Origin of the sequence: Nonomuraea sp. AD125B, from assembly GCF_041402765.1 — a bacterium.
In the GTDB taxonomy this organism is placed as follows: Bacteria; Actinomycetota; Actinomycetes; order Streptosporangiales; family Streptosporangiaceae; genus Nonomuraea; species Nonomuraea bangladeshensis.
Window position 1 is genome coordinate 1 of sequence record NZ_JBGLOU010000020.1, and the last position, 57499, is coordinate 57499.

Consider the following 57499-nt stretch of genomic DNA (forward strand, 5'->3'; position numbering starts at 1 on the left):
CTCCCGCCATCAGGGCTGAGCCCCCGGCGGCGGGGGGGGGGGGGGCCGGGGGGGCCGCGGCGGGGCGGGGGTCGCGGGCGACAGGACCGTCAGCACGGTGACGGCGGTCAGCAACGCGCCTGCGCGGCGCGCTAACGGGGGGCGGGGCAGCGCCATGGGCGGCCTTTCTGAGGGGGGCTTTGCGGCGATCGACCGGCGGACGTGGCCCGCCGGGTGGCGGTTCAGACGGGCTCGAAGCCTTCGGGCAGTCCCGATGGCGGCACGGGGTCCGCGGAGGCCGGGGGCGCGGAGGTCAGGCCCGCAGAGGTCAGGCCGGGGGGCAGGCCCGCGGAGGTCAGGTCCGCGGGGGCCGGGTCCGTTGAGGGTGGGTCGTCGGAGGCGGGCTCGCCGCCGGGGTCCTGCCGGCCCGGACGCGGCGCTGGTGGGGTTTCGGACACGGGGAAAGTGTCGCGGCGGCGGCACGGAAGGGGGAATGGGGAGCCCTATGGGGAAAAATCCCCATTTGGGGGGCGGCATGGGGAACCCCATGGGGGATCAGGGAGACCACGCGAGGGACGACGCGGGAAACCACGCGAGGGGCGACGTGGGAGACCAGTCCCGGAAACGGTGTCGGGAGCCTCGCCGGTCAGGGAGGTTCCGCGCGGGCCTCAGTCGAGGAGGCGGGCGAGCTCCGTCCGTGACCGGGCGCCGACCTTGCGCATCGCCGCGCTCACATGCTTGTCCACCGTCTTCGGCGACAGGAACAGCTCCCTGGCGATCTCCTGGTTGGTCAGCCCCTCCGCCGCCAGCCGGGCCACCTGCTCCTGGCGGGCCGACAGCACGTGATCGTCCCCGCCGCGCGCGGGCGCGACCGGCGACGGGCGGAGCCCCCACCGGCGGCCCAGCCCGGCCGCGCGGTCCAGGTCCCAGCGGGCGCCGAGCTCCCCGTACAGGGTGACGGCCCGGCCGAGCCGGGTGGCGGCGGCGGGGTCGTCCAGGGTGAACAGGCAGGCGGCGGCCTGCTCGTGGGCCTGCGCGGCCTCGTACCTGGCGGGGACCGCCTCGAAGGCGTCCGCCGCCGCGGCGAACTCGGCGGCGGCCTCCGCCTGCCGCTCGCCGGCTGCGGCGAGAAGGCCGCGGGCGTACGCCAGCGACGGCCCGGCCAGCGGGGCGTCGAGCCCGTCGAGGCGGGCGGCGTACGTGGCGACCGTGTCCGCGGCGTCCCCGGCCCGGCCCGCCGCGAGCAGCGCCTGGGTGAGCGCGGGCAGCGTGCGGACGGCCACCGGCCACAGGCGCGCCGCCTCCCAGTGGACGGCCGCCTCGGCCGCCACGGCGAGCGCCGCCTCCGGCTCGCCCCGGAGCGCGGCCAGGCGCAGCAGCACGGTCAGGGGCAGGACGAGATCGTCGACCTGCCCCCGCGTCTGGGCCATGGCGACCACGTCGAACAGGAACGGCGGCGCCGACTCCGGCCGCCCCTGGATCGCGGCCAGGCAGGCGCCCACCGCGTCCACGATGATCCGCTCGTGCGGCTCGTCGCCGAAGTGCTCGCGCAGCTCCTCCAGCCGCGCCGCGAGGCCGTCCCACGAGCCCTCGACATAGTCGGCCACGGCGATGATCACCAGGGAGCGCAGTTCGAGCCGTCCCCGCAGGTCGGGTTCGGCGCCGTCCTCGATCGCGGTCGTCACCAGGCGGCGGCCGGCGCGGTGGTGGCCGGGGAACAGGCTGGCCCCGCCGATGGAGCGGTAGGCGTTCACCTCGCGGCGCAGCAGCCTGCGCCCGCCGGTCTCGCGCAGGAGGTCCTCGGCCAGCCCGGCCCAGCGGGGGTCGCCGATCACCACGAAGATCATCGCGATCTTGCCGAGGACCAGCATCCGCATGGCGGGGTCGGCCACGGCGGGCAGCGTCGCGAGCGCGCGTTCCAGCCAGGCCATGGCCTCGTCCTGCGGCACGGGGCTCGGCGGGCGGCCCACGCCGACCATGGCCCAGGCGGCGAGGCCGGGCTGGCCGGGCTCCCCCGGGCGGCCGGTCAGGTCCTCGGCGGCGGCGGCGAAGGCCTCGCCGATGCGGGCCTCGTCGGTCCGCGTACGTTCCAGGTGCAGCGCGAGCAGCAGGCGCAGCGTGCCGCGGAGCGGGCGGGGCACGTCCTGCTCCAGCGCGGCGGCGATGAGGCCGGCGACGGGCGGGGGGCGCAGCAGCTCCAGTGCGGCCCAGCCGAGCCTGACCGTCAGCTCCGCCCGGCGCGCCGCCGGCGGGTCGGTCTCGCTCAGCATGTCCGCCAGTAGCCGCGCGGCCTCGGCGTCGTCGCCCAGTCTGGACGCCTGCTCGGCGGCCTCGACGGCGGTCTCGGCCCACTGCTCCGTACGTCCGGCGTGCCGCAGGTGGTGCGCCAGCCGTCCGAGCGGCACCGGCCGCAGCCCGCGTACGGCGTCGGCGGCCTCGGCGTGCAGCGCCCGGCGGCGGCCGGCCGGGATGGCCTCGTACACCGCCTGCGCCGCCAGCACGTGCCGGAACCCGACCAGGCCGCCGGCGTCCGTGAGCAGCCCGGAGCCGAGCACCTCGTCGATCGCCCCGGCCTCGCCGGTGGCCAGCAGGCCGATGGGCACCGGCGTCTGGAGCACGGCGACCCGCTCGGCCACCTCCTTGGCCCCGGCGGACAGCCGGGCGACGCGCTCCTGCACCGAAGCGCGTACGCCGCTCGGCACGTCCAGCTCCTCCAGGGCGCGGCGCGCCCAGCCGCCCTCCCACCTGATGAGCGTGCCCCGGGTGCGCAGCAGGGCCAGCAGCTCCTGGACGGCGAGCGGCAGCCCGGACGCCCGCGCGCACAGGTGCTCGGCGAACTCGGCCGTCACCTCCTCCGCCCCGAGGATGGCCGAGGCCATGACCCTGGTCTGGGCGGCGTCGAGCGGCGGCAGCACCAGGTGCTCGCGCCGGATCGCGTCGGGGAGACGGGCGGTGATCCCCCGGACCGCGGCGGGCGCCTCCTCCCCCCGGTAGGTCAGGACCACCCGGAGCGTGCCGGGCGGCGTCCCCGGCGGCACGGACATCAGGTAGGTCAGGAACTCGACCGTCTGATCGTCCGCCCAGTGCAGGTCCTCCACGACCAGGACGGCCGGGCCGAGCGCGGTCAGCACCTCGGCGAGCCCGCGGAAGACCCGGTGCCGCTCGGCCGCGCGGTCGTCCAGCGGGGGCGGCGCGGGCGGCAGCGCCGCGGCCAGCTCGGGCAGCAGCTCGCGCAGGGCTCCGGCGACCGGCGACAGGGCGGACTCCCCGAGGTCCGCGGCCCGGCCGCGCAGCGCCTCCACCAGCGCGCCCAGCGGGAACGGCTCCCTGATCTGCAGGCAGGCGCCGCGCAGCACCCGCAGGCCGGTCACGGCGGGGCCGTCCAGCAGCTCGGCGACCAGCCTGGACTTCCCGATCCCGGCCTCGCCCTCGACCACGGCCACGGCGGGGACGGGAGAGGCGACGGAGATCAGCTCGACGAGCCGGGCGAGCTCTTTCTCCCGCCCCACGAGTATCGGGGAGACCATCCGCCCAGCTTGCATCGGATCATTCAACTGCACCCGGAGTCATCGGGCAATGTCATCTCTCGTACTGGTCGTCCGGGTAAAGTCGCGCATGTGATGATCGGCAGCTCCTTGTGGTCGTTCGCGCTCGTCGTCGGGTTGCTCACCCTCACGCCGGGGCTCGACACCGCCCTGATCCTGCGCACCGCGGCACTCGGACGCCGCCGGGGCGCGTGGGGCGTGGTCCTGGGGATCCAGGCGGGCACGCTGGTGTGGGGCGCGCTCACCTCGCTCGGCGTGACGGCCGTGCTCACCGCCTCGCACCTCGCGTACGAGGCGCTGCGGTGGGCGGGGGCGGCGTACCTGGTGTGGATGGGCGCGCGGATGCTGATCGGCACCTTCCGCGGGGAGAACCCCGGTGAGGGGGACGAGCCCGAGGCCGCTCCTGCGCTGGACAGCATGACGCGCGGCTTCCGGCAGGGCCTCACGACGAACCTGCTCAACCCGAAGGTGGGCGCGTTCTACGTCGCCGTGCTGCCGCAGTTCATCCCGGCGGGGGCCGCCCCGCTGGCGATGGGGGTGCTGCTCGCCTCGGTCCACGCCGCGCTCGGGCTGATCTGGTCGACGGTGCTGGTCGCCTTCGCCCGCGTCCTGCGCGAACGGCTGAGGACGACCCGCGCGAGGCGGCTCCTGGACCGGATCACCGGGACGGTGATCGCGGCCTTCGGCGTCCGGCTCGCGCTCGGCGACTGAGCCGCCCCGGGCGGGGCTACCAGCCGATCTCGTCGCAGCCGGTGTGGTCGTGCGGCTCCACCTGGAGGGTGGCGTGGGCCACGCCGTGACGCCGGCGGAGCAGATCGCGGGCCTGGTCGAGCACCGCGTGGTGGTCGTCCTGGTCGGCCGTGACGAGGTGGGCGGTGGCGACGTTCATGCCCGAGGTGAGCGTCCACAGATGCAGGTCGTGGACGTCGCGCACGCCCTCGATGGCCGCGAGGTCGGCGGCGACGGCGGCGGCGTCGAGCCCTTCCGGCACGTGCTGCCCGAGCACGGCGAAGACCTCCCGGCCGAGCGAGACGGCCCGTACGGCGACGAACACGCCGATGGCCAGGGCGATCAGCGTGTCCCAGAACACCTGCCCGGTCGCCGCGATGAGCCAGCCCGCGACCACGACGCCGACCGAGCCTGCCGTGTCGGCGACGACCTCCAGGTAGGCGCCCTTGACGTTGAGGCTCTCGCGCGCGCCGGCGCGCAGCAGGACCAGCGCGACCAGGTTGACCGCCAGGCCGATCGCGCCGACGACGAGCATCGGCCCGGCGGAGACCTCGGCGGGCCCGCCGATCCGGCCGATCGCCTCGGCGACCACGTAGACCGCGACGCCCAGCATGAGCACCACGGCCAGCAGCGAGGCGAACACCTCGGCCCGGTAGGAGCCGTAGCTGCGCCGGCCGGTCGTGTCGGGGCGGGTGGCGATCCGGGTGGCGACCAGCGCCGCGCCGAGCGTGACCACGTCGGCGGCCATGTGCCCGGCGTCCGACATGAGGGCCAGCGAGCCGGAGAGCAGCCCGTAGACCAGCTCGACCACGAAGAAGCAGCCGATCAGGGCGAACGCGAGCGCCAGCCGCCAGCGGTGCCGCCCGGCCGCGTGCCCGTGCCCATGTCCGTGCCCGTGTCCCGCGCCCATCACCGGTCTCCGGAGCGTTCGGGGTGGATGGCGTCGGTGTGCTCGGTGTGGGCGAGCGCCAGGTCGAGCAGCATCCGTACGTGCGGGTCGGCCAGCCGGTAGTAGGCCATCCGGCCGGCCCGGCGGGCGGCGACGATGCGGTGCGCGCGCAGCAGCCGCAGGGCGTGGGAGACGGCGGACTCGCTCTGGCCGGTGACGGCGGCGAGGTCGCACACGCACAGCTCGCCCTCCAGGAGGGCGACGAGCAGCTTCAGCCGGTTCGTGTCCGACAGCAGGCCGAAGACGTCGGCCGTGTCGGCGAGGTCGTCGCCGGGCGGCATCCGCTCGCGCACGGCGGCGACCCGGTCGGCGTCCACGACCTTGAGTGCGCAGCCGTCCACGGCGGTCACGCTCACATCTGAAGAGTTGTTCATATGTCTATTGTGTCGTTGGGACAGAGGTTGTCAACAGACCCCAAAGACGGCCAACTTTCGTTTGACGGAACGATGGTCTAATGTTCGGAACGTGTCGCGAGCCACCCCTGACGACCCCGCCGCCGAGACCCGGCTCGTCGGGTCCGACCGCGTGCTCGCGGTGCTCGCCGAGCTGGCCCGCCATCCCGACGGCATCGGGCTGGAGGAGATGGCGCGGGCCGTGGCGAGCCCCAAGCCGACCGTGCACCGCGCGCTGGCGGCGCTGCGCAGGGCCGGGTTCGCCGCGCAGCACGGCCACGGCCGCTACGTGCTGGGCGACGAGTTCCTGCGGATGGCCTTCGCGCACCACGAGGAGCGTCCCGACCACGTCCGCGTCACCCCGATGCTGAAGGCGCTCTGCGACCGGCACGGCGAGACCGTCCACTACGCGGTGCTGGACGGGGCCTCGGTGGTCTACCGCTCCAAGCTCGATCCCCCGATGGGGGCGGTGCGGCTGACGTCCGTCGTGGGCGGGCGCAACCCGGCGCACTGCACCGCCGTCGGCAAGGTGCTGCTGGCCCACGCCTTACCCGACGAGGACGCGGTCCGCGCCTGGGTGGGCGGCCGGACGCTGGAACGCCGCACCGAGCGCTCGATCGGCACGGCCGGCGAGCTGCACGCCGAGCTGACCCGCGTCCGCGAGCAGGGCTACGCGGCCGACGACCAGGAGAACGAGCCGGGCGTCAACTGCGTCGCGGTCCCCGCCTACCTGACCTCGCCCACCTCGCCCAGTGGCGCGATCAGCGTCAGCGGCCTGGCCTACCGCACCCCGCTGCGCGCCCTGATCGACGACCTGCCCGCCATCCGCGCCATCGTCTCCGGGGAGGACCCTTCGTGAACGGCCACCGTGGAGAGCGGCGCCTGCCCACGCCCTACTGGAACCCTTTCTGAAAGAGATCCCCGTGCACCTCATGCGCATCGGCGCGCCCGGCGCCGAGAAGCCCGTCGTCCGCATCGACGAGCACCACTACATCGACGTCTCCGACGTCACCCCCGACTTCGACGAACGCTTCTTCGCCGCCGGCGGCGCCGCGCTGCTCGCCGGCAAGGTCGCCACCGGCCGGCCGCAGGAGTTCGCGGGCGAGCGCATCGGCGCGCCGATCGCCCGCCCGCACCAGATCCTGTGCATCGGGCTCAACTACAGCGACCACGCCGCCGAGACCGGCCAGGCCGTGCCCGACGAGCCGATCCTGTTCACCAAGTCGCCCAACACGCTGGTCGGGCCGTACGACGACGTCCGCATCCCGCGCGGCTCCACCAAGACCGACTGGGAGGTGGAGCTGGGCATCGTCATCGGCAGGCGCACCTCCTACCTCGACTCGGTCGAGGAGGCGAAGGACGCGATCGCCGGCTACTGCGTGGTCAACGACGTCAGCGAGCGGGCGTTCCAGATGGAGCGCGGCGGGCAGTGGAGCAAGGGCAAGTCCGCCGAGACCTTCAACCCGGCCGGCCCGTGGCTGGTCACCCCCGACGAGATCGCCGACGTCAGGAACCTCGGCATGTGGCTCGACGTCAACGGGGTGCGCCGGCAGACCGGCACCACCAAGACCATGATCTTCGACCCGTACGTCATCGTGCACCACCTGAGCCAGTTCATGGTGCTGGAGCCGGGCGACCTGATCAACACCGGCACCCCGCCGGGCGTCGGCATGGGCCACGACCCGCAGATCTGGCTCCAGCCCGGCGACGTGATGGAGCTCGGCATCGAAGGACTCGGCAGCCAGCGCCAGAACGTCGTCGGACCGCGCTAGCGCCCGGCCCCCGCACCATCGCACGTCCCCAGTGAAGAGAGCACGACTGTGATCCACGCCCGACCGTCCCGTCTGACCGCCCCCGACCCCGCCGTCCTGTCCCGCGTGGAGGCGGCGGTGCCGGGCATCGCCAGGACCAGGGCGAGCGACCGGCTCGGCATGGCCCACGACGCCTCGCACTACCTGCTCACCCCGGAGGCGGTGCTGGTGCCGGAGAGTGCCGGGCAGGTGGCGGCGCTGCTGCGGACCGGGCTGCCGCTGACGTTCCGCTCCGGCGGCACCAGCCTCAGCGGTCAGGGCGTGAGCGAGCACCTGCTGGTGGACACGCGCCGGCACTTCAGGGACATCGAGGTGCTGGACGGCGGCGCGCGGGTGCGGGTGCAGCCGGGCGCGGTGCTGCGCCAGGTCAACGCCCGCCTCGCGCCCTACGGCCGCAAGCTCGGCCCCGACCCGGCGAGCGAGTCGGCGTGCACGATCGGCGGCGTGGTCGCCAACAACTCCAGCGGCATGACCTGCGGCACGCACGCGAACACGTACCGGACGCTGGAGTCGATGACGCTCGTGCTGGCGAGCGGCACCGTTGTGGACACCGGCGCGCCGGACGCCGACGAGCGGCTGCGCGCGCTCGAACCCGAGCTGGCCGAGGGCCTGCTGCGGCTGCGCGACCGGGTGCGGGGCAACCCCGACTCGGTGCGGCGGGTCCAGGCGCAGTTCTCGCTGAAGAACACCATGGGCTACGGCCTCAACAGCTTCCTCGACCACGACTCCCCCGCGCAGATCCTCGCCCACCTGGTCATCGGCAGCGAGGGCACGCTCGGCTTCGTCGCCGAGGCGGTGCTGCGCACCGTGCCCGCGCATCCGCTGGCCGCCACGGGGCTGCTCGTCTTCCCCTCCCTGGGGCGGGCGATGGCCGCCATGCCGGAGCTGGTGGCCGCGGAGCCGGCCGCGGTCGAGCTGCTGGACGCCGAGTCGCTGCGGGTCGCCCAGGCCGACCCCAAGGCCGACGACGTGCTGCGCTCGATGGAGGTCGCCGGGCACGCGGCGCTGCTGATCGAGTGGCAGGAGTCCGACGCCGACGTGCTGGCCGGGCGCGAGCGGGCCGCCGAGGAGGTGTTCGGCGCGCTGGAGCTGGCCGCGCCGGCCCGGCTGAGCCGCGACGCCGGAGGCCGGGCCGCCCTGTGGCACATCCGCAAGGGCCTGTACGCCGCCGTCGCCGGCGCCCGCCCCTCCGGCACCACGGCCCTGCTGGAGGACGTCGCCGTCCCGGTGCCCGCCCTGGCGGACCTGTGCGAGGAGCTGAACGCGCTGTTCGCCAAGCACCGCTACGAGCGCAGCGTCGTCTTCGGCCACGCCAAGGACGGCAACCTGCACTTCATGCTGAACGAGCGCTTCGCCACCGACCTGGAGCGCTACGCCGACTTCACCGAGGACCTGGTGACCGCCGTGCTGGAGCGGGGCGGCACGCTGAAGGCCGAGCACGGCACCGGCCGGGTCATGGCGCCGTTCGTCCGCCGCCAGTACGGCGACGAGCTGTACGAGGTGATGCGCGAGGTCAAACGCCTGTGCGACCCGGCGGGCACGCTCAACCCCGGCGTCGTGCTCACCGACGCCGACGACGCGCACCTGCGCGACCTCAAGAACGTGGTCACCGTCGAGCCCGAGGTCGACCGGTGCGTCGAGTGCGGCTACTGCGAGCCGGTCTGCCCCAGCCGCGACCTGACCACCACGCCCCGCCAGCGCATCGTGCTGCGCCGCGAGCTGGCCGCCGCCCGCGAGGCGGGCGACCGCGCGCTCGCCCGCGCGCTGGAGGCCGACTACGGCTACGACGCCGTGGACACCTGCGCCGTGGACGGCATGTGCGCGACCGCCTGCCCCGTCGGCATCAACACCGGCGACCTGACCAAGCGGCTGCGCGCCGAACGCCACGGCCGGGCGGCCCGCGCCGGCTGGAACGGCGCCGCCAGGCACTGGGACGGCGTCACCCGGGCGATGAACCTGGCCCTGGACACCGCGGCGGCGGTCCCGCCCGCGCTGGCCGAGGGCGCGAGCCGGGCGGCCCGCGCCGTCACGGGCGCAGAGGCGGTGCCCCAGTGGAGCCGTGACCTGCCCCGGGGCGGAAAGCCCCGCCTCCCGGTCCCTGCCGCCGCGCCCGACGCCGTCTACCTGCCGTCCTGCCTGAACACGATGTTCGCCCCCGCCGACGGCGGGCCGGGTGTGATGGCCGCGGTGCGGCGCCTGGCCGAGCGGGCCGGGGTCACGCTGCGCGTCCCCGAGGGGGTCGCGGGCCTGTGCTGCGGCACCCCCTGGTCGTCCAAGGGTTACACCGACGGACAGCGGACGATGGGCGAGCGCGTCCGCGAGGCGCTGCGGGAGGCCACGGACGGCGGGCGGCTCCCGGTGATCACCGACGCCGCCTCCTGCACCGAGGGTTTCCACCGCCTGGGCCTGGAGTCGGCGGGCGTGCGGGTCGTGGACGCGGTCGCGTACGCCGCCGAGCACCTGCTCCCCCGCCTGACCGTCACCCGCCGCCTGCCCTCGCTGGCGCTGCATCCCACCTGCTCCTCCACGCAGCTCGGCCTGGACGCGGCGATCAGGCAGATCGCCGAGGCCATCGCCGAGGAGGCGGTCGTCCCCCAGGGCTGGCAGTGCTGCGCCTTCGCCGGTGACCGCGGCCTGCTGCACCCGGAACTGACCGCCTCCGCGACCCGGGCCGAGGCCGCCGCGGTGCGGGCTGGGAAGCACGCGGCCCACGCCTCGGTCAACCGTACGTGTGAGCTCGGCCTGACCCGCGCCACCGGGGAGCCCTACCACCACCTGCTCGAACTCCTCGACCGGTGCACCGGTTCCGCGTGAGGCGCCGGCACGCCCCGCTCACGCAGGGAGGTCAGCCCGTGATGAGCGTGACGACGTCCGGGGCGTAGTCGTGGCGGACGCCGTCGGTCCCGTGGAAGACGATCCGCTGCGTGCTCCCCGTGCCGGCCAGCACCGAAAGCGGCACCGACCACCGGTGGACGCCGTCCGAGACCAGCGGGCCGACGCCGGCCACCGCGCTCCACGACCAGTCGCCGGGCGCGCCGGTCTTCCGGTACAGCGTGTCGTTCTCGATCATGTACTCGGCGCCGACGGTGTGCACCGGCCAGCCCGTCCGGGGGTCCTCGTCGGTGTCGACGAAGACGTGGCGGTGGGCGTACGGCAGGGTGAAGCGGGCCTGGTAGATCGCGTCGCCCCCGATCACCGACGCCGTCGCGCCGCTGATCGGGCCGGAGCCGGCCGTCACCGACACCGCGCCCGACCGCGCCGAGACCCGGTCGGTCGTGTCGCGGGCCCGCACCGTGAAAGCGTAGGTGCCGCCGAGGGTCAGGCCGCCCACGGTGACGCCGGTCAGCGTGCCGGGCACGGCCAGCTCGCGCACGCCGTCCCGGTAGACGTCGTAGTACTGGACGCGGTCGCCGGGGTCGGCGTCGGTGGAGGCCGTCCAGCTCAGCCTGACGCTGGTCGGGCCGACATCCGAGGCGACCGGGGTGCCGGGCGTCGTCGGGGCGTTCGCGCTGGCCGCCGCGGTGGTCACGGTCAGCGCCCGGCTCGCGTCGGAGGTCCTGCCCGCCTTGTCGCGCGCCCTGACGGTGAAGGTGTAGGAGGTGGCGGGCGCGAGCCCGGCCACGTCGTACGTGGTCGCCGCCGGCGCGAAGTCCGCCTGCGTGCCGATCTTCACGCCACCCTGGTAGACGTCGTAGCCGACCGCGCCGGGGCAGAGGGCCGAGGTCCAGCTCAGGCGGACGCTCGTGGCCGTCACCTGGCTCGCCGCCGGTCTGGGGGGCGCCGCCGGGGCCGCGCCGCCGCTGCCCTTGGCCGCCGTGACCTGCTCCGCGTGGTACGGCGGCAGCCGGTCCCACGGGTTCGGCAGCACGTCGTCGGTCACGTACACGTAGCCCGCGTTGTTGGCCTTCGACAGGCTCATCACGGTGGCCAGCCCCGACGCGGGCACGTCGTAGACCAGGTGCCAGATGCGCCTCGGGTCGTGGCGGGCCTCCCACGCCGCCGGCAGGTACGGCCCCTGCCGGTCGAGATAGGAGCCGTAGGGGCCCTCGAAGGTGACGAGGATGTCGGCGGCGTCCGCGTAGCACGGGTTCGGGGAGACGCCCGGGTTGGCGATGGTGGTGGCGCCCGGGTGGTATTTCTTCACGTACGCGGTGGCCTCGCGGTAGAGGCTCACCCAGGCCTCGCCGACGCCCGCCGGGCCGCAGAGGCTCTGCGCCTGGTCGAAGAAGATGCCGTCGATCGAGGAGCCGTAGAACCGGTACCACTTGTTGACGTCGGACTGGATCTGCGCCCGCCAGTCGTCGGCCGAGACCGAGCCGAGCCGGGTGCCGAAGCCGGTGGTGCCGAAGTAGCCGGTGTCCACGTAGCCGATGACCTTGATGCCGGCGTCGTGCGCGGCCGCCAGCGCGTCGGCGTAGGCGGGTCTGGCCTCGTCGTCCGGGCCGTTGGCGACGTTCGCGACCAGGAGGCCGGGTTTGCCGGCCGCGGTGTTCATGAGGCTCCAGTCGGCGGCGGTGCCGCCGCTCGGCAGGAAGTAGGCGGGCACCGCGACGCGCTGGCCGAGCACGGCGTCCGCCGCCCGGGCGGGCGCGGCGGCGGCCAGCGGAAGGGCCGGCGGAAGGGCCAGGAGCACGGCTGCGAGCACCGTGCGCAGGCGGAAATCGTGCATGTGCGGCCTCTCTCGCTGGAAACAGGGCGTTCGCGCCACCACGACCCTGCCACGAGCACCGCCCTGCCGCCACGTTAAGAGACCATTTCTTCACAGAAAGTCGTCAAGAGGGACGGGCACGCCGGGGCAGGGGCGGCAGCCGCAGGGCCATGACGGCGATGTCGTCCAGACCGGTCGTCGGAAGCTCGTCCAGCAGGGCGTCGCAGAAGTGGTCCACGGGCCGGGCGGCGAGCCGCTCGGCGGCCAGCCGGAGCCGTTCCAGGCCGCGGTCCAGGTGCTCGCCCGGCCGCTCCACCAGGCCGTCGGTGTAGAGCAGGAGCGTGCCGCCCGGCGGCAGCGGCTCCTCAGCCGACGGCCGCTCCCCGCCGGGGGTGAGACCGAGCAGCGGGCTCACGGCCTCCTCCAGGAAGCGGCCCCGGCCACCGGGCTCGACCAGCAGCGGCGGCGGGTGGCCTGCCACCGCGTAGTCCAGCCGGTAGCCGTCGCCCGCGGGCTCCACGCGGGCGCACACGCAGGTCGCGGTGATCTCGCCGGCCAGCGACTCCATCGCGGTGTCGAGCCGCGAGAGGACGTCCCCCGGCGGCTCGCGGCGGTCCATGGCGAGCGCCCGCAGCATGTTGCGGATCTGGCTCATCGAGACGGCGGCGTTCAGGTCGTGGCCGGCCACGTCGCCGATCACGAGCACCGGGACGCCGTCGGGCAGGACGAAGGAGTCGTACCAGTCGCCGCCGATCTCCGCGGCGGCCGGGCTCGCCCGGTAGCGGGCCACGATGCGCGGGCCGGGCAGGCGCGGCGGCTCGGCCAGCAGGCTGTACTGCAGGGCCAGCGCGACCTGCTGGGTCCGCTGGAACCGGATGGCCCGGCTCAGCGCGTCGTGGGTGTGGTCGAACATCAGGTCCAGCAGCCTGGCGTCCTCCTCGCCGATGGGCGGGCGGTCCCCGCAGGTCACGGCCACGACCACGGCGGGCACGGTCCCGTCGACCACGACGGGCAGGATCAGCGCGCCGTTGCCGCCGCTGTCCCTCACCCACGGCCGGGTGGCGTCGGGGACGACGCCCGGCGGCGGCGAGCCGGCCGGGAACGTCTTGCGCACGGGCCGGCGCCGCCGTACGGCCTTGACGAACGCGTGCCGCCCCGCCAGCCGCTCCTCGACGTACGGCAGCGGGATGTCCAGGCCCTCCCTGGCGGCGGTGGCCAGTCTCCGGACGATGAGCGGCGCCTCGCCCTGGCGCCCGTCGGAGAGGTCGGTGACGAGATAGACGCTGCAGCCGTCGGCCATCTCCGGCACGATCACCCCGGCCAGCGCGTTCAGCATCTCCTCCAGGCTGCGCAACTGCGCGGTCACCTCGGCGGCGCGGTCGAGCAGGCGCTGCGCCCGCTGCTCCCGCCACTGGTCCTCGATGTCGGTGCTCGACCCCACCCACTCGACCACCCGGCCGTCCTCGCAGATGGGCACGGCGCGGAGCTGGAAGTGCCGGTAGCCGCCGTGCGCGGTGCGCAGCCGGTAGACGTGCTCCCACGTCCTGCTGACGTCGTTGACGGCCCGCGCCCAGGACTTGATCGTGGCCCGGCGGTCGTCGGGATGGACCGCCCGCAGCCAGCCCTGGCCGCGGTACTCCTCCCACGTCTGGCCGGTCACCCGCTCCCAGTTCCGGCTCGGCTCGTTCACGAAGCCGTCGCGGCTGGTGACCCAGATGATCGGCGCGCTGATCTCCATGAGGCTCGCCAGCCGGCGCAGGAGGCGGCGGCGCTCCTCGGCGATGGCGGCGATCCGGTGGGCCCTGCCGACCTGGTCGGTCACGTCGATCACCATGGCCAGCACGCCGTGGTCGCCGGGGCCGAAGGAGATCCGCGACAGGCTGGCGGTGAAGAACCGCTCGGGCTCGGGGCGCTCGGCGGAGGGCAGCTCGGGCTCGGCCAGGATCATGATCGGCTCGCCGGTGGCGTGGACGTGGTCCATGCGCGGGCGGTAGTAGCGCCGGACGAACCTGTAGAACGACTCCTCCACCGACACCTTGCCCTTGGGGTCCCTGAACAGCGACCGGAACAGGGCGTTCGTGTAGACCAGCCGGTGTTCGGGGCCCCGCGTCACCACGACGCCGACCGGCGCGGGATCCAGCATCTCCAACGGCAGGCCGCTGTCCTCAGGGCCCTCGTCCGCACCCATGGTGACCTCCCCCGATGGTCACGTGTACGGGTGCCCTACCCGGTGAGTGGCGCTCGATGCCGCCCGCCGGATGTGCAGGATGCACACCGTGTGTAGAGTGCATCCGGACATTAGCCCTAAAAGGGGATAAATTTGCATTCCGCACCATCCTCGCGATCCGGCGGCATCGTCAGCGTGCTCGCCGTGGCCGGCATCGTCGGCTCCCTCATGCAGACGCTGGTGGTGCCGCTGGTCGGCGAGCTCCCCCGGCTGCTCGACGCCGACGCGGCCGACACCTCATGGGTCATCACCGTGACGCTGCTGGTGGGCGCGGTCGCCACCCCGGTCGTGGGCAAGCTCGGCGACCTGTACGGCAAGCGCCGCATGATGCTCGCCTGCTCGGTCCCCCTGGTCGCGGGGTCGGTGGTGTGCGCCCTGGCCGGCTCGCTGATCCCGATGATCGCCGGGCGCGGCCTCCAGGGGCTCGGCGTCGGCATGATCCCGCTCGGCGTGAGCGCGCTGCGCGACCTGCTGCCGCCGCAGCGCGTGGGCCCCGCGATCGCGCTCATGAGCTCGTCGATGGGCATCGGGGGCGCGCTCGGCCTGCCGATCGCCGCGGCCGTCGCCGAGTACGCCGACTGGCGGATGCTGTTCTGGGGCTCGGCCGCGCTGAGCCTGCTGGTCGCCCTGCTCATCTGGCTGCTCGTCCCCGTCACGCCCGCGCACGGCCGCGGCCGCCTGGACGCCGGGGGCGCGCTCGGGCTCGGCGTCGGGCTGGTCTGCCTGCTGCTGGGCGTCTCCAAGGGCGCCGAGTGGGGCTGGACGAGCGGCACCACGCTCGGGCTGCTCGGCGCGGCCGTCGTGGTGCTGCTGCTGTGGGGCCTGTGGGAGCTGCGCGTCCGCGACCCGCTGGTGGACCTGCGCACCACCGCCCGCCCTCAGGTCCTGCTCACCAACGTCGCCTCCGTCCTCGTCGGCTTCGCCATGTACGCCCAGTCGCTGGTGGTCATGCAGATCCTCCAGCTCCCCGAGTCGACCGGCTACGGCCTCGGGCAGTCGATGCTGGCCGCCGGGCTGTGGCTGGCGCCGTCCGGACTGATGATGATGGCGGTCTCCGGGCTCGGCGCCCGGCTGTCGGCCGCGCGGGGGCCGAGGACCAGCCTGTTCGCCGGCGCGCTCGTCATCGCCGTCGGGTACGGCTCGGCGTTCGCGCTCATGGGCGCCCCCTGGGGGCTCATGGTGGCCGGTAGCGTCGGCAGCATGGGCGTCGGCCTGGCCTACGGCGCGATGCCCGCGCTCATCATGGGCGCCGTCCCGCAGCGGGAGACCGCCTCCGCCAACAGCTTCAACACGCTGATGCGCTCCATCGGCACCTCGGTGTCCGCGGCGGTGGTCGGCGTCATCCTGTCCCAGATGACGGTGACGACGGGCGGGCACGTGCTGCCGTCGGAGCCGGGGTTCCGCACCGCGCTGCTGGTGGGCTGCGGCGTCGCCCTGGTGGCGGCCCTGGTGACCCTGACCCTCCCCCGCCGCGCCGCCGAGCCCGCCGCCGCTGAGCCCTCCGCCGCCCAGCCCGCCGCTCAGCCCGCCGCCCAGCCCACCACCACCGGGCCCGCCGCCACCCCGGCCGTCCCGGTCCGGATCGGGCACGAGGAGCTGGGCCCGTGGCGGGACGCGTTCCGCACCCCGGCGCCCGCCCAGGTCACGGCCGGGCCCGAGGACGCGGAGCTGACCCGCCTGCGCGCCGAGAACGCCGAGCTGCGCGCGGAGAACGCCGAGCTGCGCGGGGAGCTGGACGTGCTCATGCGGGGCGTCTCCGCCTGGGTCCAGAACCTGGCCGGCCGGACGAACTGACGGGCCATCGGGGGTTAGTTCGTGGCACGAATTTCCCATACGCTGGGCAGGTGACAGGAGAAGAGGACGGGCGGATCGGCGTGGTGGCCGCGCTGGTCCGCGGCGCGTTCCTGGTGAACGCCGTCTACACCGAGTCCGCCAGGGAGTTCGGCATCACGGCGCAGCAGGGCCAGCTGTTGTGCGTGCTGATGCCGGGGCCGTACGGGATGGGCGAGCTGGGCGCGACGCTGGGGCTGGCCAAGTCCAGCCTGACCGGCCTGGTGGACCGCACCGAGCGCAACGGCCTGGTCCGGCGCGGGACGGACCCGCGCGACTCGCGGGCCGTGCGGATCGCGCTGACCAGGAAGGGCGCCGAGCTCGCCGAGCGGTTCTACGCCGAGACCTGCCGCCGGGTGGAGCGGCTGACGGCGGAGCTGTCCGAGGCCGATCGCGACACGCTCGCCGCGCTGCTCGGCTCCGTCGTGACGGCCAACAAGGTGCCCGTGGTGTTCCAGGAACCAGCCCCGGGAATTGAAGTTCGCGCTACGAACTAATATGGTTCGTAGTACGAACTTACTTCCACGGAAGGCTCCATCATGTCCGCATCCGGCATCGTCTTCGGTTTCGGCGCGCACAGCGGCGTCGGCGAGGCAGGCGAGCTGCTGCGCCTGGCCGAGCAGGCCGACCGCGACGGGCTCGACCTGTTCTCCCTGTCGGACCACCCCTACCTAGGCGGCCGCCTGGACGCCTACGCCGCGCTCGGCGTCGTCCTCGGCCGCACCCGGCGTCTCTCCGGCCTGGTCAACGTCACCAACCTGCCGACCAGGCCCGCACCCATGCTGGCCAGGACCGTCACGTCCCTGTCCGCGCTGGCGGACGGCCGCGTCGTGCTCGGCATGGGCGCGGGCGGCCTGTGGGACCGGATCGCCGACATGGGCGTTCCCCGGCTGTCGGCCGGCGCGGCCGTGGAGGCGTTCGAGGAGGCGATCGTCCTGGTCAGGCTGCTGTCCGGCGGCGGCCCGCCGGTCACCTTCGAGGGCCGCCACTACCAGGTGCACGGCATCGAGCCGGCCCCGGTGGCCGCTCCCCCGGTGTGGACCGGCTCCAACGGCCCGAAGTCGCTGGCCGCGACCGGCCGGGTGGCCGACGGCTGGATCCCCGGCCACGCCGCCGACTGGCTGAGCGAGCGCTACCGCACCTCACGGCCCGTCATCGACGAGGCCGCGGCGGCCGTCGGCCGCGACCCGGGCGAGATCCGCACCGTCTACAACCTGCCCGGCCGCATCACCGACCGGCCGCTCGCCGCCACCCGCGACCGCGACGGCCGCTGGCTCGGCGGCTCGCCCGCCCAGTGGATCGAGGAGCTGACCGGGGCCGTGCTCGACCACGGCGCGTCCGGCTTCATCCTCTTCTCCGCCGAGCAGGGCGTCGCCGACCAGGTCTCGCTCGGCCGCTGGGCCGGGGAGATCGCCCCCGCCGTACGCGAGGCGGTCGCCAAGGAGCGTGGCTGAGGGGGCGTTCACCAGCAGAAGTCGGTGACCTTGCCGGTGAGCACGGCGCTCAGGCTCAAGATCACCGATAGGGTGCGCCGGAAGCAAAGGAGCCGCTGACGTGTCACCCTCAACCCCGTTGGCCTGGGCGGCGGCCCTCACCGCCGCGGCCTACCCCACTTGGGACACCTGGAAGAGCTGGTCCGACTGGTCCTCCGCGTACACGGCGTCCAGCCTGTCCGAGGTGTACTACATGAAGGACGCCTACGGCGGCTTCACCGAGGGCGTCGTGGGCTGCGTACGCCAGTACGACTCGCTCGACCGCTCCCCGTTCCTGCCGTTGCGCGACGACCTCGCCACGTTCACCGAACTCGCCACGACCTGGGCCGTGCCGGTGCTGGTCGTGCTGGTCGCCCTCGTACGGCGGCACTCGGCGACGGCGGGACCGCGGGCCGCCTGGGCGCTGACGCTGATCGCGCTCGTCCGGCCGCTGTCGGCCGACTACCAGGGGGACGACATCTGCGATGGCTCGCTGCCCATGTTCACCCCGGACTGGTTCGAGGCCGTCTCCGGCGGCTGGGGGCTCTATGAGCTGTTCCTGCTGGCGGCTGCCCTGCTGGTGCTGCTCGCGTCCGGCTCTCCGGCGCCGCCGGTCTCCGGGCGGCGCACGCTGAAGGCGATCATGGATGTCCTGGCCGTGTACGGTCTGGTGGCCCTCGCCCCGCTCGTCACCGGGAACGAATCCCTGCGTGCCGGTCTGCTGCACCAGCTCCAGTTCGACGACATCCGCGACCATCCCGCCCGGCTCCTGGTGCTCGTGCTGCCGGTCGGCTACCTCCTGTGGAGGCACGTGGACGTCTCGGGGAGCATGGCGTCCTCTCACCTGGGGGTCAGGGCTCGGCGTACGGGTTGGCGTCCGGACCCTCGGTGCTGAGCAGCACGGCCACCGAGGCAGGGCCGAGGCCCAGCGCCGCCCGGCGCCCGGCCCCGTCCGCGCCGCCGAGCAGCGCGCGCAGCCCGGCGAGCGCGGCGGCTCCGCAGGGCCCGGAGCGTACGCCGAGCGCGGCGAGGTCGGCGGCCGCGCGGGCGCTGCCGGCATCGCGGACAGCCACCGCGGCGTCCAGCCCGTCCCGCAAAAAGGGCCAGGCGATGCTGGAGGGGGTGCCGCAGTTCAGCCCGGCCATGGTGGTCTCGCCGGTGGCGACGCTGACGGGCGCGCCCCGGGTGAGGCTCGCGAGCACGCACGCCGCCGCCTCCGGCTCGACGGCCACCAGCGCCGGCGGGTCCCCGGAGCGGCGGCTGCGGTGGTGGGTGACGACGGACTGCGCCAGCGACCCCACGCCGACCGGCACGGACACCAGGTCGGGCCCGTCGATCCCGGCGGCGGCGAGCTGCTCGTCGATCTCGGCGCTCAGGGTGGAGTAGCCCTCGACGATCCAGCCGGGGACACGCTCGTAGCCGGGCCAGGCGGTGTCCTGGACGAGGACCGCGTCCGGCGCGGACGCGGCCTCGGCGGCGCGGCGTACGGCCTCGTCGTAGGAGCCGGGCACCTCCGTAACCTCGGCCCCTTCGGCGGCGATGGCCGCGACGGCGCGCGGATGCACGCCGCGCGGGACGAGGACGCGGGCGCGCTGCCCGAGCAGGCGGGCCGTGCGGGCCACGGCCCTGCCGTGGTTGCCGTCGGTGGCGGTCACCAGGGTGACCGGGCCGTCGTCGTCGCGTTCGGCGAGCACCCGGTGCACGGCCCAGGACGCCCCGAGCGCCTTGAACGCGGGCAGCCCGAGCCGCCGCGACTCGTCCTTGACGAAGACCCTGCCGATCCCCAGCTCCGCCGCGAGCGGCGGCAGCTCGGTCAGCGGGGTGGGCGCGTAGCCGGGCAGGGAGGCGTGGAAGCGGCGCACCTCGGCGGGCGCGGGGGCGCACCTCCAGGCGCGGGCGGCGGGCGGCGCGAACCAGGGACTGCGAAGGGAGGCGTTCTGCGGCACTTTCCCAGAGTGCACCGGTACGAGCCGGTCGTGCGTGGGGACACGCGCTAAGATCACCCCCAGAAAGCGCTTTCCACCCCCGTCCGACAGCAAGGTGCGCCTCGATGACCCACCCCGTCGTGCCCGCCATCGTCAACCTCGACGTCCCCGGACCGGTGATCAGCCGGCACCTCTACGGCCACTTCGCCGAACACCTGGGCCGCTGCATCTACGGCGGCTTCTACGTGGGCGAGGACAGCGACCTGCCCAACGCCGGCGGCATCCGCCTCGACGTCGTGGCGGCGCTGCGCGCCCTCGACATCCCCAACCTGCGCTGGCCGGGCGGCTGCTTCGCCGACGAGTACCACTGGATGGACGGCGTCGGCCCGAAGGAGCGGCGCCCCTCGATGGTCAACACCCACTGGGGCAACGTCGAGGAGAACAACCACTTCGGCACGCACGAGTTCATGGAGCTGTGCGAGCTGCTCGGCGCGGAGCCGTACATCAGCGGCAACGTCGGCTCCGGCACGGTCAGGGAGATGAGCGACTGGGTGGAGTACCTCACCCGCGACGGCGACTCCCCCATGGTCCGGCTGCGCAAGGCCAACGGCCGCGAGCGGCCCTGGCGCGTGCGCTTCTGGGGGCTCGGCAACGAGGCGTGGGGCTGCGGCGGCCACATGCGCGCCGAGCAGTACGCCGCCGAGGCCCGCCGCTTCGGCACCTACTGCCGCGACCACGACGGCAACACGCTCTACCGCATCGCCGCGGGCGCCAACGCCGCCGACTACGCCTGGACCGAGACCCTGATGAAGCAACTCGGCGACCTGGGCTGCGCCTACCGGCCCGCGCCGTTCATGCAGGCGCTGTCGTTCCACTACTACACGATCCCCGGCACCTGGCAGGACAAGGGCGCGGCCACCGTCTTCGACACCGACGACCACTACCGCACGATGGTCCAGGCCGCCCGCGTGGACGAGCTGATCACCGGCCACTCCAACGTCATGGACTGCTACGACCCGGGCAGGAACGTCGGCCTGGTGCTCGACGAGTGGGGCACCTGGTGGAACGTCGAGCCGGGCACGAACCCCGGCTTCCTCTACCAGCAGAACACCCTGCGCGACGCGCTCGTGGCGAGCGTGCACTTCGACGTCTTCCACCGGCACGCCGGCCGCCTGGTCATGGCCAACATCGCCCAGACCGTCAACGTGCTCCAGGCCATGATCCTCACCGATCCGGACAGCGGGGCGCTCGTCCTGACGCCGACGTACCACGTCTTCGAGATGAACAAGGGCCACCAGGACGCCACCTCGCTGCGCGTGGACCTGCCCGCCGGCACGCCCGAGCGCGCGGTCGGCGACGCGCGGCTCGCCACCGTCTCGATGTCGGCCAGCCGCAAGGACGGCCGGGCGCTGTTCTCCCTGTCCAACCTGGACGCCGACGAGCTCGCCGAGGTCGAGCTGGACCTGCGCGGCGGCGCGCTGACGGAGGTGAGCGCGCGGATCCTCACCGCGGGCAGGCTCCAGGACCACAACACCCCGGACGCGCCCGAGTCCGTCGCGCCCCGTCCGCACGAGGTCACCGCCACGCGCGCCGGCCTGCGGGTCCACCTGCCCGCCCGCTCCTTCGTCACCGTGACGGGGCGCCTGGCACCGGACGCCTGAGCTCAGCCGGCCGCCGTGGGCGACGGGTCGGGCCGGGCCGCCTCGGGCGCGTCGCGGCGCGGGCGGGGCAGCACGAGCGTGACGAGGAGCCCGGCGATCATCGCCGCCGCCGTCAGCAGCACGACCAGGAACTCGCCGTCGGCCATGGCCGCGCGCAGGGCCTCGCCGGCCCTGCCGTCGGTGCCGAGATCGGCGATGAACGTGAAGACGGCCAGGCCGATCGCGTTGCCGATGTTGAGCGCGGTCGAGGCGATGCCGTTGGCCACGCCCTGCTCGTGGGCCGGGGTGCCGGTCGCGGCGGCGATCCACATGGCGGTCCAGACGATGCCCTGGCCGACGCCGGAGACGATGAGACCGGGGACGAGCAGGCCGTACCCGGCGTCGGCGTCGAAGCCGAGCGCGAGCACGGCGGTGCCGACGACGCCGACGGCGAAGCCGGTCAGCAGCGTGGCGCGGTTGCCGAACCGGGTGGCGAGGCGTTCACCGGTCTGGGTGCCGGCGGCGATGGCGAGCGACGGGATGAGGAAGGCGAGCCCGGTCCGCAGGGCGCTGTAGCCGTGGACGCTCTGCATGAGCACGGTCAGGAAGTACGGCAGCACGCCGAAGGTGGCCATGTAGATGAAGGTCACCAGCATGCCGACGGTCAGGCTGCGGTTGCGGAACAGCCGGAAGGGCATGAGCGGGTCGGCGCTGCGGGCCTCGACCAGCGCGAAGATCACCACCAGGACGGCGGCCAGCACGAACGCCCCGGCCACGAGAGGGCTGCCCCAGCCCATCTCGGGCCCTTCGACCAGCGCGAACACCAGCAACGTCGAGCCGCCCGTGACGGCGAGCGCGCCCGGCATGTCGAACCTGCGCCGCTCGCGCCCGGCCGGGTCGCGCGGGATGACGGCGAGGGCGGCGAGGGTGACGATCCCGGCGAGGGGGACGTTGACGAAGAACACGGCCGGCCAGCCGAAGTGCTCGGTGAGCAGGCCGCCGAGCAGCGCGCCGATCGTCAGGCCGCTCGCGCCCGCGCCGCCCCAGACGGCGAGCGCGCGGTTGCGCTGCGGGCCCTCGGCGAACAGGCTGTTCAGCAGCGCCAGCGTGGACGGCAGGAGCAGCGCGCCGCCGATGCCCTGGATCGCGCGGGCGACGATGATGACGGCCGGGGTCGTCGCCAGCCCGCCGGCCAGCGAGGAGACCGCGTACAGGGTCAGGGCGAGCACGAAGATGCGGCGGCGGCCCAGCAGGTCGGCCGCCCGGCCGCCGAACAGCAGGAAGCCGCCGGCGAAGACGACGTACGCGCTGACCACGAGTTGCTGGGTCTGGCCGGGGAAGCCCAGGTCGGCGCCGATCTGGGGAAGCGCGACGAACACGATGTTGAGGTCGAGCGCGTAGATGAGCTGGGCCAGGGCGAGGAGCGCCAGGGTCCAGCCGAGTCGCGGCACGGATGGTGTCGACATGGAACGCCCTTCACGGAGGGAGCGGGAAACGAATGTACGAGTACTTACGTACCGTCGTACTATGCCACACCGTTCGACGATCGCAGTACAGTGGGACCATGACCTTCCGCCACCCCGACCGCGACCAGATCCGGATCGAAGACGTGCTGTCGGCGCTGGGGAACTCCGTGCGCCTGGAGGTCGTGCGGGTGCTCGACGCCGGCGGCGAGCACAACTGCACCAGCGTCCTCCACCGGCTGGGCATCACCGCCAAGTCGACCATGACCCACCACTGGCGGGTGCTGCGCGACAGCGGCGTCATCTGGCAGCGGCCCTCCGGCCGGGAGAACCTGCTGGTCCTGCGGCGCGACGACCTGGACGCCCGCTACCCCGGGCTGCTCGACGCCATCCTGTCCGGCGCCCGTGCCGACGAGGCCATCCTGTCGGGCGCCCGTGCCGACGACGCCATCGAGCAGCACGAGCGCGCCGCCGCACCCGCCTGACCCCGGCCCCACGGCGTCCAGGGCCTTGACTGCCGGTGATGTTCGCGTTGACACTCGTGCACAATCCCCTTCGCTCGGCTGTTATCGCGAGCCCGGCCCAGCAGTGTTAGCGCTAACATCCGCCACTCCCCGACAGGAAGGGCCGTACCGCTATGTACCGCAGAAGAGCACTCATCCTGCTCGCCGCCTTATGCGCGGCGCTAGGCATCGGCGTCTCCCCCGCCTCCGCCGCGAACACCGCCTACGTCTTCGCCTACTTCACCGAGTCCCCGAACATGAACGGCGCCAACTACGGCCTGCACCTCGCCGTCAGCCAGGACGGGCTCAACTGGACCCCGCTCAATCAGAACAACCCCGTGGTCACCCCGACCGCCGGCACCCTCGGCCTGCGCGACCCGTTCATCCTGCGCAAGCAGGACGGCACGTTCGTCGTCCTCGCCACCGACCTCAACGGCACCGACTTCGGGCAGAACAACCAGTATCTGCACGTGTGGGACTCCACCGACCTGACCTCCTTCACCGGCTACCGCCGGATCAGGATGCACAACCTGAACACCCACACCTGGGCCCCGACCGCCTTCTGGGACGCCTCCCGAGGCCAGTACGGCATCGTCTACTCGGCGAACAACGGCAGCACCGACGTCTTCATGGTCAACTACACGACCGACTTCCGCACCGTCACCGCCAACCAGGTCTACTTCAGCCCCGGCTTCCCCGTGCTGGACGGCGACATCGTCGTGGACGGCTCGACCTTCTACCTGTACTACAAGAACCTCTCCAACGGCCTGCTGTACGGCGCCCGCTCCAGCACCGGGGCCGCCAACAGCTACACCACGTACACGAGCGGCCTGCGCCAGGGCAATGCCATCGAGGCCCCGCTGCTCGTCAAGAACAACGACGGCAGCGGCTGGCGGCTGTGGGGCGACTCCTTCAGCCCGGTCAACAACGACTACTACGCCTGGTCCACCTCGAACGTCGGCGGCAACTCCTGGACCGCGCTGAACCAGCGCGCCTACACCCCGCCGCTGAACGCCAAGCACGGCTCCATCGCCGGGATCAGCGCCACCGAGTACAACGCCCTCGTCTCCCGCTGGGGGCTGCCGGGCTGGACGCGGCTGAAGTCGTCGAACTTCCCCGACCGCTACGTCCGCCACTACGACTACGCGGGACGGCTGGACGCCTACCCCTTCGACCCGTACCAGGACCAGCTCTGGCGGATGGTGCCCGGCCTGTCCGACTCGGCCGGGGTGTCGTTCGAGTCGGTCAACTATCCCGGCCGCTACCTGCGGCACTACGACTACGTGATCCGGCTGGACGCGAACGACGGCACCGCCGCCTTCCGCTCCGACGCCACCTTCTACCGGGTCGCGGGGCTCGCGGACTCGGCCTGGTCGTCGTTCCGCTCGGCCAACTACCCCGACCGCTACCTGCGGCACTACGACTACCTGCTGCGCATCGACCCGGTCAGCACCGCGACGGACCGGGAGGACGCGACGTTCCGCGTCACTCCCTGATCCCCGCGCCGGTCAGGAGCCGGAGCGCAGCACCTCGGCGGCCTCCTGGTAGGCGGCGGCGGCCCGGTCGAAGTAGTCGTACAGGATCTCCAGCTGCTCCGGCGAGTAGCCGGCCAGGATCTCGCCGACCTTCCGCCGGGCGGGCGCCAGGACCTGGTCGAGCCCGGCGGGCCGGCCCGCCGGCTCGACGATCACCTTGCGGCGGTCGTCGGGGGCGGGGACGCGGCGGACGTAGCCGGCCTGCTCCAGCCGGTCGATGAGGCGCGTGGTCGGCCCGGTGGTCAGCCCGGTGCGGGCGCCCAGCTCGCCCGGGGTCATCGCGCCGGCCAGTTCGAGGACGTTGAGCGCGTACAGGTCGGTGGCGCCGAGGTCGCACGCCTTGGCGCCGGCCTGGCCGTGCAGCATCACCGCGCTGAGATAGCGCCGGTAGCGCCGGCTCGCCTCCGCCTGTGCCCCTGTCGTTGACACCCGGTCCTCCACTCCCTATTCTCTTCCTCAGAGAAGATAAATCTTCAGAGAAGAAACTTCTCCTCTGCAGGCACTACGATAGGGGCTCACCATGACCGGCACCACCACTTCCCCCGACCTCGCCGCCGTCACCGCCGTGCTGCGGCGCAGCCAGGACGCCTGGAACGCCGGCGACGGCGCGGCCTACGGCGCCTGCTTCACCGACGACGCCACCGACGTCACCTTCGCCGGCACCGTCTACCAGGGCGGCGCCGAGATCGGCCGGGCCCACCAGGCCCTGTTCGACAGCTTCCTCAAGGGCACCCGCCTGACCATCGAGATCGTCGATTTCCGCCAGTACGGCGACACCGCCGTCGTGGTCACCCGCGGCGAGGTCGCCAAGGGCACCCCGAAGAAGCTCGGCAAGCTCGCCACCTACACCCTCGTCCGCCAGGCCGGCGGCCAGTGGCGCATCGCCGCCGTCCAGAAGACCAAGCACAAGCCCCTCATGGAGGCCGTCTCCTTCGCCTTCCAGCCCGCCACCCGGCCCGCTTGACCTTCCCCTTGGGACAGACGGCAGCATCGTCGGCACCGGCCACGGCGGCCGGGGACGAGGAGGAGCGGTGCCGCTGCTGACCATCGGGGCCTTCGCCCGCGCCGCCCGGCTGTCGCCGAAGGCGCTGCGGCTGTACGACCGGCTCGGGCTGCTGCGACCGACGGCGGTGGACGGCGAGTCCGGATACCGGTTCTACGACCCGGCGCAGCTCGAACGGGCCCGGCTGATCGCCTGGCTGCGCCGCCTGGGCATGCCGCTGGCACGCATCCGGCGCGTGTGCGACCTGCCCCCGCCCGCGGCGGCCGGCGAGATCGCCCGCTACTGGGAGCAGGTGCTGGCCGACACGGCCGCCCGCGGCGAACTGGCCACCTTCCTCGTCGACTACCTGTCGGGGAGGGGAAGCACGGTGGAGGAGACCGCGAGCCTGCTCGGGCTCCGCTACGCCGCCCGGACCGAATCGGGCCTGGTGCGTACGAGCAACGAGGACGCCGCCTATGCCGGCCCGCGGCTGCTGGCCGTGGCCGACGGGGTGCGGGGCCCCGGCGGGGACCTCGCGAGCGCGGCGGCCATCGACGCGCTGAAACCACTGGAGACCCTGGCCGTGCCGGCCGGCGACCTGCTCGGCGCGCTCTCGGACGCGGTCGGCGCGGCCGAGCGCGCCATCGGGGAGATCGCCGCCTCGGCGGAGACGGGCGAAGAGGCGGTCACCACCCTCACGGCGCTGTGGTGGGCGGGGTCCCGGCTGGCGCTGGTGCACATCGGCGACACCCGGGCGTACCTGGTGCGGGACGGCGAGCTGTTCCGGATCACCCATGACCACACCTACGTCCAGGCTCTGGTCGACGAGGGCCAGCTGACCGTGGAGGAGGCGGCCTCGCACCCGCAGCGCTCGCTGCTCGCGAGGGCGCTGACCGGCGCGGGCGGCGCCCTGCCCGAGCTGTCGCTGCACGGGGCCGCGGCCGGCGACCGTTACCTGCTGTGCTCCGACGGGCTGTCCGCGGTGGTGCCCGACCGCTCGCTGCGCGAGGCGCTGACCGGGCCGGGCGGGCCGGAGGAGGCGCTCGACGAGCTCATAGCGCGGGCCTACGCCGCCGGCGCTCCCGACAACATCGCCTGCGTCGTCGCCGACGTGGTCGGCCTGGAGGCCCGGCAGGCGGCGGCCGATGAGCACGACGGCAGGTGACGGGCCCATGAGCGCCCCGGCCGGAGGGCGAGCGGGCGGCCGGGCGGGGACGCGGGCGGGAGCCCGGATCGGCGGGCGGACGGGAAACCAGGCGGGAGCGCGGGCCGGCGGGCGGACGGGAGCGCGGGCGGAAGGCCGGGGCGGGGATGCGGGCGGGAGGTCGGGCGGGGTGCGGGCGCTTGGTGCGTACACGGTTGATCGGCGGCCGCTTGCGGTCGTGGCCTATCGGCGGCTGTGGGCCGCCTCGGTGGTCTGCGCGGTGGGTGGCTCCTTCAGCATGGTGGCGGTGCCGGCGCAGCTCTTCACCCTCGCCGGCACGTCGGCGGCCGTGGGCGCGGCGGGGGCGGTGTCGTTCGGCGCACTGGTCGTGGCGGCGCTCTGGATCGGCGCCCTGGCCGACGTGGCGGACCGGCGCACGGTGCTGCTGGGCGCGCAAGTGGGCCTGGCGCTCACGTACGCGGCCCTGTGGGCGCACGCCGCGCTCGGCGGGCGCTCCGTTCCCCTCCTGCTGGCGCTGGTCGCCTGCCAGGGGCTGAGCCTCGGCGCGATCATGACCACGATGGGCGCGGTGGTGCCCAGGCTCGTGCCGGCCGAGTTGCTGGCGGCGGCGAGCAGCCTGACGTCCCTGACCCGCTACGCCGGGTCGATCCTGGGGCCGGTGCTGGCCGGTGTGCTCGTTCCGGTGACCGGGGTGGCGACGTTGTACCTGCTGGACGCCGTCGCGCTGCTGTGCGTGGTGTGGGCCGTGCTCCGGCTGCCGCCCCTGCCTCCCAACCCCGACCCGGCCGGCCCTACCGACCCGGCCGAGCCTGCCGCCCCGGCGCCCCCTGCTACCCCTGCCGACCCGGCGCCCCCTGCCGACCCTGCTGCCCCTACCGGCTCGGCCGGTAACGGGGCCGGGTCGGCCGGTAACGGGGCCGGGTCGGCCGGTAACGGGGCCGGGTCGGCCGGTCACGGGGCCGGGTCGGCCGGTCACGGGGCCGGCGGGCAGCGGGCGGCGGGCGGGCTCGTGCTCGCCGGGCTCCGCTACCTGGCGGGCAGCCGGCTGCTGGTGGCGGTGCTCGCGGTGGACCTGGCGGCGATGGTGCTCGGCATGCCGACGGCGCTGTTCCCCGAGCTGGCCCAGCACACCTTCGGCGGGCCGGCGGGCGGCGGCCCGGAGCTGGGGCTCCTCTACGCCGCCTATCCGGCCGGGGTCCTCGCGGCCGGCCTGCTGTCGGGCACGTTCACCCGGGCCCGACGCCACGGCGCTCTCATGGCGGCCGCCGCGGCGGCGTGGGCTCTCACCGTCATGGCGCTCGGAGCGGCCCCGTGGCTGTGGCTCGCGCTGGCGGCGCTCGTCGCCGGCGGCGCGGTCAACTTCGTGCTGAGCACCTTCCGCAACGCGATCACGCAGGCGCACGCCCGCGACGCGATGCGCGGCCGGATCCAGGGATCGCTCACCGTCGTCCTGTTCGGCGGCCCGCAGCTGGCGAACCTGCTGCACGGCGCGGCCGCCTCGGCGCTCGGCCCGCGTACCGCGATCGTCGCAGGCGGGCTGCTCACCGCGCTGACCGTGGCCGTGGTCGTCCGGGCGGCGCCGGAGCTGCGTCGTTACACCGTCGCCGCGCCGGACGACCATTGACCGGAAAACGGGGAAGGGGAAGCGCGACCGCGAGGAGACGGAGGAGCCCGACCGTGGCCGCGCACGAGGGAGTTCCGGACTACGGCCGGAGCTGGGCGGCGGTCGTGCTGAGCGAGCGCCTCGACGCGGCCACGGCGGCGGGGATCGAGCGGCAGCTGAAGCTCCTGCCCGGCGCCGGCCCCCGGCTGATCCTGGAGGCGAGCCGGCTGGAGGACCTCGACGACCACGGCTACGAGATGCTGGTGAGCCTGGCGGACGCGGTGCGCGAGCGGGGCGGGCGGATGGCGGTGGCCGGCGCGCGGGGCGGGACGCTGCGCGCGCTCACCAGGCCGGGGCTGCGCGGCCGGCTGGCGCTGTTCGCCACGGTGGCCGAGGCGGTGCTCGACCTGGACGACGGCTCCGCGCCCGGAGGGTCACCCGCATAGCCTGGGGCGCATGGTGAAATACGCGGTCGGGCTGCCGAACGTCGGCGAGTTCGGCGACCCTCAGGTGCTGACGGAGCTGGGCGTGGCGGCCGAGGAGCACGGCTGGGACGGGGTGTTCCTGTGGGACCACCTGCTCTACCACGATCGGGACTGGCCGGTCGTGAACCCGACGGTGGTGCTGTCGGCGATCGCCGCGCGCACCCGGCGGGTCCGGATCGGCGTGCTGATGACGGCGCTGCCCCGGCGGCGGGTGCAGACGGTGGCGAAGGAGACCGCGACGCTGGACCTGCTGTCCGGCGGGCGGCTGGTCGTCGGCGCCGGCCTCGGCTCGATGGACGCCGAGTACGCGGAGTTCGGCGAGGACCCCGACCTGAAGGTGCGCGCCGCCCGGCTGGACGAGGGCCTGGCGGACCTGACCCGGCTCTGGGCGGAGCTGCCGCCGGCTCCGGTGCAGCGGCCGCGGATCCCCGTCTGGTGCCCGGGGCGGTGGCCGGTGCGGGCCGGGTTCCGGCGGGCGGTCCGGTGGGACGGGGCGATGCCGACCTTCCGCGACTACGGGCAGGAACGGGGGCCGGTGCCGGCCGCGGAGTTCGCCCGCGTGGTGGACTTCCTGGGCGAGCAGCGGGGCTCGCTGGACGGGTTCGACATCGCGCTGGAGGGCCGGGCCGCGGACGGGCTCGTGGAGGCGTACGCCGAGGCGGGCATGACGTGGTGGGTGGAGGCGATGGGCTGGTGGCGTGGCGGCGTCGCCGACGCCCGCGCCACCATCACCGCCGGCCCGCCCCACTGACCCACCCGCCCGCCAAGCGCCCCTCCTGGACGCGAGTGTCGCCCTCCGGATCTTTGATCTTCATGGTTCGGGCGCTAGTGTCGCGGTTGACAGAAATGTGTGGAGGGCGGTGAAGGCCGGGTGGCCGAGACGAGGGGCGTGTTACTGCCCGCCTATGTGGTGGCCGACGAGTCCGCCTCCATGGGGCCGCACCACCAGGCCCTGTCGGCGGGGCTCGCGTCCCTGTGCAACGGGCTGCGCGCGGAGCCGATGATCGCGGCGAAGGTGCGGCTGGCCATCCTCGGCTTCTCCGACGACGTGCAACTGCGCCAGGGCCTCAGCGACATGCGGACGGTCGAGCGGCTGCCCGTGCTCGCCGTACGCGGGGCGACCAACTACGGCGCGGCCTTCGCCGACCTCGCGCGGCGCATCCCGCACGACATCCAGTGGCTCAAGAACGAGGGCTACAAGGTGCACCGCCCGGTGGCGTTCTTCCTGAGCGACGGCCAGCCCACCGACGGCCGGCACTGGCAGGAGCCGCACCGCAGGCTCGTCGACCGCGAGGCCACGCCGTTCGCGCCCAACATCATCGCCTGCGGCGTCGGCTCGGCGCGCGCCGACACGATGCTGCAGGTGGCCACCCGCAGGGAGTTCGCCTTCGTCGCGCTGCCCAGCGCCGACATCGGCACGGCGATCGCGGAGTTCTTCCACGCGCTGACGGCGAGCCTGGTCGCCTCCGGGCGGGCCCTGGCCGGCGGCGAGCCGCAGCTCGTGGTGACCCGGCCGGAGCAGTTCCGGCTGGCGATCGACGAGGTCTGACGGCAGCTCGGGTCACGGCACGAGTCAGGGAGGTCCGGTACGTGCACCGCCCACAGCGGCAGGCCGAGGGGACGCGGCCCTGGAACCGCGTCGTCATCGACGTGCCCGGCCCGCGCTTCGAGCCGACGCCCCCGCGTCTGTCGGGCGGCACCTGCCCCGACGCCGAGTGCGACGGCTGGTCCGCCCCCGGCCTGACGCTCAGGTCGGCCTCCGTACGCGGCGAGCGGCACCGCTACTACCGCCAGCCCCGGCAGGACGCCACCTGCGCCGTGCTGCACGAGGAGAGCGGCGTCGTGGTGTTCGCCGTGGCCGACGGGCTGTCCAGCGCGAGCGCCGCGACGATCGGCGCGGCCGAGGCCTGCCGGGCGGCGGTCTGGGCGCTGCACGCGCAGCTCGACGAGGGCGGCACCGGCTTCTCGCCCGACTTCCACGGCGTCGCCAGGCACGCCGCCGAGACGCTGCACCGGCAGGCCGCCGCCCTCCTGCGCCGCGAACCCGGCCCCGAGCAGGTCGAGGAGCTGGTCGCCACCACCCTCGTGGCGGGCGTGGCCCGGCCCGGCGGGCACGGCGCGGAGGTCTCCCTGTTCCGGATCGGCGACTCGGCCGCCTGGACGCTCGACCCGGCCCGCGCCCGCTACCGGCCCCTGTTCCCGGCCAAGGCGGACGGGGACCTGGTCCCCACGTCGGTGGCCGCTCTGCCCCGGGTGCCCGAGCCGCTGGAGCGCTGGTCGGGCCGGCTCGCGCCCGGCCAGGTGCTGCTGGTCGGCACCGACGGGTTCGGCGACCCGCTCGGCGACGGCGACGGGCAGGTGGGCGCGCTGTTCGCCGAGCACCTGGCCGTGCCGCCGCCCCCGCTGTGGCTGGCCCACCTGCTGGACTTCTCCCGGGAGACGTTCGACGACGACCGGACGCTGCTGGCACTCTGGCCGCGAAGCGAGGCCCCACGATGAGCCGGACCGACCGCGACACGCTCACCCTCGGCCGCCGCCTCGGCCAGGGCGGCCAGGGCACCGTGCACGAGGTGCTCAACCGCCGCATCAACGGCCAATGGGACGTCGCCTACAAGGAGTACGACCCCGGCGTCCTGGCGAGCCTCGACACCGCCGCGCTCGCCGCCATGACCGACCTCATCGGCCGGCTGCCGGGATGGGACGCCGCCTGGCTGTGTGACAAGACGGCCTGGCCCGCCGAGCTCGTGGAGACCGGCGGCGCGGTCAGCGGGTTCCTCATGCGGGCGGTGCCCCAGCGGTACTTCTTCGACCTGCGGACCCTGTCGGGCAGCGAGCGGCGGCCGGCGACGCTGGAGTTCCTGCTCAACGACGACGCGTACGTCGCCGGCATCGGCCTCAGGATCAGCGACCGGGACCGCCTGCTGCTCATGGCCGACCTGGCCGGCACGCTGGCCCGCCTGCACGCGATGGACATCGTCGTCGGCGACCTGTCGCCCAAGAACCTGCTGTTCTCCGCCGACGCGCCGCCGGAGTGCTTCCTCATCGACTGCGACGCGATGCGGCTGGCCGGCGCCGAGGCGATGCCGCAGGTGGAGACGCCCGACTGGCGGCTCCCCGAGGGCGAGGAGAAGGGCACGCCGGGCGGCGACGCGTACAAGCTCGCGCTGCTGCTGGTGCGGATGTTCGCCCGCGACCAGACCTCGGCCGATCCCGGCCGGCTGGCGGCGGTCAGCCCGGCGCTGGCCGATCTCGCCGCGGCGGGGCTCCAGGAGGATCCCGCGCTGCGGCCGGGGCCGGAGCAGTGGGCGGCGGCGTTACGGGAGGCGACGGGGTCGGCCCCGGCCGTGCCCCCTCTTCTCCCGCCGCCGGCGCAGGGGCGTCCCGGGTTCGTCGTCACCATGCCGAAGATGATCGCGATCGGCGCGGGCGCGGCGGTGATCGGGCTGGCGCTCGTCCTGGTCGCCCTGCTGGCGGGAAGGTCCCTCCTCGTGACGCTGGAGGGTCCGGGGGACGCGGCGGGCGTGGACGTGACGTCCTCCGGCAGCCCGCCCGTGCTCGCGGAGCCGCCCACCTTCCCCTCCAGCCCTCCGCCCTCCCCCAGCCCTCCGTCCACGGAGGCGCCCACCCAAGAAGCCACCCGAGAGCCCACCGAGGAGCCGTTCCGCCTCGCCGACCTCGACCTCCAGAGCACCGACCCGACGCCCCTCACTCCGTCGGCGCTGCTGCCGCAGTCCTTCAGGACCGCCAAGGGCGTGCGCTACACCCTCCGGGCGGGCGGCGTGTCCAAGTGCCCGGACGCCTACCCCGACAGCAACGTCCGCTCCGCGCTGCGCAAGGCGAAGTGCACCAAGATGATCAAGGGGGCGTACGTCAACCCGGGCGCGCCGGCGAACAAGCGGATCATGGTGTCCGTGTGGGTGGTGCCGCTGAAGAGCGACGAGCGGGCCGCCACCGCGTACGGTCGGCTGGAGGACGCCTACGCCGACGACTGGGGCATCGTGTGCCCCAAGAAGGGCCCAGGCTCCGGCCTCTGCCACACCACCTACTGGAACAACGCCCAGACGTGGGGCTGGGTCGGCTACACCCACCGCTATCTGCTGCACACCATGGCCATCTACACCAACCGCGCGAACTCCACCAAGGTGCGCCCCTGGCTCAAGGACGCCTCCAAGGCGGCGTTCAACGCGGTCGGCCCCATGGTCTACCACGACACGGACTGACGTTCCCGCAGCTCAGCGGGTATGAGACCGGCCAGTGCCCTCCGCGTGGGCACGGACAGGAGCGTACCCATGAAGATCGTGGTCATCGGCGGCACCGGCCTGATCGGCTCGAAGGTGGTGGAAAGGCTCACCCGGGAGGGGCACGAGGCGGTGGCCGCGTCGCCGAGAACCGGCGTCAACGCCCTGACCGGCGAGGGGCTGGAGCAGGCGCTGTCCGGCGCTCAGGTGGTGGTGGACGTCTCCAACTCGCCGTCGTTCGAGCGGGCGGAGGTCATGGAGTTCTTCGAGACCTCCACCCGCAACCTGCTCGCGGCCGAGGCGGCGGCGGGCGTGGGTCACCACGTCGCGCTGTCGGTGGTGGGCACCGAGCGGATGCCGGACAACGGCTACTTCGCGGCGAAGATCGCCCAGGAGCGGCTGATCGAGAAGTCGGGCATCCCGTACTCGCTGGTGCACGCGACGCAGTTCTTCGAGTTCGCGCGGGCCATCGCCGACGAGGCGACCGTGGACGGCGAGGTGCACGTCGCGCCGGTGCGCTTCCAGCCGATCGCGGCCGACGACGTCGCCGACGCGGTCGCCCGCGCCGCCGTGGACGCGCCGCTGAACGGCCGGGTCGAGGTGGGCGGGCCGGACCAGTACCGGATGGACGAGTTCTTCCGCGAGGCGCTGACCGCCTGGGGCGACCGGCGCCAGGTCGTCACCGACGAGCGGGCCCGCTACTTCGGCAGCGTGCCGGGCGAGCGGACGCTGGTGCCGGGCGACGGCGCACGCCTCGGCCGGCTCGGCTACCGCGACTGGCTCGCCCGCGAGCCCGCCGCGTGGCAGAAGGCACTCACGGTGGTGCAGGAGGTGCAGCCGCCGTTCATCCCGGCGGGAGCGCACGCGATGACGGTCGTCGTCGAGCACCCGCCCGGCTCCCCCGGCACGCCGCCGCACCGCCACTCCGGCCCCGCCTTCGGCTACGTCATCGAGGGCGAGATGCGGTTCGAGCTGGAGGGGGATCCGGAGCGCGTCCTCCGGGCCGGCGAGGCGTTCTGGGAGCCGGGCGGCGACGTCATCCACTACCAGGACGGCAACGCCCGTGACGACGTCCCGGTTCGCTTCACCGTCACCATGCTGTGCGAGCCGGACCGGCCGATGCTCGTCCTGGTCGAGGAGGAGGAGCTGGCCCGGCGCCGGCACCTGCGCGCGCCCCGCCCGTCCTGAGCGCTTGCCATGATGGGAGGGTGACCGTACAGGACGAGACCGCATCCCTGGTGGCTCGGCTGGAGTCGCTGCGCGGCCCGCTGACCGGCTACTGCTACCGCCTGCTCGGCGCGTCCGGCGAGGTCGACGACGCCGTGCAGGAGACCATGCTGCGGGCCTTCCGCGCGATCGGCGGCTACGACCCCGGCCGGGCCGCCCTGTCCACGTGGGTGCACAGGATCGCCACGAACGTCTGCCTCGACATGCTGCGGGGCGCCGAGCGGCGGGCGCTGCCGTGGGACATGGGGCCGGCCGCGACCGGCGGCGACCTCGGCGCTCCGCTGCCGCCCGGCCGGTGGGTGGAGCCTCCGGCGGGCCTCGGACCGGCGGGCGCGGACGATCCCGCGCACCTCGCGCTGCGGCACGAGACGCTGCGCCTGGCCTTCGTGGCCGCCCTGCAGTGGCTGCCGCCGCGTCAGCGGGCCGTGCTGGTGCTGCGGGACGTCCTCGGGTTCAGCGCGGCTGAGGCGGCCGAGGTCATGGAGACGTCGGTGGCGGCGGCCAACAGCGCGTTGCAGCGCGCGCGGGCGACGCTGGAGCAGCACAGGCCGCGCCAGGCCGACCCGCCGGAGCCGGCCGACCCGGCCCAGCGCGACCTGCTGCGCCGCTACGTGCGGGCCTTCGAGACGCACGACGTGCGCGGGCTGGTGGCCGTGCTGGCGGACGACGCCCGGTCGGGGATGCCGCCGTTCCCGTGGTGGCTGGACGGGCCGGCGAGCATCGCGGCGGTGCTGTCGGTCGCGGCCGACGCCTGCGCCGGGGACCGGCTCGTCCCGGGCGGGGTGGCCGGTGGGTGCTGGACGCTCGGCCAGTACCGGCCGGACGCGGGCGGGGCGCTCAGGCCGTTCGCGCTGCTGGTGCTGGAGCTGCGCGGCGGGCGGATCGGCGACATCGTCACCTACCTGGGGTACGGCGACCGCTTCGCCGCTCATGGCCTGCCCGCGGTTCTGGAGAACCGATGAGTCCGGCGGCCGGCGGTCGTACAAGAGGTGACACGTACGACCCGACCGGAAGGCCATGTCCATGTCACCGACCGACGCCGACCTGAGGCGGCACGTCCACGCCGAACGCGAGCGGCTGGCCGGGCTGCTCGCCGAGCTCTCGCCGGAGGGCTGGGGCAGCCCGTCGCTGTGCTCGGGCTGGCGGGTGCGCGAGGTCGTCGCGCATCTCACCGCGCCGTTCCGCACCAGCCTGCCCCGGCTCGTGGCGGGCCTGGTCGCGGCCCGTTTCTCCGTCGACCGCTACGCCGACCGGGCCGCCCGCGGCGACACCGCCCGCCTGTCCGACGCCGACCTGCTGGCGTGCCTGCGCGCGAACATCACCCACCCGTGGCGGCCACCGGGCGGCGGGGACGGCGGGGCGCTGGCCCACGACACCATCCACGGCCTCGACATCACCGAGCCGCTGGGCCTGCCCGCGCCGCCCGTCGAGCGGATCGCCCTCGTGCTGGCCGGTACGAACCCCCGCAACCTGTCCTACTTCGGCGTCGACCTCACGGGAGTGCAGCTGCGCGGCGCCGACGCCGACGTACGGGTGGGCACGGGCGAGCCGGTCGAGCTGCCGGCCAAGGACATCCTGCTGACCATCACCGGCCGACGTCCCCTGCCGTCCGTCACAACGTGACCGCCGCGGCCGTCCTGGCCTCGGCCAGGGCGGTCCGCTCCGCCTCCACCAGCCGCAGGCACGCGGCCGTCTCCTCCTCCACCCGCTGCTCGTCCCAGCCGAGCAGCCCGGCCATCAGCCGGGCGACCCGCGGCGCCGCCCGCTCGGCCAGCTCGCTCGACTCGATGAGCATCCGGGTACGCCGGGCGAGGACGTCCTCGGCGTGCACCGCGCCCTCGTGGGTGACGGCGTAGACGACCTCGGCCCGCAGCCACGGACCGGGCTCGATCAGCGGCTCGGCGAGCGAGCGGTCGCGGGCGAGGAGGTCGAGCACCTCCAGGGCGAGCGTGCCGTAGCGGCGGACGAGGTGGCGCACGGTCTCGGGTTCGAGGTCGTGGTCCTCGGCCAGCCGGCCGACGGACGCCTCCAGCGCGGGCAGCCCGTCCGCGCCGACCAGCGGCAGCCGGTCGGTGACCGAGGCGGGCACGTCGTAGCCTTCGAGCGCGACGTCGATCACGTCCCTGGCCATGATCCGGTACGTCGTGTACTTGCCGCCGGCGATCGCCGCCAGGCCGGGGACCGGCACGTCCACCACGTGCTCCCGCGACAGCTTCGCGGTGGGAGCGTTCTTCTCGGCGGCCACGAGCGGGCGCAGCCCGACGAAGAGGCCGACGACGTCGCTCCTGGTCAACGGCCTGACCAGCACCTCGTTGGCGTGGCGGAGGATGTAGTCGATGTCCTCGCCGGTGGCGGCGGGCTCGGCGCGCTCGCCGTCCCAGTCGGTGTCGGTGGTGCCGACGATCCAGCGGCGCCCAGTCCACGGGATGATGAACAGCACGCTCTTCTCCGTACGGATGATCAGGCCGGTCCGGGAGTCGATGGCCTCGCCGGGCACCATGATGTGCACGCCCTTCGACATCCTGACCTTGAAGGCGGGCTCGGCGCCGCCCGGGAGGCTGGTCACGGGGCCGGTCCACACGCCCGCGCACACGACCACGGCGTCGGCCGAGACGTCGATCTGCGCGCCGCTCTCCTCGTCGCGTACGCGGGCGCCGACGACGCGCTCGCCGAACTCGTCCCTGGTCAGCGCCACCACCGAGGTCCGGGTGGCGATGGCGGCGCCGTGCGCGGCCGCGGTGCGGGCCAGGGCGAGGGTGTGGCGGGCGTCGTCCACCTGCGCGTCGTAGTAGATGACGCCGCCGCTCAGCACGTCGGTCCGCAGGCCGGGCACCAGGCGGCGGGCCGCCTTCGGCGACAGGTTGCGGTGCCGGGGCATCGGGTGGCGCACGCCCTCCAGGGCGTCGTACAACGTCAGGCCGGCCGCCACGTACGGCTGCTCGATCACCCGGTGGCGCACGGGGTAGAGGAACGTGACCGGCCGCACCAGGTGCGGGGCCAGCCGCGCGACCAGCAGGTCGCGCTCCTTCAGCGCCTCGCGCACCAGCTTGAAGTCGAACTGCTCCAGGTAGCGCAGCCCGCCGTGGATCAGCTTGCTGGACCGGCTCGACGTGCCGGACGCGAGGTCGCGGCTCTCCACGAGGGCGACCCGCAGCCCGCGCGAGGCCGCGTCGAGGGCCGCGCCCGCCCCCGTCACCCCACCGCCCACCACCAGGACGTCGAAGGTCTGCGCCCGGAGCCGGTCGAGGCATTCCTGGCGGTCACGCGCGTCGAGCGCCCCGGTGATTCCCATCGCCTTGTCCTCACTTTCCGTAACTGATCACATTCGCACTGTATGCCTTCCCTGGAAGGGGGAAGGCTCACCTCAGCCGGAAAGGGAGCCGGGAAGGGGACCCAGGAAGGGGGCGGGGTGGCGCTGAGCAGCAGGAGGTTGGCCGGCGAGATGATCGCCGAGTTCGCTGGGACGATGGTGCTCATCGTGTTCGGCGTGGGCGTCGTCGCGCAGGTGGTCGCGGCCGAGCTCGGGGACCACGACAGCATCTCCTGGGCCTGGGGCATCGGCGTCGCGCTCGGCGTCTACGTCGCCGGCCGCACCACGGGCGCGCACCTCAACCCGGCGGTGACACTGGGGTTCGCGCTCTTCCGCGGGTTCGAGTGGCACAAGGTGCTGCCGTACGTGGTGGCGCAGACCGCGGGCGCCTTCGTCGGCGCGCTGCTGATCCGCTGGAACTACACCGAGGTGCTCACCGCCGTCGATCCCGGGCACACGCTCAAGACGCAGCTGGTGTTCTCGACGCTGCCGGGCAACGGCACGCTGCCGGTCGGCCAGTGGGGCGCGCTGCGCGACCAGATCATCGGCACCGCCGTGCTGCTCTTCGTCATCTTCGCGCTGTCCGACACGCGCAACATGGCGCCCGGCGCGAACATGGGACCGTTCGTCATCGGCCTGCTCATCGTCGGCATCGGCATGGCGCTCGGCGCCGACGCCGGCTACGCGATCAACCCGGCCCGCGACTTCGGGCCGCGCCTGGCGAGCTTCCTCACCGGCTACCGCGGCGCCTGGCGCGACCAGTACGGCGACCTCTACTTCTGGGTGCCCATCGTGGGCCCGCTGATCGGCGGTGTGCTCGGCGCGGGCCTCTACCAGGCGCTCATCGCCCGCCACCTCCCCCGCGACGAGGACCGCGACACCGTCAAGCCGTCCGACTGAGGGAGTACGACATGCCTGACTTCGTGGGCGCCGTGGACCAGGGCACGACGAGCACCCGCTTCATGATCTTCGACAGGGACGGCGCCGAGGTCGCCAAGTTCCAGTTCGAGCACGAGCAGATCATGCCCAGGGCGGGCTGGGTGGAGCACAACCCCATCGAGATCTGGACCAGGACCGCCGCCGTGATCCAGACGACGCTCCAGCGCTCCCGGCTGCAGGACAGCGACCTCGCCGCGATCGGCCTCACCAACCAGCGCGAGACCACCGTCGTGTGGGACCGGCGCACCGGACGGCCGTACTACAACGCCATCGTCTGGCAGGACACCCGCACCGACGAGATCGCCGCCGCACTGGACCGGGACGGCCGGGGCCAGGTCATCCGCGACCGTACGGGGCTGCGGCCGGAGGCGTACTTCTCGGGCGGCAAGATCCAGTGGATCCTGGAGAACGTCGACGGCGTGCGCGAGGCGGCCGAGCGCGGCGAGGCCGCCTTCGGCACCACCGACACCTGGACGCTGTGGAACCTGACCGGCGGGCGCAAGGGCGGCGTGCACATCACCGACGTGACCAACGCCAGCCGCACCATGCTGATGGACCTCGACACGCTCGACTGGGACGACGAGCTGCTGTCGTTCTTCGGCGTGCCGCGCGCGATGCTGCCGGAGATCCGCCCGTCGTCCGACCCCGCCGCCTACGGCACCTCCTACCGCTACGGCCCGGTCGGCGGCGAGGTGCCGATCACCGCGATCCTCGGCGACCAGCAGGCCGCCACGGTCGGCCAGGTCTGCTTCTCGCCCGGCGAGGCCAAGAACACCTACGGCACCGGCAATTTCCTGCTGCTCAACACCGGCACCGACCGGGTGCGCTCGGAGAGCGGCCTGCTCACGACCGTCGCCTACAAGTTCGGCGACGAGCCGGCCGTCTTCGCGCTGGAGGGCTCCATCGCGGTCACCGGCTCGGCCGTGCAGTGGCTGCGCGACCAGCTGCACGTCATCAGCACGGCGGCGCAGAGCGAGACGCTGGCGCGGCAGGTGACCGACAACGGGGGCGTGTACTTCGTCCCGGCCTTCTCGGGGTTGTTCGCGCCGTACTGGCGGGCCGACGCGCGGGGCGCGATCGTCGGTCTGTCGCGCTTCAACACCGCCGCCCATCTCGCGCGGGCCACGCTGGAGGCCATCTGCTACCAGAGCCGCGACGTGGTCGAGGCCATGCAGCGCGACTCCGGGGTGGTGCTGGACGTGCTCCGCGTGGACGGCGGCGTGACCGCGAACGCCCTGTGCATGCAGCTCCAGTCCGACATCCTCGGGGTGCCGGTGAGCCGGCCGGTGGTGGCGGAGACGACCGCGCTCGGGGCGGCGTACGCGGCCGGGCTGGCGGTGGGCTACTGGCGCGACCAGGACGAGCTGCGCTCCCACTGGGCCGAGGACCGCCGGTGGGAGCCCACGTGGAGCGAGGAGCAGCGCGAGCGCGGGTACGCCGGCTGGAAGAAGGCCGTCTCCAAGTCCGTCGACTGGCTGTGACGGGCGGCCCGGCGAACCGGGGCGGGTCCTTCGTCATCGGCGGAGCCATTCGCCGTAGGTGGTGGCAGTGATCACGGCGCCTTCGCCGGCGACGAGGGCGCGGCCCTGGGCGGCGGCGTACAGGCCGGCGCCGTCGTCGGTCACCACGGTGCGGTGGTCGCCGCGGGCGGCGAGGGTGATCCGGCCCAGCTCGTCCAGCGGGAACACCTCGGGGCCCGCGAGGTCGATGGTGCCGCGCAGCGGCGTCCCCACGACGACGCCGGCGACCACCCGGGCGACCTCGTCCCCGGCCACCGGCTGCAGGAGGGTGGGAGGCAGGCGGACGGTGTCCTCGTCGGACGTCCAGGACACCACCGTGTCGATGAACTCGAAGAACTGCGTGGAGCGCACGATCGAGTAGGGCACCGGGCCCGCCTTGAGCAGGTCCTCCTGGAGCACCTTCGCGCGGTAGTAGGCCAGGCCGGGCACTTGGTCGGCGCCCACGATGGACAGGATGACCGCGTGCCCGACCCCGGCGGAATCAGCGGCGGCCAGCAGGTGGCCCACGGTGGCGCGGAAGAAGGCGGGCGAGGTGTCGTCGAAGGCCGGCGGCTTGGTCAGGTCGACGACGGCGTCCGCGCCCGCCAGCGCCTCCGGCAGGCCCTGCCCGGTGAGCAGGTCGACGCCGGTGGCGCGCGAGCGCGGCACCGCGTCATGACCGGCCGCGGTCAGCAGCCGGACCAGGCGGGACCCGATGAGGCCGGTCCCTCCGACGACGACGATCCTCATGTGCGGCAGCCTTTCCTTGACAAACGGCCTCGACAGGCGTTCACCATGATCTCAACACGGCGGACGCATGACCGGCAGCGTCACCTCCATGACGAAGGAGTCCCTGTGACAGCCACGAAACCCTCAGTCACCCTTCTCATTCTCTCGTTATGCCTGGCCCTCACGCCGGCCGCCCCCGCCGGGGCCGCGGTCAGCGGGCCGCCCGTCATCGACGCCCCGGTGTTCAACGACCCGACCGTGGACTCGGGCGTCGCCCACAGCCCGAGCGAGCGGCAGTCGGCCGTCATGGACCAGCTCATCAGGCTCATCAAGGCGGTGCCCGCGGGCGGCGAGATCCGCTTCGCGATGCACCAGTTCGTCCCCGGCGACCGGTCGAGCGAGGTCGCCGCGGAGCTGGCCGCCGCGCACACCAGGGGCGTCGGCGTGCAGGTCGTGCTCGACAGCCAGGACGACGGGCGCAACGACGCCGTCTTCGCCCAGCTCGGCGCCGCCCTCGGCACCACCGAGACGGCCCGCTCGTGGGTCGTGCGCTGCGAGTACCCGGACGAGAGCGCCGACCGGGGCTGCATCGCCAGGGACTATCTGCACGCCAAGTTCGCCACCTTCTCCAGCGTGGTGGCCGGGGGTGTCACGTACCAGAAGGTCGTGTTCCAGACGTCGTCCAACCTGTCGGACTGGTACCTGTACAACTCCTACAACGACAGCTTCACGGTCAGCGACGCCGTGACCTACGACGGGTACGTCACGTACTTCAAGGACCTGCGGGCCCGGCGCATGCAGCCCGTGAATCCGGACTACTTCTGGACGACGCCGACCGGCACGGCGTACAAGGCCCACTTCTTCCCGCGCAGCTCGGCCGGCGGCGACCCGATCGCCAACGTGCTGAAGCTGGTCAAGTGCAGCTACAAGGACGCCGGGGGCGTCACCCGCCAGACCGACATCCGCCTGGCGCTGACCGCCTTCAACTACAACCGCAAGGCGATCGTGGACGAGCTGCTGCGGCTGCGCGGCGAGAACTGCTGGATCGACGTCGTCTACTACGACGGCACCGGCGTCACCTCCTACATCAGGGACCGTCTCGCCGAGCGGGCGTCGAACGGCAAGTACCTCCAGGTCACGCCGTGCCGCTTCACGGTGGGCGACCGGTCGGTGGTGACGCACACCAAGATCATGATGATCGACGGGTTCTACGACGACGACATCACGCCGCGCGTCTACACCGGCAGCGCCAACTTCACGACCCTGGAGAACTCCGACGACTCCATGCTGCGGATCGCCGGCCGGGGCGTGCACGACCAGTACCTGTCGTGGTTCCACGGGCTGCGCCGCGCCTGCGGCGGGCCCTGATTCCTTGTGCTCACCTGGCGGGGACACCGGGGCGGTCGCGTGGGATGATGACGGCGCCATGTCGATCGCCGCACCAGCCACCGCCGGGCCTGTCTCCGGGCCTGTTTCCGGGCCGGCCGGCTTCGCGTTGCGCGCGCTGCGGGCCGCCGTATTCGCGGCGGTCTCGCTGCTGCTCGGCCTGGTGGCCCACCTGCTGGCGGGCGGTCCGGTGGCGGCGGGCTGGCTGCTGCCGGCCTGGGGCGTCGCGTTCGGTCCCGCGTACGTGCTGGCGGGGCGGGAACGGGCGCTGCCGGTCATCGTGACGACGCTGGCGGCCGCGCAGGTCGCGCTGCACCTGCTGTTCTCCTCGGCGCACGCGGTGGAGGCGGCGGTCGCCGGGCACCACCACGCCGCCCAGGGTGGGCTGGTGCCGGACGCCGGCATGCTGGTCATGCACGCCTGGGCGGTCCTGCTGACCTCGACGTGGCTGGCCCGCGGCGAGGCGGCGCTCTGGGCGGTGCTGCGCCGGCTGGCCGTCCGGCTGTTCGCCGCGGTCGTCGCCGTCGTCGTCCCGGCCGCCCGGCCGCTGATCGCCGCGCCGGTCCGGGAGCCGATGGTCCTGCGGCCGGTTCTGCTCGGGCATGAGATGGGCCGGCGCGGCCCGCCCTTCGGCCGCGCCGTCCCCGCGTCCGCCTGACCCGCTCCGCGGAGCGCGTCCGGCCGGTCTGTTCTCCTGTCACGCCCCTGGTCCAGGGGTGTCCTCGGCGTGCGCGCCCGCAGCGGCGGCCGCCGGGCCACATCATCGTTCCGGTTTGAGCCGGATGAAGGGCTTTGTCATGTTCTCGCGTATCACCGTCGCCGGTCTCGCCGTCGTCGTGCTCACCGCCTGCGGCGGTTCGCCGCAGCAGGCCGCGCCGGCCGTACCCGCCGCCGCCACCGCCACTCCCCCGGCCGCGCAGGCCGGGCCCGCGCTCTCCATCACCGACCCCTGGGTCAAGACCGCGAAGAAGGGCATGAGCGCCGCCTTCGGCACCCTGGTCAACAACTCCGGCACGGACGTGGTCGTGGTGTCGGGCGCCACGCCGCTGTCGCCGGCGGTCGAGCTGCACGAGGTGGTGGAGTCGGCGGGCAAGTCGGTCATGCGGCCCAAGGAGGGCGGTTTCGTGATCCCCGCGCACGGCAGCCACGAGCTCAAGCCGGGCGGCGACCACATCATGCTGATGGACCTCGCCCAGGAGGTACGGCCGGGCGACGAGATCAGCTTCACCCTCACGCTGAAGGACGGCGGCACGTTCGCCTTCAAGGCCCTCGGCAAGGACTTCGCCGGGGCCAAGGAGGACTATCAGCCGGGCATGGACATGGGTTCCGGCGAGGGGCACTGAGGTGGGCACCGGCATGGGTATCGGCGTGGGTATCGGCGCGGGTCCCGACATGGGCGCCTACGGGGACGGCCACATGGGCGCCGGCATGGGTGCCTGCGGGGACGGCGACATGGGCACCGACATGGGTGCCGGCTGGGGTGGCGAGCATGGGTGAGCGGCAGGCCCCCGGTGGGGGCGGGCGCCGGCTGACCCGGCGCGGCCTGTTGAGCGGCGGCGCGCTGGCCGCCGCCGGCGCGGTGGCCGGCGGAGCGGCGGTGGCCGGCGGCGCGGCGGCCGGTGCGCCGCCGGCGAGCGCTTCCCCAGCGACCCCTGCGACCCCTGCGACCCCTGCGGCCCCGTCGCCCGCGGCGCCCGCGAACACGCCCGACGGTGGCGCGGTGGTGCCCTTCCACGGGCCGCACCAGGCCGGGGTGGCCACGCCGCCGCAGGCCCACGCCGTCTTCGTCGCCTTCGACCTGCGCAAGGGCGTCGGCAAGGAGGCGCTGGCGCGGATGATGCGGCTGCTGACCGACGACGCCCGCCGCCTCACCCAGGGGCGGCCCGCGCTGGCCGACACCGAGCCGGAGCTGGCGGCGCTGCCCGCCCGGCTGAGCGTGACGTACGGTTTCGGTCCCGGGCTCTTCGACGCCGCCGGCGTGGACGAGCACCGGCCGGAGTCCGTGGCGGCGCTGCCCGCGTTCAAGATCGACAAGTTGCGGCGGGAGTGGAGCGGCGGCGACCTGCTCGCGCAGATCTGCGCCGACGACCCGCTCACCGTGGCCCACGCCCTGCGCATGATCGTCAAGGACGCCCGCGCGTTCGCCGAGGTCCGCTGGACCCAGCGCGGGTTCCGGCGCGCCGCGCACAGCCAGCCAGGCGGCACGACCCAGCGCAACGTGATGGGGCAGCTCGACGGCACGGTCAACCTGGTCCCCGGCACGCCGGACTTCGACCGGGCGGTGTGGATCGGGGAGGGCCGCCTGAGCGGCGGCACCACCCTGGTCCTGCGGCGCATCCGGGCCGAGATGGAGACCTGGGACGCCGCCGACACCACGGCCAAGGAGTTCACCGTGGGCCGCCGCCTGTCCGACGGGGCACCGCTGACCGGGCGGAACGAGCACGACGAGCCGGACTTCGACCGGCTCACCCCGGTCGGCTTCCCGGTCATCTCCGAGTACGCCCACATCCGCCGCGCCCACGTCGCCGACCCGGGGCTGCGCATGCTGCGCCGGGTCTACAACTACGACGAGGGCGTGGGGGCCGACGGGACCGCCGACTGCGGGCTGCTGTTCGCCGCCTACCAGGCCGACATCGCCCGCCAGTTCCTCCCGGTCCAGCGGCGGCTGGCCGAGGCGGACCTGCTCAACGAGTGGACCACGCCGATCGGCTCGGCCGTCTTCGCCATCCCGCCGGGCTGCGGCCCGGACGGCTGGATCGGCCAGACCCTGCTGAGCTGAGCGGCTCCCCGGACAGGGCCCGGCGGCGGCGTGACGAGCATCACCGCCGCCGGAGCCCTCCGGGATGTCACGGGGCCCGGCCCGCCACCGTCTTGTTTACAGGCAAGGTTAAGGGGGCCTCAGATGCGTTCCTCGGTGGCCGGGCGCCGCTCGTTCCGGTTCTCGCACTGGTCGTTCATGTTCGCGGAGATCGCCGTCTGGTCGTTCGCCGTCCTGCTGGTGACCGGGGCGGTGCTCATGGTGTTCTACGACCCGGGCATGGCCCGGGTGACCTACGACGGCTCGTACGGCCCGCTGCGCGGGCTCCTCGTCAGCCGGGCCTTCGACTCGGCCATGCACCTCAGCCTGGAGGTGCGCGGCGGCCTGCTCATCCGCCAGATGCACCACTGGGCGGCGCTCGTGTTCGTGGCCGCCGTCGCGCTGCAGCTGCTGCGCATGTTCCTCACCGGCGCGTTCCGCAGCCCGCGTACCCGGCAGTGGCTGATCTGGGTGACGCTGCTAGGGCTGGCGATGGCCGCGGGCGAGACGGGCAACGCCCTGCCGGACGACAACCTGTCGGGCGGCAGCCTGTGGCTGATCCTGTCGGTGGTGCAGTCGATCCCCGTGATCGGCTCCTGGGTGGGTGCGCTGCTGTTCGGGCCGGAGTTCCCCGGCGATCGGGTCATCCCGGTCATGTACGGCCTGCACCTGGTGATCCCGCTCGTCATGGTCGCGCTGCTGGTCGTCCGCGAGCTGCTGGTGCGCCGGCACGGCCACTCCCGGTTCGTCGCCTCGCTGCCGGAGCGGCGCGGCGCCCGTCCGCTGATGGCCGCCGCGACGACCGGCATGCTGATCATCCTCGGGTTCGGCTTCCAGATCGCGCCCATCTGGCTGTACGGCCCCGCCATGCCGTCACAGATCTCAGCGGGCTCGGTCCCCGACTGGTACATGGGGTTCCTCGACGGCGCCCTGCGGATCATGCCCGGCTGGGAGCTCACCGTCGGCGGCCACACGCTCAGCCTCGCGGTCCTCGTACCGACGCTGGTGGTCCCCGGGGTGTTCTTCACCGCCCTGGCCGCCTACCCCACGGCCGAACGCCTCCTCGCCGCGCGCCGCGGCAGGCCGGTCGCCGGCCGGGACGTGCTCGACCGGCCGAGGGAGACGCCGGTGAAGACGGGCCTCGCGGTCGCCGGCGTCACGTTCTACGGCCTGCTGTGGGCGGCCGCCGCCAACGACCAGCTCGCCCACCAGTTCCACCTCACCGTGAACGCCGTGACCGTCTTCTTCAGGTACGCCGTGGTCATCGGGCCCGTCGTCGCCTTCGCCATCACCCGGTGGCTGTGCCTCGCCCTCCAGCAGACGGAGCGCGAGACCGCCGAGCACGGCGTGGAGACCGGCATCATCGTGCGCTCCCCCGACGGCGGCTTCCACGAGCGGCTCGCCCCGGCGGATCGTGGAGCGGGTCAGTTGGCGGCGAAGAGCTGAGCACTCACGGGCGGGAGGCCGCCGAGCACGGCCGTCAGGCGGACTCCTGCTCCCACACGAAGCCGTCCGGGTCGGTGAAGGGCCCGGCGTCGCCGCCGATCACCAGGCCGTGCGAGCCGCTGCCCTCCTGCGGGACGCCGGCGTCCTTGGCGAGCGCGCGGCGCGGGTAGAGCGCCAGCGTGACGGCCGACGACGGGGTGGCGAACTCGACGTACTTGCCGCCGAAGCTCTTGGCCACGGCCAGGCCGCGCCCGGTGTAGAAGCGCTTGCTCGCCTTGACGTCGGCCACGCCCAGCAGCAGCGCGACCTGGCCGACCCGGCGGGTGACGGGGGCGGTGTCCTTCTTGGCCGAGCTCGCGATCTTGCAGATGGCGCCGTCCGGGGCACGGACGATGGCGCCGTAGCCCCAGAAGCTCTTCGCGGCCGGCTTGAGCGTCGTCGCGCCGGCGTCCAGGGCGGCGGCGACGAAGGCGTCCACGTCGCCCGGCTGGGACACCACGAGGGACAGCGCGAACCCGCGGAAACCGTCCGCCGGCGACTGCGCGGCCCTGAGCCGCACGTACGGGCTCAGGCCGAAGGCGTCGTAGAAGGCGCTCGCGGCGGCCGGGTCGGGAACTTCGAGGGTGACGGTGCTGAAGGCGGTCATGACGGTTCGCCTTCTGATGGGGGCTTACTGGTCCTGGAGGAGGCCGAGGACGTTGCCGTCGGGGTCGGTGACCGTGGCCACCCGGCGGCCGCCGCCGACCTCGTGCGCCGCCTCCCGCACCACGGCCCCGGCGGCGGTGAGCTCGGCCAGCTTGGCGTCGAGGTCCTGGACGTGCCAGTACGCCACCGGCGTCGTCATGGCCTGCGGCCCGCCGCCCGGGACCAGCCCGATGTGCTGGCCCTCGGCCTCGAAGCCGACGTAGTAGGGCGAGTCGGCCTGCGGCTGTACGCCGAGCAGGGCCGCGTACACCGTCTTGGCCCTCGCCAGGTCGGACACCGGGTGCAGCACGGTCTTGATGCCGGAAGTGCCGGTCATGGTCGCTCCTCGTGGTCGTGGGTCGCGTTCGACCCGCTTTCTGCCTGGTCACAGCTTGGCCGCCGGCCCGGCCCCGCCACATCCGTGGTGACCACGGATTCCCGGTACGTACCGAGGTACGGGAAACTAGGACAGTGGTGACACAAGCGGCAGCCGCCGAGATCTCCCCTCGGGAAGCCGAGGTGCTGGAGCTCGTCGGCGACCACCTCAGCAACGCCGAGATCGCGGCCCGGTTGTGCATCTCGATCCGGACCGTGGAGAGCCACGTCTCCTCGCTGCTGCGCAAGCTGGAGGTGCCGGACCGCCGGGCCCTCGCCCGCCGCGCGCCCGTCCGGGGCGGCGCCGTCCCGGACCGTCCGGCGGCAGTCCTGCCGGCCCCGCTGACCTCGTTCGTCGGCCGGGCCGGTGAACGGGCCGAGCTGGCCGCGCTGCTCAAGGAGCACCGGCAGGTCACCGCGGTCGGCCCCGGCGGGGTGGGCAAGACCCGGCTGGCGCTGGCGGTGGCGGCGGATGCCGCCGGCGTCCACCCCGACGGCGTGTGGTTCGCCGACCTGGTGCCGGTCACCGATCCCGGCATGATCGCCGCCGCCGTGGCCGGCGCGCTCGGCCTCGGCGAGCAGCCCGGCCGCGACCTGGCCGAGTCCGTGGCCGCCGCGCTCGCCGACCGGGACGCGCTGGTCGTCCTGGACAACTGCGAGCACGTGCTGGACGGGGTGGCGCCGTTCGTCGAACGGCTGCTGGCCAGGTGCCCGCGCCTGACGGTGCTGGCGACCAGCCGGGCACGGCTGATGGTGCCGTTCGAGCGGGTTTATCCAGTTCCGCCGCTGTCGCTGGCCGCCGAGGGCGACTCGGACGCGGTCACGCTGTTCATGGAGCGGGCGGCGGCGGTCGGCCGGCCGCTGGACGCCGCGCTGCGCGGCCAGATCGCCGCCGTCTGCGCGCGGCTGGACGGGATGGCGCTGGCGATCGAGCTGGCCGCGGCCCGCTGCCCCACGCTCGGGCTGGACGGCATCGCCGCCGCCCTGTCCCACCCGTTGCGGATGCTCACCGGCGGCTCCCGCGCCGACGAACGGCACCGGTCGGTACGGGCGGCGCTGGACTGGAGCCACGCCCTGCTGGAACCGGCCGACCGGATGCTGCTGCGCCGGGTGTCGGTGTTCGCGGCGCCGTTCACCGCCACCGCGGCTGCGGAGGTGGCCGGGGTCGAGGAGGGCCTGGTCGCCGACGGGCTGGCCCGGCTCGCCGAGCAGAGCCTGCTGGTGGTCGCGGCGGCGCCGGGCGGCACCGAGTACCGCGCGCTGGAGACCATCCGCCAGTACGCCGCCGAACGCCTCGCCGAGGCCGGCGAACCGGACGAGGTCCGCTCCCGGCACCTGCGCTGGTGCCTGACACGGGCCACCGAGCTGGAGGCGGCCGAGCGGCCGGACTGGCGGGCCAGGTTCGACCAGGTCGCCGACGACCTGCGCGCCGCCCTGACCTGGGCGGCCGAGCGGCCGGAGCGGCGCGCGGACGCCTTCGGGCTCGCCCGCCGGCTGGCGGAGCTGGCCTTCACCCGCAACCTGACCGGCGAGTCCCAGCGCCGCTTCGAACAGGCGGCGGCACTCGCGTCCGGTCCCGCCGAGAGCGCGGCGATGCTCCGGCAGGCCGCCGCCGTCGCCGGCTGCCGGGCGGCGGGCGACGACATGCACCGCCTACGCCTCGCCGCCGCGACGGCCGCCCGTGACGCCGGCGACCCGGCCGGGGCCGCCGTGGACCTGGCGACCGCCGCGACGATGTCGTTCCGGTACTGGGCCACGTTCGTCCGGGTGCCGTCCCGCGAGGAGGCCCTCACCCTGATGACCGCCGCGCGAAAGGCCGCCGCCGGCGACGCGACCGCGCAGGCGGCGCAGGCGGCGCAGGGCGACGGCCCGGCCGCACTGGCCGCTGGCGACCCGGCCACGCCGTCCGGCGGCGGCCCCGCCGCGCCGGCCGATGGCGACCCCGCCACGCCGGCCGATGGCGACCCCGCCACGCCGGCCGACGGCGGCCCCGCCGCGCTGGCCGCGTTGGCGTTGGCCGAGGCGGCCGTGGTCACCGACGCGTTCGGGGCCGTACAGGGCCCCGCCGACAACGTCGCGGTACCGGAGACGATCGCGTGCGCCGAGCGGGCGGTCGAGCTGGCCGCCCGGACCGGCGACCCGCTCGCCGAGTCCGCCGCACTCGACGCGCTCACCTGCGCGCACATCTGGGCCGGCGACACCTTCGCCGCCGCCGCCAGATCCCGCCGCCGGGTCACGCTCCTGTCGTCCCTGCCGCCCTCGCCGGCCGTCACCCACGAACTGATCGACGCACTCGGCATGGTCACCGAGGCCGCACTGGGCGCGGGTGACGTGCCGGACGCCTGCCGATGGGCCCGGCAGCTCGACGCGCACCCGTCGCTGGCGGAGGTCGGTCACCGGGCGCCGCTGATGGTGGACGCGCTGGCGGGCAACATCGAGGAGGTGCTGACCGGCAGCGTACGACTGCTCGACGCCTGGCGACGAGCGGGCAGCCCGGCGCGAGCCCACCTCGGGCCGGCGGTGGCCGCCGTGGCGATGGTCCACGGCCTGCGTGACGACCACGACGCCCAGCGCGACTGGCGGGAGATCCTGGACCGGCTGGACGTATCGCCTGAGCGCGCCCACGGCTACGCGGCGGTCTTCGAGGGCATGCTGCTGCTGCACCGCGGGCAGGCGCGGGAGGCGCTGGAGCGGATGGCCCCCGAGGCGAGCGAGGTCTGGAAGTGGGTGACCTGGATCTGGCACCACTGGTACGTCGCCCTCCGCACCGAGGCCGTCGTCCTCGCCGGCGACCCCGGCGCTCGCCGCCACGTGGCCGAGGCGCGCGCCGCCGTGGCCGGAAACCCGGTCGCCGAGGCCCTCGTGGCGCGGGCCGCCGCCGTACTCGACGGCGACCGGGACGCGCTGCTCGCCACGGCGGCCGCCTTCGACGCGGCCGGCTGCCCCTACCAGTCCGCGCGGACCCTGCTGCTCGCCGGCGGGGAGCACGCCGGACGCGGGACGGTCGCACTCGCCGCCCTCGGCCTCGCGCCGAAGGCGGTCAACATCTGGTGAGCCCGTTCAACTTCGGCTCGGCCGGGAACAGTACGGTGTCCGCGTCCATCTCCCCGGACGCGACGCGAACACCCCCGACGACCGACTGAGGAGCAGACTTGACCGCCCCCGCGCCCACGTCCCAGCAGCAGGAGATCGCCAAGGAGCTCCAGGTGAGCGCGTCCTTCGAGGCCGCGGCGGAGGTCGAGCGCCGGGTGGCCTTCCTCGCCGCGCAGCTCACCGCCTCCGACCGGCGCGCGCTGGTGCTCGGCATCAGCGGCGGCGTCGACTCCACCGTGGCGGGCCGGCTGTGCCAGCTCGCTGCCGAACGGGTCCGCGAGGCCGGGCGGGAGGCGACGTTCATCGCGATGCGGCTGCCGTACGGCGTGCAGGCCGACGAGCGGGACGCCCAGCTCGCCCTGGAGTTCATCCGGCCCGACCGGGTCATGACGGTGGACGTGAAACCCGCGAGCGACGCCTCACTGGAGGGCGTGCTGGCCGCCGGCCTGGTCTTCCGCGACGAACGGCACCAGGACTTCGTGCTCGGCAACGTCAAGGCCCGCCAGCGCATGATCGTCCAGTACACGGTGGCCAACGCGCACGACGGCCTGGTGGTCGGCACGGACCAGGCCGCCGAGGCCATCTCCGGCTTCTACACGAAATATGGTGACGGCGCGGCCGACGTGGTCCCGCTCGCCGGCCTCACCAAGCGCCGGGTGCGTGCCGTCGGCGAGGCGCTGGGCGCGCCGGCCGCCCTGGTGTGCAAGGTCCCGACCGCCGACCTGGAGACGCTGAACCCCGGCGTGGCCGACGAGGAGGTGCTCGGCGTCTCCTACGACACCATCGACGACTTCCTGGAGGGCAGGCCGGTCGACGACGCCGCCCTCACCGTGCTGATCGACCGCTACCGGCGCACCGAGCACAAGCGCCGCCCGCCGATCACGCCCTGAGCCTCCGCCCCGGAGCTCACTTGCCCACGCCGATCACGCCCTGAGCCTCCTCCGGCCCGGGACTCAGTTGCCCACGCCGGTCACGCCCTGAGCCTCCTCCGGTCCGGGGCTCAGTTGCCCACGCCGAGCCCGGCCATGAACGCCGCCGGGTACCGGTCGCCGCGCGCCGCGCCCGGCGGCACCGCCTTCTCGATCGCGGCGAGGTCGTCGGCGGTGAGCCGGAGCTCGGCGGCGGGCAGCGCCTCGGCCAGCCGCTCGCGGGTACGCGCGCCGACCAGCGGCACGATGTCCTCGCCCTGCGCGGCCACCCAGGCGATGACGAGCTGCGCCACGGTGCAGCCCTTGGCCTCGGCGACCCGGCGCAGCTCGGCCACGAGGGCGAGATTGTGCTCCACGTTCCCGCTCGCGAACCGGGGGCCGAAGGCGCGGCTGTCGCCGGGCCCGGCGGCGCGGCCGGCGGTCCAGTGCCCGGAGATGAGGCCGCGCCCGAGGACCCCGTACGCGGTCAGCCCGATCCCGAGCTCCCGCAACGTGGGCAGGACGTCCGCCTCGACGGCGCGGGAGATCACCGAGTACTCGATCTGCAGGTCGGCGATCGGGTGCACGGCGTGCGCCCGGCGGATCGTGGCCGCGTCGACCTCCGAGAGCCCGATGTGCCGGACGTACCCGGCGTCCACCAGCTCCTTGATCGCGCCCACCGTCTCCTCGATCGGCACCGCCGGGTCCAGCCGGGCCGGGCGGTAGATGTCGACGTGGTCGGTGCCGAGCCTGGTCAGCGAGTGCGTCAGGAAGTTCTTCACCGCCTCGGGACGGGCGTCGTTCCCGCCGAACCCGCCACCCGGCCGCAGCAGCATGCCGAACTTCACGCTCAGCGCGTAACTGTCGCGGGCCCGGCCGCGCAGCGCCTCGGCGAGCAGCAGCTCGTTGTGGCCCGCGCCGTAGAAGTCGCCGGTGTCGATCAGGGTGACGCCGGCCTCCAGCGCGGCGTGCACGGTGGCGATGCTCTCCGCGCGGTCGGCCTCGCCGTACGCGCCCGACATGCCCATCGCGCCGAGACCCAGCGTGGAGACGGCCGGCCCGGTGCTTCCCAGGGTTCGCGTCCGCATCAGGTTTCTCCTTGTCGTCACGTTGTTTCCGTCCCTCCCCACCCTGGTCCGGGTCCGGGACGGGCGGAAGCGGAGCGTTCATCATGGGAGCGCCCCTCCCTGTCATCGGGGGAGGGTGCAGTGACCTGCGCTGCACGAGTCCCGCTGTCAGGGCACGCCGACCACGGTCAAGCAGCAGGTGCCGAGCGGCGTCTACGGCACGCCGGCCCAGGCCGGGCACGCCCCCGCGGCCGTCGCCCGCCGCACGGTCCGGGGCGCGTTCCGCGACCGGTGGGGCGGCCTCCCCCCGCAAGTGACCATGAATAAGGCGAGGCGCTGAAAGCTGTTCCCAGCACCTCACCTTGCGCGCGACACTGACCATCAAGCCAGGTCAGGTAGGCCGGGAGCGGTCACCATAAGGAGCATCCCGCGCATGCCGGAAGGTGACGACACCGGCGGACGCGAAAATCATCCTCCGTCTACCGCTCCTCGGCGTCGCTCCCGCAAAGCCTTCCAGTAGGCCGCGCACACCTGCGCCACCATCACGACCGCGCAGAACGCGGCCGAGCCCACCAGCAGGACGCTGCCAAAAGCCCCAGTGCCCAACCTCTGGCCGTACGGGGAGCCGTTGCCGCTCACAACGCTCGCGGCATCGACGACCAAGTCCACCACGAACCCCCACAGAGTCCGCACGGTGGAGAGGCCGTCAAAGATCATGACGCCCACGGCGGTCAGGGAGAAGAGGTAGATCCAAAGGCCGAAGTAAAGGGCCATCCCGACCAGGTAAACCCCCGCTAAGGCACCCTTCCGTAGACGCTGGGAACCTGCCATGGCACCCTCCCTCAGGGACCGCGACGGCGTAGTGACGGTATGCCCACTCGCCGACTGCTCCAAGCCCCGCGTCGATCTGGCCCGACAGCTTCGCCCGCGCTCATCCGCAGCCGGCCCACCGGTCCGGCCACGCGGATCTTGTCCAGGACGGTGGTGAATCGTGGACAGTCGGCGGCTTGGCCGGGCATGAGCACGAAGACCAGCGGCAGCCCGGCGGCATCGACCGCGGCATGGATCTTGTTGCTCAGCCCGCCCCGGAATCGGCCGAGCGCGGCGGCCTTCGCCTGCGCCTTGCGCCGTCGCCCGGTGGCAGCACGCTCGTACGGCAGCACGCTCGTACGGCAGCACGCTCGTACGGCAGCACGCTCGTACGGCAGCACGCTCGTACGGCAGCGCGCTCGTACGGCAGCGCGCTCGTACGGCAGTGACGCGCCGGCCTCGGGTGTGGCCTGGGGCGCAGCACCCGCAGCACCGGCGGCCGCTCCGGGAGCGGAGCCGCCTTCCTCGGTCAGCGCCTGCTCCAGCGCATCCAAGGTTTCCCCTGTGACCGCCAGCCCGACCGCCAGCCCGGCCGAAACCTGATGCGCTCGCACGATCGGGGAGTCCACGCTCACCAACTGCCCACGGTGGCTGACACAGGTGCGCCGGACGCCAGTGAGACAGGGAATTCTGACTGCTGTGGAGCCAGCGCTCGACCGAGGCTGAGGCAATGGACGGCTCAGCATGGGAGCGCCCCTCCCTGGCTCGGCCCGGCGGCGGCGGGGCAGGATGGCGTCATGCAACGTGAGCAGCTCGCCGACTTCCTGCGCCGCCGCCGGGAGGCGATCCGCCCGACCGAGGTCGGCCTCGCGGACGGCCCCCGCCGCCGCGCCGCCGGCCTGCGCCGGGAGGAGGTGGCGATGCTGGCCGGCATGTCGGTGGACTACGTCGTACGCCTGGAGCAGGGCCGCAGCAGCCAGCCGTCGGTCCAGTTGCTCGGCGCGCTGGCGCGGGCGCTGCGGCTGTCGGACGACGAACGCGACCACCTGTTCCACCTGGCCGGACACCGGCCCCCGCCCGCCGACGGCCTCGCCGGTCTGGCCCGCGCCGGGCTGATCCGTATGCTCGACCTGCTGGGCGACACCCCGGCCGTGGTGCTGTCCGACCTCGGTGAGTTCCTCGCCCAGAACCGGATGGCCGTCCTGCTGATGGGCGACCACACCGGCCTCACCGGGGACCGCCGCTACCTCGTCTACCGCTGGTTCACCGAGGCGGCCGTACGCGCCGTCCACCCGCCCGAGGAGCAGGAGCATCACGCCCGGCAGCTCGTGGCGGACCTGCGCGCGGTCGCCGGCCGCCGTTCCGGCGACCCCGTGGTCACCGGGCTCGTCGAACGCCTCCTGGCCGCGAGCGCCGACTTTCGCCGGCTCTGGGCCGAGCACGAGGTGGCGGTCCGGCGTACCGACCGCAAGAGCATGGTGCATCAGCGGGTGGGCCTGCTGGTGATGGACTGCACCACCCTGGTCACCCCCGACCAGGGGCAGCAACTGCTGGTGTTCACGGCGGCGGACGACGAGGCTCGCGAACGGCTTGAGCTGCTGCGCGTGCTCGGCACCGAGGACTTCCCCACCGGCGAGGTCAGGGACGGGCGACCGTGACCTGATCAACGCACGGCGGGCGTGATCTTCTTCTCGACCTGGTCTCCGGTCGTCCGGGAGGGACCGGCCGGGCGCCCCACCGGGATCACACGAACCCGGCATCTCGCACCTTCATGGCGACCTGCACCCGGTTGTCGGTGCCGAGCTTGGCGAAGATGCGGGTGACGTTGGCCTTGACCGTGGCGGTGCTCATGTAGAGGCGCTCCGCGATCTCGGTGTTGGAGCGGCCTCGGGCCACCTCGATGGCGACCTCCCGCTCCCGCTCGGTCAGTCTGGCCAGTTCCTGCCGCGCCTCCTCGCGGCCCCGCTCGTGACCGCCGGTGGCGGCGGCGATGACCTGATGGGTGACGCTCGGCGACAGCACCGGCTCACCCGCGGCCACGGCGCGGACCGCCTCGATCATCCGGGCCGGCGGGGTGTCCTTGAGCAGGAACCCGGCGGCCCCGAGGCGCAGCGCCCGCAGCACCATGTCGTCGGCGTCGAAGGCGGTCAGCACGAGGATGCGCGGCGGCTCGGGCCAGGACAGCAGCGCCTCGGTGGTGACCAGGCCGTCCTGGCCGGGCATGCGGATGTCCATCAGCACGACTGCGGGCCGCAGATCGCGGATCATGCCCAGCGCCTCCCGGCCGTCGCCCGCCTCTCCGACGATCTCCACGCCGGATCCGCCGCCCAGGATGAGGCGCAGGCCCGTACGCACCATCGGGTCGTCGTCCACGATCACCACCCGGATCACAGGTCAAGCCTCCCACGGCAACCGAACATCAAGGACAAATCGCCCATTCTGCTGAGCGTGCGTGATCGTGCCGCCCGCCAGGCGTACCCGTTCGCCCAGGCCGACCAGACCCAGCCTGCCGCCGGGCCCGCCCGAGGCCCCGTAGGGCACGGGGTTGCTCACGCGGATGCGTAACCCGTCGCCCGGACGCCCGTCGAGCTCGACCGTAACGCTGCTGCCCGGCGCGTGTTTGCGGGCGTTGGTCAGCGCCTCCTGGACGGCCCGGTAGGCGTTGCGGCCGGTCTGCGTCGGAAGCAGGTCGCGCTGCTCAACCGTGTCGGTCACGGCGACCTTCTGCCCGGCGTCCCGCACTTCGTGGAAGAGCTCCTCCAGATCGGCCAGGGTCGGCTGCGGGGCGGCGGTGATGCCGTCGGAGCGGAGGGTGCCGAGCACGGTGCGGAGCTCGTTGAGCGACTGGTGGGCGTTGTGCTGGATGGCGTGCGCGGTCTGCCGCATCTCCTCCTGGCCGAGGTCGGTGCGAAAGGCCAGGCCTCCGGCGAGCATCGCCAGCAGCGACATGCGATGGGCCAGGGCGTCGTGCATCTCCTGGGCGATCTTCGCTCGTTCGGTCAGTTTGGCCTGCTCGATGCGCTGCCGCTCCGCCCGCTCGGCGGCGAGGTCGGCGTCGCGCAGGGAACGGAGATAGAGGCCGAAGACCGTCAGCCCGGCGAGGATCGCCGTCCCGGTGGCGAGGCCGATGACGCCTTGCTGGGTGATGCCGTTCGAGACGGCGTACAGGCCCATGCTGGCCCACAGCAGCACCCCGATCGGGATGATCTGCTGCCAGCGGCGGTGCGTGCACAGCGACACGTACGCCACCTGAGCGGGGCCGGTCGCCATGCTGGACAGCGCGGTGAGCAGCGCGGTCACGGCGGCGATCTGCCACGGCCACCGGCGCCTCCACCGCATGAGGACCAGCCCCACGAGGCTCAGGCCCGCGTCGACCAGGGCGCGCGACAGCCGCTCCGGATGGTGCACGACGACCCAGACCCAGACCGTGCCGTAGAAGAGGATCGGCGCCAGCGCGGCGAGGTGACGCAGCGCGACGCCCCATCCGTCGAGGGGCGGCTGATAGTCAGGGCGGTCGTGCACGCGTCCAAGCCTAGGAATTCTTCGGCCCTGCTCTAGCTACCTGGGTCGATCGCCTTGCCACCCTGGGTCTATACGACGATCGACCTGGAGCCGATGAGCGGACCGCCCCGCTCGCGATGAACTTGAGCCCGTGATCGAGTTCAACAGTGTCAGCAAGACCTACCAGGACGTGCGGGCGCTCGACGACGTGTCCTTCGTGGTCGGGCCCGGCAGCGTCACCGGGTTCGTGGGCCCCAACGGCGCGGGCAAGTCCACCGCGCTGCGCATCCTGGTGGGGCTCGCCCGCGCCACCTCGGGGTCGGCCACCGTGCTTGGGCGTCCCTACCCCCAGCTGGAGCGTCCTGCCTGTCAGGTGGGCACGCTGCTCGACGCCGGCGCGTTCCATCCGGGCCGCACCGGGCGCGAGACACTGACCCTAGGCGCCATCGCCTTAGGGCTGCCCAGGTCGCGGGTCGCCGAGATGCTCTCGCTGGTCGGCCTGTCGGCCAAGGAGGCGCGGCGGGCTGTCGGCTCCTATTCCCTCGGCATGCGGCAGCGGCTCGGCCTCGCGCACGCGCTGCTCGGCAGGCCGCGCGCGCTCATACTC

51 protein-coding genes (1 of these 51 cut by a window edge) are annotated in these 57499 nt (G+C 73.8%); 34 read left to right on the forward strand and 17 right to left on the reverse strand.

Annotated elements, in window-relative coordinates:
• Nucleotides 1–647: 647 nt before the first annotated feature.
• The gene (locus ACBR40_RS39520; protein WP_371252012.1) at nt 648–3506 is read right to left on the reverse strand and encodes an AAA family ATPase; all 2859 of its coding nucleotides are present in this window, start codon (nt 3504–3506) and stop codon (nt 648–650) included.
• Between the two features lie 93 nt (nt 3507–3599).
• Here ACBR40_RS39520 and ACBR40_RS39525 point away from each other — a divergent pair, with 93 nt between their 5' ends.
• Entirely contained in the window at nt 3600–4235 is a 636-nt protein-coding gene (locus tag ACBR40_RS39525; RefSeq protein ID WP_371252123.1) for a LysE family translocator, read from the forward strand.
• Nucleotides 4236–4251: 16 nt separating this feature from the next.
• Here the strand turns inward: ACBR40_RS39525 and ACBR40_RS39530 are convergent, their stop codons facing one another.
• Together ACBR40_RS39530 and ACBR40_RS39535 are read right to left on the reverse strand one after the other, a co-directional pair.
• The gene (locus ACBR40_RS39530) at nt 4252–5163 is read right to left on the reverse strand and encodes a cation diffusion facilitator family transporter (RefSeq protein ID WP_364445253.1); all 912 of its coding nucleotides are present in this window, start codon (nt 5161–5163) and stop codon (nt 4252–4254) included.
• Nucleotides 5163–5576, reverse strand: coding sequence for a metalloregulator ArsR/SmtB family transcription factor (locus ACBR40_RS39535; protein ID WP_344205608.1), 414 nt, complete (start codon nt 5574–5576; stop codon nt 5163–5165). The genes ACBR40_RS39530 and ACBR40_RS39535 overlap by 1 nt, the downstream gene beginning before the upstream one ends.
• 91 nt (nt 5577–5667) lie before the next feature.
• On the opposite strand from ACBR40_RS39535, the gene ACBR40_RS39540 reads away from it, so the two are divergent.
• The 3 genes from ACBR40_RS39540 to ACBR40_RS39550 all read left to right on the forward strand — a co-directional run bounded on the left by ACBR40_RS39540 (nt 5668) and on the right by ACBR40_RS39550 (nt 10219).
• Nucleotides 5668–6453: an IclR family transcriptional regulator gene (locus ACBR40_RS39540; protein WP_344205607.1), complete on the forward strand. Its 786-nt coding sequence runs from the start codon at nt 5668–5670 to the stop codon at nt 6451–6453.
• Between the two features lie 64 nt (nt 6454–6517).
• Nucleotides 6518–7366 (forward strand): fumarylacetoacetate hydrolase family protein, encoded by an 849-nt coding sequence (locus tag ACBR40_RS39545; RefSeq protein ID WP_371252013.1) that lies wholly within the window; start codon nt 6518–6520, stop codon nt 7364–7366.
• Nucleotides 7367–7414: 48 nt separating this feature from the next.
• The gene (locus ACBR40_RS39550; protein ID WP_371252014.1) at nt 7415–10219 is read left to right on the forward strand and encodes an FAD-binding and (Fe-S)-binding domain-containing protein; all 2805 of its coding nucleotides are present in this window, start codon (nt 7415–7417) and stop codon (nt 10217–10219) included.
• A 31-nt stretch (nt 10220–10250) separates the two neighbouring features.
• On the opposite strand, the gene ACBR40_RS39555 is transcribed toward ACBR40_RS39550, so the two are convergent.
• Complete coding sequence (locus tag ACBR40_RS39555; RefSeq protein WP_371252015.1) at nt 10251–12074, reverse strand: spherulation-specific family 4 protein; 1824 nt, start codon at nt 12072–12074, stop codon at nt 10251–10253.
• A gap of 103 nt (nt 12075–12177) precedes the next feature.
• Nucleotides 12178–14241 carry a SpoIIE family protein phosphatase gene (locus tag ACBR40_RS39560; RefSeq protein WP_344205602.1) on the reverse strand — a complete coding sequence of 688 codons (2064 nt, stop codon included), beginning with the start codon at nt 14239–14241 and terminating at the stop codon, nt 12178–12180.
• Nucleotides 14242–14373: 132 nt separating this feature from the next.
• On the opposite strand from ACBR40_RS39560, the gene ACBR40_RS39565 reads away from it, so the two are divergent.
• The 4 genes from ACBR40_RS39565 to ACBR40_RS39580 all read left to right on the forward strand — a co-directional run bounded on the left by ACBR40_RS39565 (nt 14374) and on the right by ACBR40_RS39580 (nt 18477).
• Nucleotides 14374–16074, forward strand: coding sequence for an MFS transporter (locus ACBR40_RS39565; protein WP_371252016.1), 1701 nt, complete (start codon nt 14374–14376; stop codon nt 16072–16074).
• A 50-nt stretch (nt 16075–16124) separates the two neighbouring features.
• Nucleotides 16125–16607, forward strand: a complete 483-nt coding sequence (locus ACBR40_RS39570; protein ID WP_344205599.1) for a MarR family transcriptional regulator — start codon at nt 16125–16127, stop codon at nt 16605–16607.
• A 42-nt stretch (nt 16608–16649) separates the two neighbouring features.
• Complete coding sequence (locus ACBR40_RS39575) at nt 16650–17564, forward strand: LLM class flavin-dependent oxidoreductase (protein WP_371252017.1); 915 nt, start codon at nt 16650–16652, stop codon at nt 17562–17564.
• 100 nt (nt 17565–17664) lie between these two features.
• Complete coding sequence (locus ACBR40_RS39580; RefSeq protein ID WP_371252018.1) at nt 17665–18477, forward strand: hypothetical protein; 813 nt, start codon at nt 17665–17667, stop codon at nt 18475–18477.
• Here the strand turns inward: ACBR40_RS39580 and ACBR40_RS39585 are convergent.
• Nucleotides 18434–19528 (reverse strand): diaminopropionate ammonia-lyase, encoded by a 1095-nt coding sequence (locus tag ACBR40_RS39585; protein ID WP_371252019.1) that lies wholly within the window; start codon nt 19526–19528, stop codon nt 18434–18436. The genes ACBR40_RS39580 and ACBR40_RS39585 overlap by 44 nt on opposite strands.
• 104 nt (nt 19529–19632) lie before the next feature.
• Between ACBR40_RS39585 and ACBR40_RS39590 the strand changes: the two genes are divergently transcribed.
• A complete protein-coding gene (locus tag ACBR40_RS39590) occupies nt 19633–21168 on the forward strand; it encodes an alpha-N-arabinofuranosidase (protein WP_371252020.1) in 1536 nt (511 codons plus the stop codon).
• A gap of 2 nt (nt 21169–21170) precedes the next feature.
• Here the strand turns inward: ACBR40_RS39590 and ACBR40_RS39595 are convergent, their stop codons facing one another.
• On the reverse strand, nt 21171–22613 hold the full coding sequence (locus ACBR40_RS39595) for an MFS transporter (RefSeq protein WP_371252021.1): 1443 nt from the start codon (nt 22611–22613) through the stop codon (nt 21171–21173).
• Between the two features lie 98 nt (nt 22614–22711).
• Between ACBR40_RS39595 and ACBR40_RS39600 the strand changes: the two genes are divergently transcribed.
• On the forward strand, nt 22712–23095 hold the full coding sequence (locus ACBR40_RS39600; protein WP_344205588.1) for a helix-turn-helix domain-containing protein: 384 nt from the start codon (nt 22712–22714) through the stop codon (nt 23093–23095).
• A gap of 152 nt (nt 23096–23247) precedes the next feature.
• The gene (locus ACBR40_RS39605) at nt 23248–24609 is read left to right on the forward strand and encodes a glycoside hydrolase family 43 protein (protein WP_371252022.1); all 1362 of its coding nucleotides are present in this window, start codon (nt 23248–23250) and stop codon (nt 24607–24609) included.
• A 12-nt stretch (nt 24610–24621) separates the two neighbouring features.
• On the opposite strand, the gene ACBR40_RS39610 is transcribed toward ACBR40_RS39605, so the two are convergent.
• Entirely contained in the window at nt 24622–25077 is a 456-nt protein-coding gene (locus ACBR40_RS39610; protein WP_344205586.1) for a MarR family transcriptional regulator, read from the reverse strand.
• Between the two features lie 91 nt (nt 25078–25168).
• Here ACBR40_RS39610 and ACBR40_RS39615 point away from each other — a divergent pair, with 91 nt between their 5' ends.
• The 11 genes from ACBR40_RS39615 to ACBR40_RS39665 all read left to right on the forward strand — a co-directional run bounded on the left by ACBR40_RS39615 (nt 25169) and on the right by ACBR40_RS39665 (nt 35971).
• Nucleotides 25169–25612: an SgcJ/EcaC family oxidoreductase gene (locus ACBR40_RS39615; protein WP_344205585.1), complete on the forward strand. Its 444-nt coding sequence runs from the start codon at nt 25169–25171 to the stop codon at nt 25610–25612.
• Between the two features lie 67 nt (nt 25613–25679).
• Nucleotides 25680–26795, forward strand: a complete 1116-nt coding sequence (locus tag ACBR40_RS39620) for a MerR family transcriptional regulator (protein ID WP_371252023.1) — start codon at nt 25680–25682, stop codon at nt 26793–26795.
• Between the two features lie 217 nt (nt 26796–27012).
• A complete protein-coding gene (locus tag ACBR40_RS39625) occupies nt 27013–28419 on the forward strand; it encodes an MFS transporter (protein ID WP_371252024.1) in 1407 nt (468 codons plus the stop codon).
• A gap of 53 nt (nt 28420–28472) precedes the next feature.
• The gene (locus ACBR40_RS39630) at nt 28473–28844 is read left to right on the forward strand and encodes an STAS domain-containing protein (protein WP_344205580.1); all 372 of its coding nucleotides are present in this window, start codon (nt 28473–28475) and stop codon (nt 28842–28844) included.
• Between the two features lie 10 nt (nt 28845–28854).
• The gene (locus ACBR40_RS39635) at nt 28855–29634 is read left to right on the forward strand and encodes an LLM class flavin-dependent oxidoreductase (RefSeq protein WP_344205578.1); all 780 of its coding nucleotides are present in this window, start codon (nt 28855–28857) and stop codon (nt 29632–29634) included.
• A gap of 120 nt (nt 29635–29754) precedes the next feature.
• Complete coding sequence (locus ACBR40_RS39640; RefSeq protein WP_344205576.1) at nt 29755–30432, forward strand: VWA domain-containing protein; 678 nt, start codon at nt 29755–29757, stop codon at nt 30430–30432.
• A 41-nt stretch (nt 30433–30473) separates the two neighbouring features.
• Nucleotides 30474–31382, forward strand: a complete 909-nt coding sequence (locus ACBR40_RS39645) for a protein phosphatase 2C domain-containing protein (RefSeq protein ID WP_371252025.1) — start codon at nt 30474–30476, stop codon at nt 31380–31382.
• Nucleotides 31379–33103 (forward strand): hypothetical protein, encoded by a 1725-nt coding sequence (locus ACBR40_RS39650; protein WP_371252026.1) that lies wholly within the window; start codon nt 31379–31381, stop codon nt 33101–33103. Before ACBR40_RS39645 ends, ACBR40_RS39650 begins: the two co-directional genes overlap by 4 nt.
• Before the next feature lie 69 nt (nt 33104–33172).
• On the forward strand, nt 33173–34309 hold the full coding sequence (locus ACBR40_RS39655; RefSeq protein WP_371252027.1) for a cupin domain-containing protein: 1137 nt from the start codon (nt 33173–33175) through the stop codon (nt 34307–34309).
• A 20-nt stretch (nt 34310–34329) separates the two neighbouring features.
• Nucleotides 34330–35310 (forward strand): RNA polymerase subunit sigma-70, encoded by a 981-nt coding sequence (locus tag ACBR40_RS39660; protein WP_371252028.1) that lies wholly within the window; start codon nt 34330–34332, stop codon nt 35308–35310.
• 61 nt (nt 35311–35371) lie between these two features.
• Complete coding sequence (locus ACBR40_RS39665) at nt 35372–35971, forward strand: maleylpyruvate isomerase family mycothiol-dependent enzyme (RefSeq protein WP_371252029.1); 600 nt, start codon at nt 35372–35374, stop codon at nt 35969–35971.
• Here ACBR40_RS39665 and ACBR40_RS39670 read toward each other — a convergent pair.
• Nucleotides 35961–37640, reverse strand: a complete 1680-nt coding sequence (locus tag ACBR40_RS39670) for a glycerol-3-phosphate dehydrogenase/oxidase (RefSeq protein WP_371252030.1) — start codon at nt 37638–37640, stop codon at nt 35961–35963. The genes ACBR40_RS39665 and ACBR40_RS39670 overlap by 11 nt on opposite strands.
• Before the next feature lie 117 nt (nt 37641–37757).
• Between ACBR40_RS39670 and ACBR40_RS39675 the strand changes: the two genes are divergently transcribed.
• On the forward strand, nt 37758–38558 hold the full coding sequence (locus tag ACBR40_RS39675) for an MIP/aquaporin family protein (protein ID WP_344205566.1): 801 nt from the start codon (nt 37758–37760) through the stop codon (nt 38556–38558).
• A gap of 11 nt (nt 38559–38569) precedes the next feature.
• Complete coding sequence (gene glpK / locus ACBR40_RS39680; protein ID WP_371252031.1) at nt 38570–40078, forward strand: glycerol kinase GlpK; 1509 nt, start codon at nt 38570–38572, stop codon at nt 40076–40078.
• A gap of 33 nt (nt 40079–40111) precedes the next feature.
• On the opposite strand, the gene ACBR40_RS39685 is transcribed toward glpK, so the two are convergent.
• On the reverse strand, nt 40112–40846 hold the full coding sequence (locus tag ACBR40_RS39685; RefSeq protein ID WP_371252032.1) for an SDR family oxidoreductase: 735 nt from the start codon (nt 40844–40846) through the stop codon (nt 40112–40114).
• Between the two features lie 105 nt (nt 40847–40951).
• Here ACBR40_RS39685 and ACBR40_RS39690 point away from each other — a divergent pair, with 105 nt between their 5' ends.
• From ACBR40_RS39690 to ACBR40_RS39715, 6 genes are all read left to right on the forward strand, one after another.
• Nucleotides 40952–42193 carry a phospholipase D-like domain-containing protein gene (locus tag ACBR40_RS39690; RefSeq protein WP_371252033.1) on the forward strand — a complete coding sequence of 414 codons (1242 nt, stop codon included), beginning with the start codon at nt 40952–40954 and terminating at the stop codon, nt 42191–42193.
• Between the two features lie 58 nt (nt 42194–42251).
• On the forward strand, nt 42252–42869 hold the full coding sequence (locus ACBR40_RS39695; protein WP_371252034.1) for an MFS transporter: 618 nt from the start codon (nt 42252–42254) through the stop codon (nt 42867–42869).
• Between the two features lie 139 nt (nt 42870–43008).
• Nucleotides 43009–43554 (forward strand): copper chaperone PCu(A)C, encoded by a 546-nt coding sequence (locus ACBR40_RS39700; protein ID WP_371252035.1) that lies wholly within the window; start codon nt 43009–43011, stop codon nt 43552–43554.
• Between the two features lies 1 nt (nt 43555).
• Entirely contained in the window at nt 43556–43708 is a 153-nt protein-coding gene (locus ACBR40_RS39705) for a hypothetical protein (RefSeq protein ID WP_371252036.1), read from the forward strand.
• Entirely contained in the window at nt 43701–44990 is a 1290-nt protein-coding gene (locus ACBR40_RS39710) for a Dyp-type peroxidase (protein ID WP_371252037.1), read from the forward strand. Before ACBR40_RS39705 ends, ACBR40_RS39710 begins: the two co-directional genes overlap by 8 nt.
• A gap of 123 nt (nt 44991–45113) precedes the next feature.
• Nucleotides 45114–46454: a cytochrome bc complex cytochrome b subunit gene (locus ACBR40_RS39715; protein ID WP_371252038.1), complete on the forward strand. Its 1341-nt coding sequence runs from the start codon at nt 45114–45116 to the stop codon at nt 46452–46454.
• A 34-nt stretch (nt 46455–46488) separates the two neighbouring features.
• Here ACBR40_RS39715 and ACBR40_RS39720 read toward each other — a convergent pair whose 3' ends face one another.
• Complete coding sequence (locus ACBR40_RS39720; RefSeq protein WP_371252039.1) at nt 46489–47100, reverse strand: glyoxalase; 612 nt, start codon at nt 47098–47100, stop codon at nt 46489–46491.
• Nucleotides 47101–47124: 24 nt separating this feature from the next.
• Complete coding sequence (locus ACBR40_RS39725) at nt 47125–47475, reverse strand: VOC family protein (RefSeq protein ID WP_371252040.1); 351 nt, start codon at nt 47473–47475, stop codon at nt 47125–47127.
• 137 nt (nt 47476–47612) lie between these two features.
• Between ACBR40_RS39725 and ACBR40_RS39730 the strand changes: the two genes are divergently transcribed.
• On the forward strand, nt 47613–50567 hold the full coding sequence (locus ACBR40_RS39730) for a LuxR C-terminal-related transcriptional regulator (protein WP_371252041.1): 2955 nt from the start codon (nt 47613–47615) through the stop codon (nt 50565–50567).
• Between the two features lie 98 nt (nt 50568–50665).
• A complete protein-coding gene (gene nadE, locus ACBR40_RS39735) occupies nt 50666–51496 on the forward strand; it encodes an ammonia-dependent NAD(+) synthetase (RefSeq protein ID WP_371252042.1) in 831 nt (276 codons plus the stop codon).
• Between the two features lie 110 nt (nt 51497–51606).
• On the opposite strand, the gene ACBR40_RS39740 is transcribed toward nadE, so the two are convergent.
• From ACBR40_RS39740 to ACBR40_RS39750, 3 genes are all read right to left on the reverse strand, one after another.
• On the reverse strand, nt 51607–52602 hold the full coding sequence (locus tag ACBR40_RS39740; protein WP_364445293.1) for an aldo/keto reductase: 996 nt from the start codon (nt 52600–52602) through the stop codon (nt 51607–51609).
• 447 nt (nt 52603–53049) lie between these two features.
• On the reverse strand, nt 53050–53412 hold the full coding sequence (locus ACBR40_RS39745; RefSeq protein WP_371252043.1) for a hypothetical protein: 363 nt from the start codon (nt 53410–53412) through the stop codon (nt 53050–53052).
• Nucleotides 53413–53423: 11 nt separating this feature from the next.
• On the reverse strand, nt 53424–54029 hold the full coding sequence (locus tag ACBR40_RS39750) for a hypothetical protein (protein WP_371252044.1): 606 nt from the start codon (nt 54027–54029) through the stop codon (nt 53424–53426).
• A gap of 159 nt (nt 54030–54188) precedes the next feature.
• Here ACBR40_RS39750 and ACBR40_RS39755 point away from each other — a divergent pair, with 159 nt between their 5' ends.
• Nucleotides 54189–55049 carry a helix-turn-helix transcriptional regulator gene (locus ACBR40_RS39755; protein ID WP_344205543.1) on the forward strand — a complete coding sequence of 287 codons (861 nt, stop codon included), beginning with the start codon at nt 54189–54191 and terminating at the stop codon, nt 55047–55049.
• Nucleotides 55050–55134: 85 nt separating this feature from the next.
• Here ACBR40_RS39755 and ACBR40_RS39760 read toward each other — a convergent pair whose 3' ends face one another.
• Both ACBR40_RS39760 and ACBR40_RS39765 read right to left on the reverse strand, forming a co-directional pair.
• Nucleotides 55135–55782 (reverse strand): response regulator transcription factor, encoded by a 648-nt coding sequence (locus ACBR40_RS39760; RefSeq protein ID WP_344205541.1) that lies wholly within the window; start codon nt 55780–55782, stop codon nt 55135–55137.
• Between the two features lie 3 nt (nt 55783–55785).
• On the reverse strand, nt 55786–56913 hold the full coding sequence (locus ACBR40_RS39765; RefSeq protein WP_371252045.1) for a sensor histidine kinase: 1128 nt from the start codon (nt 56911–56913) through the stop codon (nt 55786–55788).
• Between the two features lie 130 nt (nt 56914–57043).
• Here ACBR40_RS39765 and ACBR40_RS39770 point away from each other — a divergent pair, with 130 nt between their 5' ends.
• On the forward strand, nt 57044–57499 hold the 5' portion of the coding sequence (locus ACBR40_RS39770; RefSeq protein WP_371252046.1) for an ABC transporter ATP-binding protein. 258 nt of this gene lie beyond the right edge of the window; 456 of the gene's 714 nt are visible here — the first part of the coding sequence; the start codon lies at nt 57044–57046; its stop codon lies beyond the right edge, outside the window.

Excerpts from the sequence above, each read along its gene's own strand:
- ACBR40_RS39555 (WP_371252015.1), bottom strand. The coding sequence starts at position 12,074 with ATGCACGATTTCCGCCTGCGCACGGTGCTCGCAGCCGTGCTCCTGGCC.
- ACBR40_RS39665 (WP_371252029.1), top strand. The coding sequence starts at position 35,372 with ATGTCACCGACCGACGCCGACCTGAGGCGGCACGTCCACGCCGAACGC.
- ACBR40_RS39655 (WP_371252027.1), top strand. The coding sequence starts at position 33,173 with ATGAAGATCGTGGTCATCGGCGGCACCGGCCTGATCGGCTCGAAGGTG.
- ACBR40_RS39535 (WP_344205608.1), bottom strand. The coding sequence starts at position 5,576 with ATGAACAACTCTTCAGATGTGAGCGTGACCGCCGTGGACGGCTGCGCA.
- ACBR40_RS39685 (WP_371252032.1), bottom strand. The coding sequence starts at position 40,846 with ATGAGGATCGTCGTCGTCGGAGGGACCGGCCTCATCGGGTCCCGCCTG.
- ACBR40_RS39605 (WP_371252022.1), top strand. The coding sequence starts at position 23,248 with ATGTACCGCAGAAGAGCACTCATCCTGCTCGCCGCCTTATGCGCGGCG.
- glpK (WP_371252031.1), top strand. The coding sequence starts at position 38,570 with ATGCCTGACTTCGTGGGCGCCGTGGACCAGGGCACGACGAGCACCCGC.
- ACBR40_RS39715 (WP_371252038.1), top strand. The coding sequence starts at position 45,114 with ATGCGTTCCTCGGTGGCCGGGCGCCGCTCGTTCCGGTTCTCGCACTGG.
- ACBR40_RS39670 (WP_371252030.1), bottom strand. The coding sequence starts at position 37,640 with ATGGGAATCACCGGGGCGCTCGACGCGCGTGACCGCCAGGAATGCCTC.
- ACBR40_RS39650 (WP_371252026.1), top strand. The coding sequence starts at position 31,379 with ATGAGCCGGACCGACCGCGACACGCTCACCCTCGGCCGCCGCCTCGGC.
- ACBR40_RS39745 (WP_371252043.1), bottom strand. The coding sequence starts at position 53,412 with ATGGCAGGTTCCCAGCGTCTACGGAAGGGTGCCTTAGCGGGGGTTTAC.
- ACBR40_RS39590 (WP_371252020.1), top strand. The coding sequence starts at position 19,633 with ATGACCCACCCCGTCGTGCCCGCCATCGTCAACCTCGACGTCCCCGGA.
- ACBR40_RS39720 (WP_371252039.1), bottom strand. The coding sequence starts at position 47,100 with ATGACCGCCTTCAGCACCGTCACCCTCGAAGTTCCCGACCCGGCCGCC.
- ACBR40_RS39615 (WP_344205585.1), top strand. The coding sequence starts at position 25,169 with ATGACCGGCACCACCACTTCCCCCGACCTCGCCGCCGTCACCGCCGTG.
- ACBR40_RS39600 (WP_344205588.1), top strand. The coding sequence starts at position 22,712 with ATGACCTTCCGCCACCCCGACCGCGACCAGATCCGGATCGAAGACGTG.
- ACBR40_RS39635 (WP_344205578.1), top strand. The coding sequence starts at position 28,855 with ATGGTGAAATACGCGGTCGGGCTGCCGAACGTCGGCGAGTTCGGCGAC.
- ACBR40_RS39700 (WP_371252035.1), top strand. The coding sequence starts at position 43,009 with ATGTTCTCGCGTATCACCGTCGCCGGTCTCGCCGTCGTCGTGCTCACC.
- ACBR40_RS39710 (WP_371252037.1), top strand. The coding sequence starts at position 43,701 with ATGGGTGAGCGGCAGGCCCCCGGTGGGGGCGGGCGCCGGCTGACCCGG.
- ACBR40_RS39520 (WP_371252012.1), bottom strand. The coding sequence starts at position 3,506 with ATGGTCTCCCCGATACTCGTGGGGCGGGAGAAAGAGCTCGCCCGGCTC.
- ACBR40_RS39525 (WP_371252123.1), top strand. The coding sequence starts at position 3,600 with ATGATCGGCAGCTCCTTGTGGTCGTTCGCGCTCGTCGTCGGGTTGCTC.
- ACBR40_RS39755 (WP_344205543.1), top strand. The coding sequence starts at position 54,189 with ATGCAACGTGAGCAGCTCGCCGACTTCCTGCGCCGCCGCCGGGAGGCG.
- ACBR40_RS39740 (WP_364445293.1), bottom strand. The coding sequence starts at position 52,602 with ATGCGGACGCGAACCCTGGGAAGCACCGGGCCGGCCGTCTCCACGCTG.
- ACBR40_RS39575 (WP_371252017.1), top strand. The coding sequence starts at position 16,650 with ATGTCCGCATCCGGCATCGTCTTCGGTTTCGGCGCGCACAGCGGCGTC.
- ACBR40_RS39695 (WP_371252034.1), top strand. The coding sequence starts at position 42,252 with ATGTCGATCGCCGCACCAGCCACCGCCGGGCCTGTCTCCGGGCCTGTT.
- ACBR40_RS39560 (WP_344205602.1), bottom strand. The coding sequence starts at position 14,241 with ATGGGTGCGGACGAGGGCCCTGAGGACAGCGGCCTGCCGTTGGAGATG.
- ACBR40_RS39595 (WP_371252021.1), bottom strand. The coding sequence starts at position 22,613 with ATGTCGACACCATCCGTGCCGCGACTCGGCTGGACCCTGGCGCTCCTC.
- ACBR40_RS39530 (WP_364445253.1), bottom strand. The coding sequence starts at position 5,163 with ATGGGCGCGGGACACGGGCACGGACATGGGCACGGGCACGCGGCCGGG.
- ACBR40_RS39725 (WP_371252040.1), bottom strand. The coding sequence starts at position 47,475 with ATGACCGGCACTTCCGGCATCAAGACCGTGCTGCACCCGGTGTCCGAC.